We start from the raw sequence: 50,644 nt of genomic DNA, 5'->3' as shown, positions 1-50,644 counted from the left end.
CAAACCAAGTCCCGAAAAACGACCCCCTTCCCCTTTTCCTCTGCCGAAGCATTGCAACCGAACAAGCGAAGCGTCAAAGCACCGCTGCGGCCGGCGCTATGCCCGGCGCGCAAAAGCTATCCCAAAACGGCTTGCAGACGCATGAAAACCTGCGTCAATCGAAGCGGCAATCTGGTCAACGCACCGCGAGCCGCTTGCAAGGATCTCATCAACATCGAGCGTTACCCAAGTCACACTGGGGCAACTACTTCGGCGACCGCAAGCTACCAATTCTAGGCAGTTAAAAAGAAAGCGTGAGACAAGAATCCTGTCTCACGCTATGGAGTGATCAAATGATGTTACTTAAGGGTGGACCCCATTTGATTTCTCTAGTTTCAACCATCCTTCTCTAACTAACAGGGAACGCACGTCCCGGGGAAATAATTTAGGCTCAGCAAATTTCACATAGACGGCGATCACTCTAATGCTCCCTTCTTTGGTCGCCGCATACTGGAACCAGCGTTCAGATGAAGTCCAGGTGAACTCTATATCGAAAGGCAAACCTTCCTTCGATCTATCTCTCTGTGGCGTCCAGGTTTCGGCAGTGGATGACGCGTATGCCCTGGCTGGCCAAGGCAGGGAGGTTAAAACAGCCTGCAAGTCTCTCTCGTTTTTGATCGTCTTTAACTCCTCCAATGTTGGGAGTTTGGCCACTTTCATCGGCATGGATTCTGCATAGCTAAAGTAGCTTCGGTGGTATCCTATTCGCGCGGGAGGCGGATAATACTCTGCGGGAATAAGAAACCTGTTTTTCCCAATCATTTTTTCTTCGGTGAAACGCAATTCTATCTCGCATTTTTCGGAATCAACAAAAGGTGCTTCACCTTCCGCTGAGCATCGATATTTCGTCTCGATAGAACCACTCCAAAACTCGGAGTTTGGAAACAACACCTGGTCTGCTAAAGCCCCCCCAGCAAGGATGCTAACCTGAAGCATCAGCAATAATGTAGTTAGTGATCTATTCATAGATGAAACCCAGGAAAGAAAAGGGGAAGGGGGTCATTTTTCGCTAAGGGCATGATGGATGCAGCCTGCTTCATCGGCACGTTTGATTCTTGGCATACCATCAGTTGGCTAAAGAAAGATTGATCGTATTCGCTAGAGAATATCAAACCAAGTCCCGAAAAACGACCCCCTTCCCCTTTTCTACTCTTGCTGACGCCGAATGGTTCTCAAACTCGGCTGAGATACGTGTCCTGTAAATCGAGGAAACCTCGTTTTCAGCTGTGTTTCAACGTCGGTCGAGTTTTTTGACCCCACGGGGTCGTTCTCCATGGCAGTGGAAAGCTACCAATTCTAGGCAGCTAAAAAGAAAGCGTGAGACAAGAATCCTGTCTCACGCTATGGAGTGATCAAATGATGTTACTTAAGGGTCGAGTCGTAAAACTTTGCCAATTCTGTCAACTGGTCGTTCTACCTCCTCTGAGATATCAACCCATTTCGCGACAATTCTATCGCACATCACCGTCTCGGTGGTTCGTCGGAGTTTTTTGACAGGACGCGCATCAGTATTCCGGTATAGGTGGAAGATTTTCAAAGCAACCAAGAAGGGGCCATCCATTTTTAATTGCCTCAGTGCTTGGGATTTGCTGGAATTCTCGCTGATCAAGTATTGTCCAGGAGGTCGTTTTGGCACGTAAGCGTCGCGTACTGTCGGCCGCTTTAGTGGGAGCTGGCAAATGCCAAGACGCTTTTGACGCATTGGGAAGTGCCAGCAAGCTTGATTGGCTAGTTCAGCAGATGCAAGCCGTTGTACTCGCCCGTCTCGGCCACATCGAAGAAGCATCGGAAGCGGCCACCACGTCACAAGCCGGAGCAACGAAGATCCTAACCCCCACTCCCGGTAAGCCGTTCGGCACGTTAACCAATGGTCCATGGTGGGGTGGGTGCCAATACTAGGCACTGAGGATCAGATGTCGCATTCGGAACGATTCGATAGCGCGTGTCCGACATCATCAGCATCGTTCGTCGTAAACGTCGTGGGATTCCAATCTCGATCAGGGAACTGGCTTAGTGGCGAAGTCGCGACTTGGTCCAAACTTCAGCCGGTGGCCCTCTGAAATTTCTCGTCTGGCGCATAGTGGCAGGTATTTATGGAGCTTGAATGCCGATTTCCATCGCCGAAGTAGACATTGTGCACAAAAGCATAGTAGGCTATCGATTGCTTTGGTGACTAGAACGCGATGAGTTGCGAATGACGATCTCCAGTTACATCGAACAGGACCTAGAAGCCCGTATTCGATCGGGTGAAAGACCTCCGAAGTTGACAATTGGTGCACTGGCTCAGCACTATGGTGTCAGCTTTTCGCCAGTGCGCGCTGCGGTCAATCAGCTTGTTGCCAGATGTGTGCTTGTCAGGGAAGCCAATGGCAGACTGACTTTTGGAGAAAGGCGGAGCACGAGAAGACAACGTGTTGCGATTTTGATTGACGTTCAAAATCCACTTCGCCGGCGACTCGATGTGTTAGCAGGCATTCGACAGGTTGCGGTCAGCGCCAATTGGGAGACAACTCTGATCCCGGTTGCCGATTTTTCATTTTCGCAGCACCGCAAGTGGAGCTTTGACGGGATCGTTGGACGGATCGGACGTTCGCTGGCGACCAAAGTGAAGAAGCGGAACATCCCTACCGTTAATGTTTGGCTGAACACGGATGCCACAGGTCTGACGGGTGTGTATCCAGATTGGCATCAGGCTGGGCAGATGGCCACTCAGCATCTTTTGTCACTTGGTTTTCGGCGACTCGCTTACGTTGGATTTTCCAATGATCGTGGCGTCGAAATGCAACTCGCCGGTTATGAATCATTGGCGCACGATATCGCGATTGAACATTCTGTGAATCGGATAAATCGGTCCTATTCTCAGTCTATCTCTTCATGGCAGTCGTTCTCGAATCAACTTGATAAGTTGGTCGGCAGATTGGAACCGCGGACCGGCGTCTGTGTGTCCGATGATTTTCTTGGCCGATTCATTATTGAGCGATGCGAACAACACGGCCTCCAAGTACCTCGGGATGTGGCAATCGTCTCGATAGAAAATGAACCGCTGGTTTGCGAGTATACCAATCCGCAACTTTCCAGCATTGATGTGGGGTATCAACAGGTTGGGATGCGAGCAGCAGGTCTACTTGCGCAGTTGATGTCGGGGGCCTTACCACCGGAGGAACCAACGTTTTTGCCTCCACGTACGATCGTCAAACGCCAGTCCACCGATGCGTTCGGCGTGAGCGACGCGGAAGTCGCAAAGTGCCTGCATTTCATCGTAACACATGCTCACCGACACATCTCTGTTGACGATGTCGCGGCGCATGCGAGTCTGTCGCGACGCACGCTGGAAAGGCGTTTCAAGGATGCCGTCGGTCGCACCGTCGGCGAAGAGATCACGTGCGCTCGTCTCGAAATCGCGAAGCGGCAACTTTTGGAACCGGAACTTCCCGTCAAGATGGTCGCCCGGCGTAGTGGTTTCCGGGACTCAAGTCAGCTATGTGCTGTCTTTCAACGCGAGTTGGGAATGAGTCCCGGCCAATTCAGGAAGGCCCATGCAGTAGCCTCCGATACTTGATTACTAATGATCCTCTTTGGACTGCAACAGGGCCTTCGCGAACGCATCATCGCCGCCAACGATTGGCAGGGTGATGGACGTCGCATCTAAATCGACCGTTAGCTCCGTCCCGGGTGTTGGCCTTAGGGTAAAATCTCGATCACTTGACAGGATCATCAGGCCGATCTGCTGTCCCTTATTAATGACTTGATCGTCTGGCTGAAGATCGAACGACAATTCATAAAACTGTCCCGGGACAAGTGGTTCACCCTCGGTGATCGAGAGATGGTTCTGCGGATCGGCCCAGCCACGCGTGATGATGTTGTCGGTGATTTTGGTCTTCTTGTTCTCGGTCCAGGGTAAAGAGACGAGCCAGATGGAGAGGTTGGCAGCGGGTTTATTGGCGGCGACCCTGATGGTAATGCGGGGAGTCCCCGATAGATGAATCGGCTTCGAGAACTTCGGTGTCAGATAGATCAGCCGATGATTCGTCCATTCCGCTTGCGCAAGCGACGCCCCACTGAATGAAAAGTTGTCAACAAGCGTCTCCGTTCCTTGATCGGCCGCAGCAACGGTTGCCAGCTTTCCTCGTTCGGGCGCCCCGGCAGAGAGGTAGAACTTGACGGGTGAGGCGGCGGGATTGGGGTATTCCGCGTAGGGAGTTGGTTTGTCACGTTCATTTTGTTCGCGAACGATCCAAGCACGCGGGTCATTCTCGACATCATTTTCGATGCCGTGCAAATAGCGAGTGAACCAACGATTCATCATCTTCATCGGCGGCGGCCCACCATGCCCTCCTTGGTGAAAGAACGCTTGGGTTGGGACGCCCTTCGCTTTGAGTGCCTCGTAGATGCGAACGCTATGTTCGGGAACGACGTTCCAATCGTTGAAAGCGTGCGCCATCAAGACAGCCGCATTCAGTGGCTCTAGATCGTTCAGGTAATCGCGGCCGGCCCAGAATTCGTTGTAGTCTCCGGTCTCTCGATCAAGCGACTGCAACATTTCCTTGTCTCGCACTTCGCAGTCGCAATGGTCCCGCCTTGTTTCGTTGCCGCTATGAATGAAGTCGTACAGGTAATCGATATCCTCGCCCAAGAAACCGAACGGATGTCGGATCAAGCCGTTCGATCGATAGTAGTGGTAATATGACGTATTGGGCGCGACTGGAATGATCGCTTCTAGTCCTTTGACACCGGTCGTTGCCGCGGCCAATGGGATCGTACCGTTGTAAGAGGTTCCCGTCATGCCGACCTTACCGGTACACCAAAAGGCGACAACCTTTTCGTCGCCATCGGGTGTCGTGAATCCGTGCGCTCGACCGCACAGCCAGTCAACGACCGCTTTGGGTGCGAGCGATTCGTTGTCGCCGCCTACGGTTGGACAGCCTTGTGAAAGTCCGGTCCCAGGTGAAGAAGAATGAACCACGATGTATCCGCGCGGTACCCATTCCTTGACATGCGACTTTGAGATAATCGGCCGCAGTCCTTTTCGCTCAGGCGGGGGAAAGTGCTCACGCTGCGGAGGCGTCGCCCCGAGTTCGTGCCTGGTGTCCCAAAAGAACTCTTGCCCTTTCGCCCCCGTGCCGGCAAAGTAGGGACTCGAAACGTACACCACCGGCAACTTCAAACCCTCGCTTTCGGTTTGACGAGGGCGTGTGACGCTGACGTGCATCCGATCTAGCTTGTCATCGCCGTCAGAGTCGAACTCCGTTTGGACCCACAGGTCATGGCGAATCCAGTAGTCGGGATCTTCGAACGCTTTGACGATTTGGGCTTCACCGTCTTTGAAGACGGGAACAGTAGGCTCTGCGCCGCTTGCCATCGCACCGTTCAATAGGGCGAACGTCACAATGCCAATGTTCGTGAATGTTGAAAGGTCGTGCCGCAGGCGGAGCATCATGAGTCTTTGTGTTGTGGGACGTTTGTGGCGATAGCGTCCCTATAATACTTGCCAATGACCTGTGATTTCCGACAAACCGTTGTTGAATTGCGTACGCAACCAGACCATGAGATGACCGGCATTTTCGCCCTGGGCTTGCTTTGAGTCATTGGAAGCATGACGCAAACAAATGATCGATTGGCGTCAATGCCCAATTCGTTGACGGTATCATGCACAAGGTCAAAGAGTCCGTAATGATAAAACGATCGAAACCGCTGCCGTGAAACGAGCCAGTTGAATGCGAATAATAGGCCAGTGGCGAACAACAGCAGTCTTCGTACTGACGCCGGCACTGATTTTTGGGTTGATATCGAACTTGGCGGCTGTCGCGGCTGAGTCGCCGAACATCTTATTCATCATGACGGACGATCAATCTTGGCGACATGTTGGATGCTATGGCGATTCTGCTGTCCGCACGCCAGCTATGGATGATCTTGCTCGACGAGGCGTTCGCTTTACGAATGCCTATTGTGCTGCTCCTTCGTGCTCGCCATCGAGGGCGGCTGTGCTAACCGGGCAAGACATTTTCCGATTGGAGGAAGGTGGCGTTTTGACAGGTTTTATTCGAGAGAAGTTTGACGTCTTTCCGCTAGTGTTGGAGCAAAGCGGCTACTCCATCGGCAACACGGGGAAGGCCTACGCACCGAGAACAAAGAACACGCCCGGTGCGTATGACGCTCCCATCGGTAAACCGTTTAACGAGAAATCTGTCTCTGCGCCGAAAGGGATCAGTCGAAATGATTATGCCTCGAACTTTGTGACGTTTCTCGAGCAGGTTCCTGAGGAATCGCCGTTCTTCTTTTGGGTTGGCATCTCCGAGCCTCACTTGCCTCATCCACCGGGACTAGGACAAGAAACCGGTATCTCAACCGAGTCGATCGACATTCCAAGCTTCTATCCGGACAACGCCAATATCCGCAACGCATTGTCCGACTACCTAGCGGAGATCGAGTGGGCAGATCAGATGATTGGCAAGATCATCAGGACTCTCAAGATTCGTGGATTGATGGACAACACCGTTATCGTCTTTACCTCCGATAACGGCATGCCCTTTCCACGAGCGAAAGCGACGCTTTACGAATACGGCGTGCACATGCCTCTGATCGTTCGGTGGGACAAACACATCGCGTCTGGGCGAGTCTTTGATGGTCCTGTGTCGTTGATCGATATGGCCCCAACGTTTCTGGAGATTGCTGGCCTCGGCATCCCTGCCACGATGACGGGAAAGAGCCTTAAAAGTGATCTCCTGTCCCACGACTCTGGTCGCTTGGATCACAAACGAAAATTCGTCGTGTCGGCTTTTGAAAAACACTGTCTTGCACGCCCACACAATCTCGGTTTTCCTCGGAGGGCTTTGCATTCGAAGGACTGGACCTACATACGCAACTTCGAGCCGAATCGCTACCCAGCTGGTCATCCCGAAACACTCATTCCTGGCTGGGGCACCTACGGTGACATCGATCCAAGTGGAATCAAGACGTTTTTCATAGAGAACCAAGGCGATACAGACGTCCAACGTTTGTTTGCGCTCGGTTTCGGCAAAGTGCCACCTGAAGAGTTGTACGACAAGCGAAACGGCTCTGACATGACAACGAATCTAGCTGGCGATCCGCGTTTTCATGCAACACTCACAGACCTGAGAAGCAAGCTGGCAAATTATCTCGCTGAAAACGAAGATCCACGAACGCACGGTTTATCGCCTTGGGATGACTACAACCTGGATAGACCGTTTCCAATTTCTCACCCCATCACAAAGGATTAAGACGTGACACCCAAAATTCTGATTACCAAGGTCGTAAAATCGAAGCAACCGAGAAGGGACGCACAATCAAAATTGGTATAGCGAACGATGGACCGCTGAAGATTGAGATGACTCAAATCAAAGCGGGCAAACTGGTTGCGTTGAAATACGCTGCTAAGAACGCGAATGACCTGCGGCAGAAACATCCCGAAGTTCACAAGCTTTATCAGAAATACAACACTGCGATGCCCGCCATCAAGATCCAGTTCGCCCCCAAAAAGCAAGACAGTGCGAAACCTGTGTGTCAACGCCGGCCATGAGCAATACATTGTCACTCGTGTGCGAGATGTGCTCCGCTGCATACGTTAGTGACTCAACGCCTCCGAATTCCTTGAATTCGACAAGGTTCGGAAAATCGTGATGCAAATCAAGAAAAACAGCCTTGGTTTCAAATCCGTAATGCGGACTGTTGTAGATCACAGCAGGCAGGTTTGGTGCCGCTCCAAGGATTGCAGCAAAGTGCTGTCGCTGAGCAGTAGGCGATGCGCCGCGTGAAAGGACTCGTGGGATGACCATCCATCCGGCAGCTCCAACGGCAGCAGCATGTTCCGAGTGAGCGACTGCTAAGGCTGTGTTCTGAGCACCAGTACCGACAATGACAGGAACACTTGCATCGACCAGTTGGCGAACGCCCTCTTGTCGCTGTTGATCGGAGAGCAATGGCCAATCCCCCTTCGATCCGCAGTAAATGACACCGGTCATTCCGACGTCCATGAGCTCTCGGGCTTTTCGCTCGAGGGCGGAATCGTCGGGTGAACGATCATCGAGACAGGGCGTCATTAGGGCCGGAATACAGCCACATTAGGGCCGGAATACAGCCACGAAAAATCTGCGAATTTATATCAAGACCACAATAGAGGGCAATTTTTGTGAAGCAAACGTGTCGTCGTAGTCCACGACGTCTCAGGGGATAGGTAAGTCGAGGACCAATGCGCGAACAAATTGGGGTGGCGGCGAACCGAAGGATAGGACCTTGTCGTGGTAGGTCTTCAAATCAAAGTCGTCCCCCCCTAATTTTTCCGCGTCACGACGCAGTGCGACGTGTTCCAGGTAACCGACGAAATAGGTTGGTAATTGTGCCGAGGTGAGTTGAGCGCGAGTCCATTTTCCAGCGGCCTCACGTTCCTCTTGAAACGCGTCCTCCACCATCATTCGCATGCCCTCACTGCGCGAGACTCCGTCAACATGAATGGCTTGATCGAGTAGGGCGTTGGTCACGTCACGCAGGTACCATTTCAACGTGATTAGTTTCAGTAGCGGGTCTTGTTCACGGAATCCCTCCTCGCACATCATCCATTCGGTGTAGACAGCCCACCCTTCAACAAAAACACCCGACTGAAACAGATGACGAAGTTTGCCTTCATAACGGTTTGCATGTGCCAACTGCAGGAAATGGCCGGGCATCGCCTCGTGGATCGTCAGGACGTCAAGGGAGCGCGTGTTGTATTCACGCAAGTGAGATTTGACCTGCGTATCCGTCCAATCAGCCGGTGGCGGTGAGACGGCATAAAATGTTGGCTGATTTGTTTCCAGCGGGCCGGGCGAGTCGCAGTACGCTAATGACACGCCCCTGCGAAATTCGGGCATGACGATGATCTCAAGTGGATCGGGCACGAGAGAGATTACGTCTTTCTTCCGGAGGAACTCCGTTGCGTCAGCGACCGACCGTTGTGCGGTCTGCACAATTTCATCAGCTTTCGGTGATTCCTGGTAAGCCTTTTCCAAACCGAACCGGATCACGGCGCGGCGAAATGGATCTGATGGCTTGTCCGGAAACCGCGTCAGAGGATACTGCTTGCGATAGAAAGGTTTGGCGATCACGTACATCTGATCGTGTAGCGATTCGATTCGCCGCTGGCCGAGTTCACGAATCTCCTGTCGTCGCAGTGGGGAATGCAATGCAAATGCAAGTTTGCGTTCATACCGTTCGATTCCAAGTCGGTAATCGCCCTTCGCACTTTGAAGCAATTCCGCTTCCAACCATTGCTGGTGCTTTCTCACTGCGTTTTCGGCGGTCCGAATCGCAGTTTCGATTCGCCGCCGCTCGTCCGATGAAAGGTCAGCGAGAAACGGACGAATGTAATTGTCAATGGTTTTCAGAACCCCACGATTCTGTGCGACTGCCGTGCGAGCATGCACCTCAGGTACGCGCTGAGCGACCAGCACGTTTCGTACCTGGTCGAAGAAACGCGGAAACTGTTCAAGTCGTTTAGCGGCATTCAATAGACGTTCGCGACGCGGCGCAAAGTCGCGTGCCATCAGGCTGTAAAGGGCGTTGCCACTGATTCCCGTGTAGACCAGCGGGTTCCACTGCCACTCCCTTAGCTCCGCGATCTTCCACTGCCGGTATTCGATCGAATGTTTCAGCAGCGCATAGTCGACTTGATTACTACGTGAAAGTTGCGTTGCTTCAATGCCTTCGATTCGCTTTGCAAGATCACGAAGCCATGCAAGCTTGCTTTTTCGCGCCGTGTCACTCACATCGTCAAGCTCTCCATCGAAGCGATGATCGCCCATCGAAGTCGCGTTCACAGGCGAAAACTTGGCGAACTGATCGATATATTGTTTACCGAGCTGCTCAAATTTCGCGTCGCTGTTGTCGTTCGCAATAGTCACGCTGGTGAGCATGCAGGCAGCGAATATGGCAGTACACGTTCTATTCATGACCATTCCAACCCGTCATTAAGCGAATTTAGATCGATGCATCCGTCTTCCGTAACAATCACCATGTCTTCGATGCGAACGCCGCCAAGGTCACGACGATAGAGACCGGGCTCGATTGTCAATGCGTCACCGAGTAGCAACGTGGGCCCTTTGATGTCCAGCAGCGGCGGCTCGTGAACATCCAAACCGATTCCGTGACCAGTTCCATGAGTCATCGCACAATAGGAAGCGGGTGAATCTTCACTCGGCAGTCCGATGTCAAATCCATCGGCTTGAATCACCTGAATCGTAGCGCGGTGCACGTCTTCACCAGTCACCCCCGCCTTCGTCGCCTGTTTCCCTGCTACATTGGCTTTTCGCACCGTAGCGTGCATCGCCTGAATTGCATCAGGGATGTCGCCGTGGACAACCGTTCGTGTGCAATCTCCGTTGTAGAGAGACTTTCGACTGCGAGGAAAAACATCAACGATGACGGGTAGTCCGGTGACCAAATCGCCAGCCCCGTAGTTGTGACAATCTGCGCCCGCCGGACCGCCTGCGATGATCGAAGTCGGGTTCGTGAATCCTCTTTCTAACAAAAACATATCGACCGCGGTCCGAACACGCTCCGACGTGAGTGGTGCGTCTTCTCGAAAAAGCACGCCGCCGGTTCTGGCTTCAGCCGTGGCGATCATTTCACAAGCGAATTGAATTGCATCTTCTGTGACGCGTTGTGCTTCGCGCAGATGTTCGATTTCGACTTCGCTTTTCTGTCGACGCTCAGTGACCCACAAATTCTCGTCGCACGAGACCTCAATGCCGGCACGACGGAGGAACTCAGCGTAAATCAACGGCAGGCTGCGGTCGGCAACCACACACTTGATTCCTTCGCGACGCAGGAATTCGGCAGCCGCCTGTGCTGTGGCAGTTTCGCGATCACCTGACAGGCCGCACTCCGGTGAAAAATCAGCGGGGCAACCGACCAGATCGACATTGGCGAATTTCCGGGCTCGCTCCATTTCGATGTCGCGTAACAGCAGCAGTGACCGTGTGCCGTTTTCGGTTGGCACTTCAAGCAACGCGGTCGGATCTCCGACACTGAACTGAAGCCGACGATAAAGCGTGTTGTTGATGGCAGGAATCCCTGCGCAAATACGTGCGGTGGACGATTGACTCATTTCGTATTCTCCTAGGTTGGCTGTTCGTTACGTGCTTACAAGCGAATCAGATAGACCATTGTTAGGTTGCCCCTTCACTGCACCAAACAGGATCGCCCAGCACATCAAGCTTGGGATGAATTCCGAGTCCTGGTTCGGTCGATGCAGACATTCGGCCGTTCACGCGTTGCGGCGCACCGTCTGCGAGTGACGTCGTGACGTAACTGTTGAAGTCCGTCGAGGTGAATTGAAGTTCGCTCGGTGCACCTTGTGCAAGATGAGCGATCGCGGCGGTTACGATGTCGCCCCCCCAGCTATCTTCGAGTGTCATCGCGATCCCGAGAGAAACACAAAGGTCGCGTGCCTGCTTCGCTCGTGTTAGGCCGCCGAACTTGCTGATCTTGATGTTGACGATATCCATCGCTCCATCGGCTGCCCCTTGCAGGATCGCGGCGGTCGAGTCGATGACTTCATCGAGTACGAATGGCAGCCTTGTGTTTCGGCGGATGCTGAGGCATTCCTTGTACGACGTGCATGGCTGCTCAATGTAGACATCAACGTCCTTGACGGCGTTGACGACGCGCATCGCCTCATGCATCAGCCAGCCAGTGTTGGCATCCGCTACAAGCTTGTCGCCCGGTTCAAGGATCTCGGAGACGGCGCGAATTCGGGCAATATCCTCGTCCGGATTGCCGCCGACCTTTAGCTGAAACCGCCGATAGCCCTGTTCGCGATATTCCGCGACGTTCGTTGCCATCTCTTCGGCAGGACGCTGCGAGATGGCTCGATACAAAGTGACATCTTCGGCATACCTTCCGCCCATCAGCTCACAAACCGGCAGACCGGCCGCTTTGCCGAGGATATCCCAGCAGCCGATATCGATTGCCGATTTCACATAAGGGTGTCCCTTAAGCTCGCGGTCCATCTTGTCGTTGATAACAAGTAAATGGCGAGGGTCCTCACCGATCAACGCCGGAGCAAGCTCCTCGATGCCTGCTCGGACGCCACGCGCATAGGCGGGCAGATAGACCGGCCCCAGTGGGCACACTTCCCCGTAACCGGTAATACCGGCATCGGTCTCAACCTCGACAACCGTGGAGTCAAAGACGTCAACACTTTTACCTTCAGACCAACTGTACGTGCCTTCGTGTAAAGGCAAGTCGACTTGGTAAAACTTGATGCTCGTAATCTTCACGCGACAATCCCGATTTCAGTTTTGCACATGAGCGTCAAACAGAGACGTTCCGATGGGGACATGATACGCGTCAAAAGTTGCCAATTTGCGACAAACAATTCTCCAATCGCGCAAGACTCTCGCTCAAGTACAGTTCGAACTTGATTTGTCGGAACCGCGGCTGGCCATCCGTCGCGGAATACGCCGGCCGAGGAGATCCGAGCCATCAAAATGGCTTCGGGCTTTCCCCCCCGACGCGCCCAACGGGAGTCGTTTTGAGATGGCGGCGGGCAGGAACACCGCCGCATGGAAATGCAGACTCCGAAACCGCGACGGACGATGAATCCGAAGCAGATTCGGAAATTATGCTAGGGTCAACGTTTTGGCACACCTCCTTGACCAATGCGGTCTTCACCCCGAACGAGGCTTTGCGTATCACGAATTACTTCCTGCCGCCGTACTGCTGGAGCTTCAAGCCGCGACGGCCTACCAAGTAGATAGCTCCGCTTTTGTTCAGTTAGGGGATTTTGATCTTTGCCGTAGCCACCGTCGCCAAACGGTGGGCCACGTTTTGGCGAACGTGGCTACGAATTGAAACTCACGTTCTATGTAAAAATGCACTAAACGCCGATTTTGACAGGGGTCTGCCGGAAATTCACAAGAAAGTGTTCTCGCGAGTGAACCTTTTGGCGGCAACCGTGGAATCACCAATACAGTGAACATCTCCGAAGACCATGAACGCGAGTTGATTGACCGTGCCCGGGCCGGCGAGGTGAGTGCCTACGAGCAGCTCGCCGAACAGCACGCAGCACGCCTGTGGCGATGCGCGATCGCTCTTTGCAAGGATGGCCACTGGGCTGAAGATCTTGCACAAGAGACCCTGGTCGAAGCGTGGCGATCCTTGGCACGTTTTGATTGTCGTTGCAAGTTTTCCACTTGGCTATACGGCATTCTACGGCACCGGTTCTTGAAAGGACGGCGAAACCAGAACGCCGCCAGGTCTGCCACACCCGATGCTATTGGCCAAATGCCATGCACTTCACGCACGCCCAGTCGTTCTGCGGAGGCCTCCGAAGATGCCAGCCGGATTCGCCAAGCGGTTGCGAGCTTGCCGGAAGCACATCGTCTGGTTGTGGAGTTGCGTTTTTTCGCAGGGGCGACGTTGGATGAGATGGCCGCGGCTCTTGGCTGTCCTTTGGGGACGGTGAAGTCGCGATTGCATCACGCGCTGGGAAAATTGCGGCAAATGAATCTTGAGGTGAACCTTTTCACTTCGACCCGGGAATCACGGGATAGCAACCATGAATGATCTCCATCACCACTGCGAACTTTGGGCCGAGCCGATCAGCTTGCTGGCGGCCGGTTGCCTATCCACAGACGAAGAGCGAGATGTTCGTCGGCATTTCGAGACATGTCCCGATTGTCGCGAGCGTTTTGGGCAACTGACACAGTTGTGCGGCGCGCTTGCTGATGCACAATTGCCGGTCAACGTCGCGGAAACCGGCATTGTCGAGCGAGTGATGTCGGCGGTCGCCTCGGAGGAAACTCGGCGGCCCCTCGTTTGCGCTCAGGCGGAGATGATTCAGCCCTCGCGATTGACACGTTCCCTAAACAGATGGAGGTGGATCATGCGTTCCCCAGTTTCTCGCATTGCGGCAGCAGCCATTATTGTTTTGGCCATCGGAGTTGCCATGTTGTTCCAGGGCGGCGGCGTGGTGCTCGCTTTTGCCGACTTCGCTGCCCCGATCCTCGAAGCGAAGACCGTTAAGTGCAAGATGATTATTGAAACGAAGGGTCCGCCCGCGCGGACAATAACGAGCGAGATAATGACGCTGGGCGGAACTCGAATGCGTCAGGTGACGGAACTGCCTGACATGCCGAAGTTTGTGGTGATTCAGGATTTTAGCCAGGGCAAGAGTCTCACTCTGGATCCCGCGTCTAAAACGGCTACAGTCATCACTTCCACCCGCAATCGCAAAAACGAGACTCTCGAATACGATGCCTTTGTCTTTTTGCGTTTGTTCCAGCACGTTGCTGAGGATAAGCCAGGCATCGAACACGAACGACTGGGCGAGAAGGAGATCGACGGGCGCAAGGTCGTCGGGTTCCATATTCGTAGCCAGCCCCACGACTTTAGTTTGTGGGGCGATCCTGAAACCGGTCTACCGGTCCGCCTCGAAATGACTTCGGGAATGGAAGGCAGTGTGAAAACGACGTTCAGCGACTTTGAGTTCAACGTTGATATGGACGAGTCGTTGTTCAGCCTTGAGCCGCCGGCCGGCTACACGGTACGCAACGCGAAGGCCGATGGATCCCCGGCCGCGCCGGGAGAGAAGGATCTGATCGAAATGTTCCGCGAATACAGCGAACTGTTCGACGGCGCTTTTCCGGACTCACTTGACTTCCTGACGACGACAACAATCGCTGGGAAGAAGGCCACTCTCCGGATGATGACTCAGAACTTTTGGGAGAATCTCGCTCCAGCGACCGGGAAGCCCAACGAAGTGCAGAGGCGCAAGTTAGAGGAGCTGATGCACACGGTGATCGAGGGGAAGCTGAATGAAGAGCAGATTGCGGAGCAGATGGAAGAGTTTATTGAAACCCACGGGCTGAAGACCAAAGAAGTTGGGGAAGCCCAGCCGCAGGAGACCGAGGAATTCGGGCTAGACCAGATCAATGAAATTCTGCAACGAATTCAGCGAGGTTTGAATTTCGCCATCCGCCTTTCGCCGAACGCCAACGCGCATTACGTGGGCAAAGGCGTTTCGTTTGGCGCGGCCGACACGCCGATCTTCTGGTATCGGCCAAAGGACTCGAAGAACTATCGAGTCATTTATGCCGATCTTTCAGTCCGTGACTCCGACACGCCGCCCGAAGTGACCAAGGGGCAGCCAGTGCCCGCCCCGTCCGGTCCGAAAGAATAGTTTACCAGCGACGGTCGCACACCGCCCGCAACCTCTGCGGCGTGTTGGCCAGTTGGAACCATGACTCCACCGCAGTATTACTCGACAGGCATCGCGAACTGCCAGCCACGGTGGAGTTGCTGCGAAAGTTTCGTCACGAGAGGCTGATGTTTGTCGAGCCCTGCGATATTCGTGTTCTCGCTGGGGTCGACCTGTTGATCGTACAATTCGACCGCTACGAGATCTCCGGCGACGCCCGTGACGTGATTCCAATCTCGCCATTGGACGTAGTGGTATCGTGATGTCACCATCGACAAGCCCATGTAACGTCCTCCGTCGGGAGTCACCCGTGGACTGCGATGAAACTGGCTGAATGCTGCAGACTTCCAATTCAATTCCGGATCTGAAAGCAGCGGCAAGAAACTTGTCCCTTCCATGTTGTCTGGAATCGCAATGCCAGCGGCGTCGCAAAGTGTCGGGTAGAGATCGACGAGTTCAACAATCGCTCGACAGGCACCGCTAGAAGTTTGCCCTGGCACGTGAACTAAAAGCGGTACGCGAAGATCGATGTCGTAATTGGTTTGTTTGCACCAGCTACCATGCTCGCCCAGTTTCCAACCGTGATCGCCCCAGACGACAATGATCGTGTTCTTGTCGAGGCCGTGTTCGGTAAGCCCCTTCAAGAGTTTTCCAAGGCATGCGTCAACGAAACTGACCGATGCGTAGTAGCCATGCTTTAGTAGTCTGGCTTCTTGCTCGGTCAATTTTGCAACGGACGGATGCTTGACATGCTCCAGATCGTAGCATCCCTTCAATTCGTAGGCGGAGTTCATTGCCATCACTGGTGAGTTCTTTGGCAAAAACGGGTTGCTCGCCATCGAGAGTTGATCGCGGTCGTAGAGTTCCCAGTACTTCGTCGGTGCGACAAAGGGTAGATGAGGTCGGTAGTATCCCAGAGCCAGGAAAAACGGCTGTTTTTTTTCCTTCAATCGACCCAGCGTCTGGATTGCCAAGTCGGTCTGTGCACCGTCATAGAATTCGCTATCCGGTGCGTCAAAGGACTCGGTCGATCGACCGTAGGCCCAGCCGTCGGCGTAGGCGTTGGGGTTCTTTTCGAGTCGGCGTTTTCTAATGCGAACCAATTCTGCGTTCAGGGCATCGTCGTGATAAAACGACTCCGGCTCTCGATCAATCAACTCAGCCGTCATGTACTTCGCCGGTCGCAAATCAGGCTCATCAAAGGAGACACGATCGGGCATGTGATTATGAAAAATTTTGCCCATCGACACGGTGTGGTAACCATGCTTGTGAAAGTGTTGCGGTAGCGTCACCACATCCGGAAGGTTCTGGCGAAAATTCCCTCGCAGATCCCAGACGCGAGTTGAGTCAGGTCGCAGCCCGGTCATCACGCTAGCACGAGACGGCGCGCAAACGGCAGCTTGGCAATAAGCTTGCGTGAACGTGGTTGCTCGCTTTGAAAATGCGTCGAAGTGAGGCGTCTTGATCTCTTCATTGCCGTAGCAACCGAGTTCGGGACGCAAGTCGTCGACCGAAATGAACAGTACGTTTGGTCGATCGGCAGCCGTGGCCTGTGCGTGCACGGTGGCGGCCAGTAGGCACAGGCTACATAGAAACAGGGCAGTCCGCGTGCGTAAGTATTGTGGCATCGATGTTGCTCCGTTGCTATTTCGCGGGGACGATTGCGTGTGCCGTGCGGTCGCCGACAACAAAATACCCAAGCTGATTTTCTTCGGCATCGGTAATCAACCAAACGGCCCCAGGGCGAGTTTTTAGTGGCTTACGCCATCCTGCCTCCAGCGTGCCAAAGGACTTCGGATTGCCTTGCCGATCCATCCAAAACACTTTGACAGGATGGTTACGTTTGTTCGAGAAGACTAAATCGAACTTGTCGCCATCTGGCTTTGACACAAGCTTTGCTGAATCATCAGCGGGATGCCACTTCAGCTTGACGAGTGACTCATCGCTTGCGGCCACAAACTTGGCAAATTTTGTCGGCGCATGGGCGCGAAGTGCGGCAATTCTGTCTGCCTGCTCCGGCTTTTCGGCTAGGTTCTCCCACTCGAAGGGATCCGTTTCGATGTCGTACAACTCTCGGTCACCATTTTCGTATTCGATGTAACGCCAGCGATTGTCGCTGAGTCCGTAGCTGCCTGGCTTGCTGAGATACGTAATGGATGCGTGTGGCCAATCGCTGTCGGCATCTGCAAGCAAGGGTAGAAGACTGGGGCCATCATTTGTTTCCATGTCAGGCAGGCCAGCGAGCTGTGTCAGAGTTGGAAACAGACTCAGCAGAGTCACCGGTTCATCGCATGTCGTTCCTGCCTTGGTGCCTTGCGGCAATCCTGGCGCGCCATTCGGGACGCGAACAATCAAAGGGACTCGAGTGCAGACTCTCCAGCCCGTGAATTTTTGCCAATGCTGTTTCTCGCCAAGGTGCCAACCGTGGTCGCTCCATAAAACCACAATTGTGTTCTTATGATTCGGTCCGTTTTCCAGGGAGTCAATCACCCGGCCGACCATCGCATCGGCGAAAGCGATCGACGCGAGGTAGCCTTGAATTCCTTGCTTCCACTGGCCGTGTTCACGAATGTGTGGGAAGTATCGATTCGGGCCTCGCTTCTGACCTGCCGGTGGTAAATCTGCGAGATCGTCTTCCTTGTAGCCGGGGGGCAGCTGAATGTCTTCGAGCGGAAACTGATCGAAGTACTTTTTCGGAACAAACCATGGCTCATGAGGACGATAGATTCCGCAAGCCAAGAAGAACGGTTTGTCGTGCTTCTTCTCCAACTGCTCACCGATCCATTTCGAGACCAGCCAATCGCCACCAAACTCTTCGTCGGTTGCATCAAGAGCGGCCCAATCGGTTTCCTTGTATTGCCATGGACCTCCGACAGGAAGATTGACCGGTCGATTCTTTGGGTACAGCGTGCGGGGAAACGGGTCTTCTGTTTCCTTTGGCGGGTAGTACTCATCCCACGATTGCGCGTCGATGAAGTAGTGCAAGATCTTGCCGGAACCAGCTGACCAATATCCGTGCCGAGAGAAATACTTCGGCAGCAGCTCTGCATCTGGCATGATCTCACGCATCTTTTGGCGGTTGTCGTACAGCCCTGAAACATGAGGCGAAATGCCCGTCATGATCGCGCTTCGACAAGGATTGCAGGCCGGGGCGGGACAATGTGCGTTTGTAAAGAGCACTCCGCTAGCGGCAAGCCGATCAATGTTGGGGGTCTTGGCTTGAGGATGACCGCCCAGGCAACCGATCCAGTCATTGAGATCGTCAACAGAGATAAAAAGGACGTTGGGTTTCTCTGCGGCATGAAGCCGTGTTGGTGCCACAAAGGTGAGTGCAAGTACGATCGAGACGAACAGGTTTCTAAGCATGGAGCTTTCAGTTGGGTTGGGTTCTGCGTCAGTGGAGCGATGTGAATAGGCTTTGGGTCGTTGGCTGTAGCGTCTCATTTACCTGAATTTTCTGCTGCGTTTTTTGGCCATCGACAACTCTTGTTCGGTCTTCCCTTTAACACAGCCATTTTTCGAGATGGACGAGATGGGATTGTACAATCATGCATAGCATTTACCGACGCAGCTGCAGGTGATTCTCCTGGCCGCGTCTTAATTTTGACTGCCTTGCCGTCATGCAACGAGCTGCCACTTTCTATTTCACACTGAGAGTCACGGCGGATTTCGAATAGCCGATGATGAAGCGAGAACCGTCGCTACCAATAACTTCACCACGTGGGTTGGCAAACTCGCCCGAAATTCGATTTGCCGTGAGAACGGTGTAGGACGTTCCGGGCATCGGTTTGAACGCTTTCGCGATAGTGATTGCAAGTGCACCGCTGAGGTTTGCTGCTCCGGTCACCTGGATTGCCGGTTTGTTACCTGAGATCATCAAATTCAACTTGGCGCTATCGGATTGATGGTAGTCGCCATCAATGTGAAATGCTGTTTGCTTGGCACCGGTTGCAATGACGGAGCCGCAATTGTAGATGATCGCGTTAATCGAACCGTGGCCGTTGAGCGTAGCGCCGGCGTGGAGGTCGATCCAACGGAGCGTCGACACGACTCCACCGTTCACCGTAAGCGTCGCGTCAGGCATCAGACGAATCTCGTTCCGTCCAGTGAGGTTGACCTTCGGCCCCAGAATGAGCGACTGGTTCGCATTTTCAGTGGCGTTGCCACTGACTTCAAGACCGAGAACTTCCATGTCGGCGTCGACTTGGGCAGTCCGCGGCTGATCACTGGTGTTGGCGATCCGCGCCGTCCACGACAACTGAGGAGCGCCATCATCGGTCATGTAGCTGATCCCTTCATTGGCGTACTTGTAGTCAGTCCAATTGTCTGCGTCGGAGGTCTTAGCACCGTCTTGCCCCGTCCATTGGTGGTAAGTGTTCGCAAATCCTCTTGGTTCGGCCACGCGTTCACCAAGCAACAACGTTTCGAGTTCTTTCACAAGTTGCGGATGTCTCGCAGCGATGTTACTTGTTTCGGTGCGGTCCGCTTCGAGGTCGTAGAGTTTGAGTGGCGAGTTGTTCGAACGCACGAGTTTGTGATTTCTGCGGATGATGGATTGACCGTTGCCCGCTTCGTGAATGATGAACTCCCGATGGCGTTGTTGACCGCTGCCTAGAAGTGCAGGGGCGATGGATACGCCGTCGATTCCCAATGGAACAGGGGCACCAGCAAGTTCGCAGAACGTGGGCAGCAGGTCAGTCACGTCCACGACCATGTCGCAATTGGTGCCAGCCTTCAACTTCGATTCGGCAGTTATTCTAGCTGGCCATCGCATAAGAAGCGGAACGCGGATTCCGCCTTCCTGTATTTTGCCCTTGGTTCCACTGAGTCCACCGTTTGCATCAAGCTCGACATTGTTCTTGCCGCTTGGCCCACCGTTGTCCGATTGAAAGACGACGAGCGTATTGTCGGCAATGGAGTCGGACGTATCGCCGTCGTTGTTTGGGTCGTCGAGAGCAGCGAGGATGTTTCCGAAGTGCGCGTCGATACGGGTGACCATGGCAGCCCACTGTCGCGTTTGATCCGCGAGTGATTTGTAATGCGGGTCGTCCGCGTAAGCGTTGTCCCAATCGGGCAGTGTGGCGATTTCTCCGAACGGCGCGTGAGGAATCTGCACCGCAAGAAGCCCATGAAATGGCTGGCCCGTTTGGTTGTAGTTCTGTCCCTGTTTGCGAACGAAGTCCAGCGCAGCGAACGCGTAGGCATCGTCGCAATAAGCTGTCGTTGGGTAATTCGCATCGTTTTGCAACGCCGGAGTGTTGGGATAGCTTCTGTTCTTGTACTCCGCCATCGAATTGGGGATGAGTTCCAAACCGCCGATGGACTTCGTCGCTGCGGGGGCACTCCAAAGTGTTGGCTGAAAGAAGGTATGGGCACGCACGTGGTGCAATTCAGCTAGCACAAATTTGTAACCGTGCGACGTTGGAAGCGTCTGAACGTTTTCGATCACAGGATTGGTTTTGTCTTTCGAGCCACCGTATCCCCATTTGCCCCAGTAGCCGGTCACGTAGCCGGCATCCGAGAGCGCGTCGCCTATGGTTACATCATCGGCGCGGATGGCTTTCTTGGCGTTGTCGGGATCATTGCGATCAGCGAATGTGTGTCCTTGATGGAACCCCGTTTGCAGCGATGACCGGGCAGGTGAACAAACATGACAACCGTAGCCGCGTTTGAAATTGATCCCTTCAGCAGCAAGCTGATCGAGATTGGGCGTGCGCACATAAGGCAGATTCTTCGCTTTTCGTGCGGCTTGAGCATTTGGACCAATGGATCCCCAACCCATGTCATCCACATAAAAGAAAAGAATATTGGGACGCGGGGGGGCGTTTGCTACAACATCTTTGGCCCCAACCACAGACAGCAGAAGGACAAAAAGTAGCAGCGATCGATTCGTTTGCTTCTCAGATTTCCGGTGTTCATTCGTCATTTCGGTGTTCGCTTTCTCTGTTCGCTTTTGATGTTTGAATTCCAACGGGTTGGTCAGTTATTGTCCGCGGCCGGATGCCTACGACGGAATGCAACTCTTGTTCAACTCGGAGTTTAGTTGGCTCCAAAGTTGCTCGCGCGTGTTTCCGTAATCGGGATGCCCGGCGACGTTCCTCAGCTGATGCGGGTCCGTGCGAAGCTCATACCGTACCTCGTTGGCACCTGCCGCAAACGCTAGATCTGCGAACGGCTTCACTTCGGAATCGCTTTGGCTGAGCCTCCGGAACTGCTTCGAGGGCAAAGGATCGATGGCAAACGAGAACGCTCCCTCACCTTTGATCAATTCGCGGGCGATGCCGTCGAAGTAGGGAGTCTTCACAACCGGGTCCCCAAGTATCCTGGCATGCGGCCACGACGAGTCGTCAGCCATGCAGAAAACGATGTTGGGCCGTCGACTATTGCCAGTCGCAGCAGGCTTTGGGGCAGGTTTGATATTGAATGACTGATTCTGCTTCTTGATTTCAAACGTCTTACTGAATCCACCCGGCCCAGTGATACGGAATCGATGACCCAGTGTCGTGTTTCGCGGCGTTTCCGCTCCGGGATGAATGATGCCAATCTGCTTTTCTTTGCCATCTGGTTGGATCCAGAACAGTGTCAACGACACGTCACCGCGATTCCGAAACGTGGCCTGCGGGCGTCGCGGTTTGGGAGGTTCGTACGTCGGTGGTCTCGGCAGAGTGGCCCACAACTGGCGGTTCAATTCGACGATCGTGTTCTGATGCTCGGCTGCGTCAGCGACGTTTGTGTTTTCGTGTGGATCGATCCGGTGGTCGTACAATTCCTTCGCAACAACTTCTTGGGTTATTCGATCCTGCCACTCGATGTAACGGTAACGATCGGTTCGCATCGAATACCCCATCAACGGCGTCCGTCCGTGCCTGCGTTGAAATTGGCTGAACGCCGCCTGTTTCCAGGTTTGATCCGGTTCTGACAGAAGTGGAACGATGCTCCGACCTTCGAGATGGTCCGATACCGGCAAGCCGGCTAACTCACAAAGCGTGGGATAGACGTCCACGAGTTCGACCAGCGCGTTTGTCTTCCGAATCGTGGCTGACGCGTCGGGCGCCCGGATGATAAGTGGGACGCGAGCGTCAATCTCGTAGTTGCTTTGTTTGCACCAGCTGTTGTGCTCTCCCAGCTTCCAACCGTGATCGCCCCACAACACGACAATCGTATTGTCGGCAAGATCGAGTCGTTCGAGTTCATCCAGCAGCTGACCGATCAGCGCGTCGATAAAACTGACGGACGCGTAGTAACCGTGTTTCAGTCGCCGCTGTTGAGCCTCGGTAAGCGATCCATCTCGCGGAGTCGGTGTCCCGTCGAAATCCATGTAGTCCCGCAATTCGTACATGGTATTCATGGCGAACGCGGGAGAGTTGTTTGGCAGAAACGAGTTCTGCGCTAGGCTGATTGAATCCGCCTGATATAGGTCCCAGTACTTCCGCGGCACGACGAATGGCAAATGCGGTCGCACAAATCCTGCTGCCAGGAAGAACGGTTTGTCCTGTTGCGCAAGCCGCTTCATCGCAGCGAGTGCCTGCTCAGCAATAGCACCATCAACATGTTTGTGGTCAGGCGTGTCGACAATTTCGGTGGCTACCGCGCGAATCCGGTTCACTTGACGTTCGGTATGGCCATCGGCACGCATCTTTTTGCGAAACTCCGCATGTTGAGCTTTGGCCTCATCTGACCACAGTGAACTCTTCGGCCAAGCGTGCGGCTCGCTCCAAGACTCGTTGTCCGGCCACGGATTGTGGAAAATCTTCCCGTACGACACCGCGTGGTAGCCATGCTTCATGAACTGTTTCGGCAGCGTGACGGCATCAGGGATTGTATCTCGAAACCGAACGTCAAGAGTCCACACTTTGGTCGAATCCGGGCGTAACCCGGTCATCATGCTGACCCGCGACGGGTTGCACACAGCAAGCTGACAATAAGCTCGATTAAACACGACACCGGATGACGCAAGTCTGTCGATGTTTGGCGTGCGGATTGCCGTCTCACCGTAACAGCCCAATTCAGGCCGCAAATCATCCACGGCGATAAAGAGAACGTTCGGTTTCGATGCAGCTTCATTGGCCATCAACGCAGTTTGAAGCGTTAACTGTAATACGAAGAACGCAACGCAGTACAATGCAACACGACCCGCATGACGCTGGCGTATTTCTTTGGGGAATTTCAAGGCCATCGACCGGCTATCTCGCAAATGGGGGACCTATCCTGCTACCTGCCTTTGGGATTGGTACGTCTTGGGGCACCGCGGGGCGGAACTCTAACACGCTTAGCTAGTAAAGCATATTTATACCAGTCTGACGCAGTCGCGGTTGTACATTGCGACAACTCGTTGGCGATTTGCGTCAGCGTCCAAAATTCGGCGTGCCGTGTTGAGAACTTGCTATGAGCCGCGCAACGGAAACGCCCGGTTGCAATCGGCTATCCGCCCCCATTTTCTAGCTGCCTATCGAGTGTTGCACGTGTGATGCCGAGAATCACGAGTCGCTACATGCCGAAGAAATTACGATCGTCCGATGCGTAATAGGCCGACAACCGATTCGATTTTGTGAGTTCGCGAAGCGAGTTGGCTGTACATGACAACCCCCATCTTGTGTCGAGAACAGGACTATCTGATATGCTAATGTCCCAACACCATCGAATTCATACGAGAATAGCTTCAATGACAAGAAAACGATTATTGACTGGATTACTTACTACGCTAAGTGTTGTTCTCACTGGGCTTGCCTCTGTTGCGGACGAGTCAAAACCGAACATCGTCGTGATCTTGGCAGACGATTTCGGAGTCGGGGACATTCAAGCCCACTACCCCGAAAACAAAATTGCAACACCCTACCTGGACCAGCTTGTCCGGCAAGGAATGAGTTTCACAGATGCCCATAGCCCGTCGGCGGTTTGTTCACCAACCCGATATGGATTGTTAACCGGTAGGTATTGCTGGCGGACCCGCATGCAAGAATGGGTTATTGCCTCCTACGAACCACCATTGATTGCTGCCGACTGCCCTACACTACCCGGATTCCTGAAAGACCACGGTTACCACACATCCATCATTGGTAAGTGGCATCTTGGCTGGGATTGGGAAGGGCCGCAAAAGCCCACGATGGCACCGCTCGCACGAAACTCGCAAAAAAAGATCAAATGGGATTTTGAAAAGCGGATCGGCGGTGGTCCAGTTGATCGTGGATTTGACGACTACTTTGGCGTCGTTCTTCCGAACATGCCGCCGTTCTGCTGGATCGAAAACGATCGCGTCACCGTTCAGCCAACCGATCAATACAAATATGACTCGGCCCAAGGGACCGTAATGCCACGTGGATTTGAAGGCGAACCGATGGCACCTGGCTGGGAGTTCGACCAGATACTCCCCGAAATTACCCGCCGAGCGGTGTCGCAAATTCATGACCGCGCAAAACAAAAAGAGCCATTCTTTTTGTTTTTCTCAATGACCTCACCACACGAACCGATCGTGCCGTCAGAAAATTTCAAAGGCAAAAGTGGTATTGCACCCATCGCCGATTTTGTGATGGAAACCGACTGGTCCGCTGGTCAAGTTATCCAAGCCATCGATGACGCCGGAATCGCAGACAACACGATCGTCATCTTCACGGCGGACAACGGTCATTCTCATTACACCGGTTGGCCAGAATTGATCGCGGCGGGGCATATGCCCAGTGGTCCCTTTCGCGGCCACAAAGGTGATGTCTGGGAAGGCGGACATCGCGTCCCATTTGTAGTGCGTTGGCCCGACCACGTTGCAGCGAATGTAAGCAATAGCCACATGGTTTGTCTTACAGACATGTTTGCAACTTTTGCAGACGTCGTCGACGCCGCACTCCCAGACGGAGCCGCAGTCGATAGCTACAGTTTTCTCAGCACCGCAACCAGCACCAATGCCGCAAACGAAACCTCGGAACTTCGAAAAGGAATGGTGAACCATTCCAATTTTGGGGAATTCGCCTACCGCAAAGGCTCTTGGAAACTAGTTTACAAGCTTGGCGAGAAAAACTTGAATCTGTCGCGTGGCAAGCCAACGATTGCAGAGCTCTATGACCTGAACAACGACATTGCTGAAGCAGAGAATCTTTCAGATCAGCATCCAGAAACGGTGCGACGGATGACTCGTGAACTTAGGAAGCTCATTTCCAATGGGGCAAGCCGCTATGGCCAAATTGGCGCAAACGATTGCGACGTACAGTTTGAAACCACACAGAAACTGCGTTGGGCCCCTTCCGCACAATAGTTGATACTTAGCGCAATCGGGATTCGGTAGTCGATCCTCGTAGTGAAAAGGAGAAGTGGTTGGCCTCTGGGTTTAAACGTGCGTTCTCCTGTTCTCTCTGGCTGGCTTCCGCGTCTGCCTTCCCGCTTGCCGTTCTCGACGATACAGATCCATCCAGTGTTGAGTCAGTTCGGAATTGAGCCAACCATCACCTTCCCACCGCTGTTCAATTGGAAGTCGTTTTCCCCGACCAGAGGGCTTCGACATGCGGCAGCATTCTCATTGGCGCCCCTTAGGTTTGCGATTCCCGATTTTGCGGGACGCCTCTTCAACCCGCTGCTTCGATTTACCGTTGAAGCTTCCATACTCAAAGCGATCGAAAACAGCGCCATTGCCAAGAGCACGCGGGTCTTCTTGCTGCTTCAGCAGTTCGAACATCTGGTTGCGAAGTTGAGCCTTGGTCTCGGCGTATTCCGGTTGGTTAGCCAGATTGTTGATGCAGTGCGAATCGCGATCGATACGATAGAGTTCTTCAGCGGGCCGTTTTCCCATCGCGAAGTCCCAATACATCGAATTGCCCTGCTCGTGCATCTCGATGATGCGACGCTTTGTGGGCGAGCCGTCGATGTTCCCAAATCCTGGTGGATCACAGGCGGGCCAACGATCAGGCTCGAAGTTCACGGCATACATGAATGATTCGTTTCGGATGGCGCGAACGGGATACCCTTCCATGTTGGGCCGACCACGATCGTGTCGTTCCTTGCCGACAACGATGAAATTACGTGTCGGATCGATCTGCCCCGAATTCTCCGAGCGCAGGATGTCCATGAAACTTCTGCCGGTGATCTTGTGCTGCGGTTCAATACCAGCCGCCTCCAGGAACGTCGGAGCGAGGTCTGAGAAACTGATGAAATCGTCGACGACTCGACCGCCTTTGATGTGCTTGCCCCAGCAGGCGGCCATGGGCATGTGGAAATCGTCGTCGTAAATCTGCCCCTTGACGCGAGGAAACGGCATGCCGTTGTCGCTCGTTACGACGACGAGAGTGTTGTCTAGTTCACCCGCTGCTTCGATCATCTGCAACATCTGGCCAAGATGTTTGTCAAACCACTCGATCTCCAGTGCATAGTCGAGGATGTCTTCGCGGACGATTTCCTCATCTGGCAGGTACGGAGGAACCTCCGCGTCTTCAAGTTTCTTGCCACCGACTTTTCGACCGGTTCCGAACTCGTACGAGCGGTGCGGTTCGTTGCCTCCGTACCAAAAGTAGAATGGCTGACCGGTGGTTCGTTCGGAGAGGAATGTCCGGAAGTTCTCGGTGTAATCGGTTTTTGAGATGCTGCTCGTTGGAGGATCGAGTTTCGCTTTGTTGTATACGGGGCCAGCCGGATTCCGTTTGAAACCGCCGGTCTGAAAGTCGCCCGGCCACCAGCCTTTGCCGGTGTGTCCGATGTGGTATCCGTCGGCCTCCAGTAGATCGGGATAGACCTTAAATTTGTTCCAAAAGATTCCGAAGTGGTTGCACGAGTCTTCCAGTTCCCATGTGTTTCGTCCGGTCAGGATCGTGGCACGCGACGGCGAGCATTTCGGATTGGTTGTGTAGCAGTTTTTGAATAGAACACCCTGCTTGGCGACCCGATCGAAGTTGGGTGTTTCCACGAATTCACAGCCGTAGGCTCCGAAGTGTCGCCAGGTTGCATCATCTGCGATCGCGAACAATATGTTTGGCTTGTCAGCTGCGAACGAATCCGTTGCGAATGCTCCGAGGATCATGACTAGCATGACCAAGCGTCTCATCGTATTGCGATTCATTATTGGTTGCCTTCGTCTGGCGAGTCACCGTTGTGATTTCTGACTCCACTCGTCGTTTCGACAAGGGAATCCAGTAGTGCCTGCATCTCTTTGACAAGAGCTGGATTTTCCTTCGCCTCGTCCTGCTGCTCACCGATGTCGGAATCAAGGTTGTAGAGTTCTCCGGATTGGTTCTGTTTTCCAGACTGTTTCCTCGCACCTTGAACGTACTTCCACGAACCTTGCCTCAACGCGAGTTTGCGACCAGCTTCTTCGACCATGTAAGTATGGCCTTTGTCGCTTTTGCCTAGTAATGCCGGTAGAATGTTCCGGCTGTCAATGGCTTGATCATCTTCGAGCGTGACGCCCAGCAGATTGGCAAACGACGCTGTGAAATCGATCTGGTTTACGATCGCGTCTGACTTGCCCGGTTGAATGTGCCCCGGCCATTTCACGATGAACGGGACTCGCGTGCCACCTTCGTAGATCTGATATTTGCCACCTCGGTACGGACCGGATGCATCATGGCCGCGATCGACTTCCTTGGTGGAAGTCCGCACGGTGGTGCCATCTTCGTATCCGTCGTCATAGACAGGGCCGTTGTCGCTAGAGAAAATGACGATCGTGTTTTCGGAAAGGCCCTGAGAGTCGAGTGCCTTGAGAATCTCGCCGGTAGCCCAATCCAGCTGCACCATCGCGTCACCTCGGTAAGACAGTTTCGATTTGCCCTTGAACCTGGGGTGCGGCGCTCGCGGAACGTGAATATCCTGTGACGAAAAATAGAGGAAAAACGGCTCATTAGCCTTCCGAGAGCTGAGGTATGCCTTTGTCTTTTCCACGAACACATCGGCCATCGTCTCGTCGTTCCACAAGGCCGACTTGCCTCCGAACTGTTTTCCGATGCGGCCGATTCCGTTGATCACGGAATTGTTGTGACCGTGGCTGCTTCTGTAGTACGTCATCGCCTCTGGATTCTCTTTACCGTCCGGATATTCCGTGCAGACCACTTCGTCGGGCTTTTTGCCAACGTAAAGCGGGTCTTTAGGATCGAGATTCACGACGCGGTGGTTCTCAACATAAACACAGGGAACACGGTCATTTGTCGAAGGCAGCAGAAACGAGTAGTCGAACCCGACTTCTAAAGGACCGGGTTTGACATCGCCGTTCCAATCCACCGGCGTCTTGCCGTCTCCGATTCCCAGATGCCACTTGCCAATCACTGCCGTGTGATAGCCCGCCGTCTTAAACAACTGCGGCAAAGTGAACATCTCCGGCGTGATCTTAGACGGCGCGTTCGGAGCGAGCACTCGTACGCCATGCCGGAAGCCGTGAATTCCGGTCAGCATCGAGAAGCGTGACGGCGTGCACGTCGCTGCCGAACAGTGCCCATCGGTGAACATCAGGCCTTCGCTGGCAAGTTTGTCAATGTTCGGCGTGGGGATAAGCCTCGATCCATAGGCTCCGACATCGGCGTAACCAACATCGTCTCCGTAAATGATCACAACGTTTGGTTTGTCGGCTGCGACCGACGTTGATAACGTAAGAAGGAAAATGGCAATAATTTGTAAGTGGGTCTTCATGTGACTATTTATAAACTGAGTGTGAATCGATACCGTTTAGTACTTTTACGCGTTTACTTGTTTGCTTTTCTGCGTTTGCCGCCTCTGGCTGGTTCGGCGTTAAAATCGGGAAAAAACTTTGACAATCCAGCTTTCAGGCTCGTCAGCGATTCGTCGCCAGCAAGGTTGCTCCATTCGTTCGGATCGTTTCGCAAATCGTAGAGTTCCTCACTCCCATCGCTGTATCGAATGTACCGATGCGTTTCATTGCGGACGGTGTGATTGTCTTTGCCAAACGTCGTCAATGCCACATTTGGCCATTCTGCAGTTGGGTTTTCCAGCAACGGTTTCAAGCTGACACCTTCTAGTCCCTCTCGGGTTGGCAATCCACACAATTCGATCAGCGTAGGATAGATCGACAACAACTCAACAGGACGTTTGCATCGCTTGCCCTGTTCCATGCCCGGCACACGGATGATGAAAGGCACGCGAGTGGCTTGTTCCCAAAGCGATTGCTTCGCCCAACGTTCCTTTTCACCCAGAAAAAAGCCATGGTCCGAATATAGGACAACGATCGTATTGTCCGCATGCGGACTGGTTGCCAGGGCATCAACTACACGACCAACTTGTTCGTCGGTCCAACGGACGCAGGCTAGGTACGACTGCACGGCTTCTTTCCAGCGTCCGCTTTCCACAAACCATGAATGAGCGGGCGCCGCAGGAGCCTTCGTCAGTTTGGTTGCAATGCCTGGCAGGTCGTCGCGGTCACCGTCTTTGACCTCCGGTAGTTGAATCGTATCAGCCGGAATTGCATTGAACACTCGAGTTGGCGAATAGAGAGGAACATGGGGCCGATAGAAGCCGACCGCCACGAAAAACGGTTGCTCGGATTGCTTACCAATGACGTCGATCGCCCACGACGCATCGACATAATCTTGGAACAGCTCTTCTTTGTAAGACTGGCCGCCGAAATCCCATAGTCCTTTGGCCCCGTCGCGCGTCTCGGGGACTAGACGTTCATCCATTTTTTGTCGCTGTCCAGGCCGGGGACCGACTTCGTCAAAGTCACCGGGAGGCAACCCCGAGCCGTGATAGATCTTGCCCGCAGTGTAGGTCTTGTAACCGCTCGCAGCGAAATGACGCGATAATGTGACGCGGTTCTTTAAAGACTCCACGGTCCATGGTAGTGGCGAATTCATGTATACGCCGCTGGTCGATGGCCGCATTCCATACATGATGCTGGTCCGCGACGGATTACAGATTGGTGCCTGACAATGAGCGTTGGTGAACAACGTACCGCGTTCAGCAAGTCGATCGATATTGGGCGAACGAGCTTGCGGATGCCCATTCAAACAACCAACCCAGTTGTTCAAATCGTCAATCGCGATCAACAGAACGTTTGGTTGTTCAGATTGAACGGGCACGGCTAACCAGCAGGCGACCAATAGTCCGAGCAATACGAGTATCGATTTAGAACGAAGCATGGAAAACGCCTGAGCAATTTGGTGAGTAGCGAGAAACAACCGGCCTAGCCAACGAGACGACACGCAAGCAATGCAATACGATCAGTCCATCAGTTTCCTAATTGGGGTGAGTAACAATTTGCGGAATTCGACTTCCGATCCTTCTGCCTGAAGTGCGATTTGACCGCTTGTGACTGAGCACTTTGTTCCGTGGTTAACCAGATCGCCGTTCACCCTCACTTTGACAGCATCATCAACGCACTCAATGATCATTTTGTTCCATTGGCCGATCGGCTTCTCGGAACCATCTGTCAGATTCAGGATACGTCGGCCCTTTCCTTCGATCACTCCCCAATTCTCCTCTGGACCTCGCCGGTTGATCATGTCCGGAACGGTAATGTCTGCACCAATGCACCAGAAGTCGCCAGCGTGCGTATGGTTCATCTGAACTTCGATTGATTTCGGAAACATTTTGTAGAGCATTCGAGGCGTTGAAGCATGCACTAAGACACCGCAGTTGCCCGGCTTGCCTGCGAAACGGTATTCGACCTCAAGACGATAATTCTCGTATTTCGCATCGGTGATCAGATGTCCCTGCGGATTGCCAAGGCTGACAAGTTTGCCGTCACGGACAATGAACGTCGGTTTGATGTCCGGATTCTTGTCCTTGCGAGGCACGTCGACATGCCAACCGGTCAAGTCCTTGCCGTTGAACAAACTCTTCGGATCCGCTCTTGGGGGCGTGGCCGATTCAAGTTGACCAGTACCACCGGCAACCTTTTCAGAGCCGGATGCGTCCTGCCCGAGGGCTGTCGATGTCGGTGGCGCGAGCAGAAGAATTACAATGAGATGTAGAGGAATCTTCATGTGGCTGTCTATGATCTTGGTGATAGGAATTGTTGCGTCGCAGCAGCTGATTGTACCTACTTCTTCTTTCTGCGACGCTCCGATTTCGAGCCGGCGTCGGCTTTCTTGTGGGCGGCTGCGTCATATTTTGGATTTGCTTCTTGGGGCAAGAGCACGTCCGCTGAATCGAACCATGCAAATAGATCGTTCAGCATTTCGTCGCGTTTCTCCTGTTGCTTCAGCGATAGGTTGTGTCGTTCGCCCACATCGTCAGCGAGGTTGTACAACTCGACGGCGTTGTTTGATGCCAGTGACTCCCGACCGCCATCAAGATGCCATTCTTCGTGGTACAGATGCAGTTTCCAGTCGCCTTTGCGAATGACGCTGACCGGTCTGGTTCGCAAGAACGGGTCACGGCCGCGCGTCACGGCGGAGTTCAAGTAACCAGGAAAATGCCAGAAAATCGCTTGGCGTTTCAGATCGCCTTCCTGCCGGAAAAGCGGCACAAGACTCTCACCGTCCAGCGTCTTTCCGTTTGGAACGGCGACCCCGGCAGCGGCAAGAAACGTTGGGAAAAGATCGACGAGATTAATGGGGACGATGCAACGGCTGCCTCCCTTGATGACACCGGGCCAGCGAGCAATAAATGGCTCTCGGATTCCGCCTTCGTAGTAACAACCCTTGTTGCCACGCAGCGGTTCCTGTGACGATCCCGGCGTCGCTCCGTTGTCGGACGTGTAGACAACCAGCGTGTTGTCTTCAAGGTCCAATTCCTTCAGCTTGGCCAACAGCACGCCGACACTTGCGTCCATGTCGTAAGTGCAGCCGAGATAATTCGCCGAAGGTTTCTCCGCATCAGAATGCTCTTCGATCAGTCTTTTTGTTTCCGGTCGCATCTGCAACGGGCCGTGAATCGCGTGGTGTGGGAGATAGCAGAAGAACGGTTTGTCCTTGTTTCGCTCGATGAAGTCACACGCTTTTCGCGTTAACGTAAATACGCCCTTAGGATCGGATGGGGGGCCCTTCTTGTTGCCTGTCGCTCCTTCCTTCAGTTCTCCGTCGCCAAAGGAATCGTAGGTCTCGTCGAATCCCTGTTCGCTGGGAAGCGCCCCGTCTTCACCCGCCAAATGCCACTTGCCGAAATGCCCGGTTGCGTATCCTGCTTGTTTCAGCGCTTCGGCGATTGTCACAAAGTCTGATCCCAAGCCGGCTCGATTGGGTATCGGGATCAGTCGCTGAATTTCCTTGGGCGCTCGATCGGTACTGTTGACCGCGTAAACATGGTGACGTGGCGTGTAGTTTCCTGACAGCAGACATGCACGACTCGGAGCACAGTTGCCCGCGGCTGCATACGCGTCCGTGAAGACCATGCCTTCGCTGGCAAGGCGGTCGATGTTGGGCGTCAGGAACTTTCCGTCACTTTGATAGCCGACATCTTTCCAGCCCTGATCATCCGCAAATATCAGGACAATGTTGGGGCGATCTGCGTAGCAAGGTGTGGTAATTGCCGTCCATGCTGCCAACGTCACGAGAGCGAGTCCCCCGCAGCGCATGCCACTGGCCGTTAAGTTGATCTTTATCATCATGTTTTACTTTGTCTTTCGGGATTTCTTTTTGTTCTTCCTGCTACGACTTGCTTTGCCATCAACCAGCAACGCTTGCTCCCATTCTGCCAATTCGACTTGCCACGCTTCGAGCGACTTTGTCGGATACTTGGAAGACCACCCGCCGTCGCGAAACTCGTCGGTCACGCCAATGTCTTTCACTTCTTTTCGCCAGCGCACGATCTCCGCAAGAAGCTCGGCTTTGATTGCCGTGAACTTTGGATCATCCGCAAGGTTGTTGATTTCGTGCGGATCGCTGTCGAGATCATACAGCTCAAACTCAGGCTTGCTGTCAGCCATGAATCTCGCTTGGGCATCGTTCAGCTTGCCCTGCATGTTCAGAACGTTCATCAACGCCAACATGGGGTAAGACTTTTCCTTGTAATGATTCAACTGACAGTAGGCGCGTTCCGGCATCAAGTTGTGGATCAACTTGTAACGCTCACCTCTGACCGCACGTATCACATCATGAGTGCTGTCCATCTTGTCCCGATTGAAATGGACGTACTCCCGTTCAACAACGTCACCGCCAAACAGGTACTTACCGTGCAGTGGATGCGCTGGCTTCGCTCCGGCGAGCTTTAGAATCGTTTGAGAGATGTCGAGTGACGAAACCAGTTCATCGGACACGGAAGCCGGTTTGATGTGCTTTGGCCATCGCACGATCAGCGGAATCCGAACTCCTGCTTCATAAAGGAACTGCTTGCCTCGGATATGACAGCGACCATGATCTCCAATGAAGAAAACAATCGTGTTGTCCGCAAGTCCGTCGTCTTCGAGCTGTTGCAACAATTCCCCAACCTGACGATCAACGACTTGCACCGTCTCTAATCCGTTCGCCCAATCTCGCCGAGCGAGCGGCGTGTCTGGATAGTAGGGCGGTAGCTTCACCTTGTCGGCATCAATGGGGCGCTGCGGGTCACGCACGAAACTGCGATGCGTGCCAGCAAGGGTCGCCTGAACATAAAATGGCTGGTCGTCGGTGCGTTCGTTCCAGCTCTTGCCCATGAACAATGGTTTTGGAGTCTGAAAGTTGCAATCGGTCTTACCGCTAGCCATCGTCGCCGTGAAATAGCCAGCTTCCTCCAATAGATTTGGAATTGGTTTGATGCCGAACGGCAGCGGTTGTTTGTCCTTCGTACGATGTTGATGCGCCCCAATGTAGTTCTGGTGGAATCCGGTCATCATTGCTGAACGCGATGTCGAACAGACGGGCGAAGTCGTATATGCTCGCTCGAATCGGACGCTCTGGTCGGCTAGCTTGTCAATATTCGGCGTATGCACCAACGGAGTGCCATAGCACGACAGATCCGTGGACCAATCTTCGATCATGATCCAGAGAATGTTGGGCTTCTCTCCGTGCCACGTTCCCGCAGCATCCTGAAGGCTGGCATCATCTGCTTGAGCCCGATCAGGCACGCTCATGACGCTGAATACGACAGCGATTACACAAACGATTGTTCTTTGCATATTTCGGTAATCCTAAGAGGCTATTCTGCTAACTGTGTCAAATGCGGATGGGTTTCGGCTCTACTTGCCGGTCTTCTTGCCGCGTTTCTTCTTCTGCGTCTTTGGCTTTACGCCGAAATATTGCTGCATACGACCGACATAGCCTCCGTGACTGAACTCACAAGATTTCATGGCGGCAGCGTACGGCTCGGTCCCTTCGCCGATCCAGTCGATGATGTTGAAGATCTTCAATGACGCATAGGAGCTGTCTCGCAACAGTTCATTCCAGCATTCCTGAGCGGACAATTTGTCGCCGCTTCGGTAGAGTATCCATGCCGCCATGATACGAACATGGTGCGATTCATCGGTCAGATATTCTCGAACAAAATCCAGGTCGATCTCTCTTGTCTGCTGCATATTGAAAAGACCCACCATTCCCCAGTAGCGAGCTCCCGCATCGACTTCGGCCATGGCACACGAGCAAATTGACTGTTCCACCATTCCGAATTTTGGCGACAGTGCCGTGGCCGAAAGTTCCTGATAGCGTTTGAGATCGTACAGCTTTGGGTCACGAACGACCTCATAAATTGTCTTGCCAGTCTGCTCTGAGATCTTGACGATCTCGCTCTCCGGAAGCAGGCCCGAATCAAAGTTCTTCAGCTGCCACGCATCGAGAGCCTTGCTGAGTCTGGTGACCTCTTTCGCGTACTTTGGATCATCGACGAGATTGTTGACGTTGTCGGGATCGACCGTCGTGTCATACAACTCGTGCATCGGCTTGGTGCCGAAGAAGCGGCCAGTCACGGCATCCGTCTTTCCTTCCTTGTGATATTGCTCCCAAGCCTGTGTCGCTTTCATCGTCCATAGGTAGTTCAAGTGCTGACCCCACGGTGCATAAGGCATGTAATTGCGAATGTAGAGAAACTTGCCGTCGCGATCACGGATCGCTCGAACGTTGTCGCAGCGCTCATCCATGCGGGCTCGAAAGCTGACGTGATAGTCGCGAGATTCCTTGTTTGGGCCTAAAAACACTTTCCCTTGAAGGTAGCCCGGCGTCTCAGCCCCGCAAATATCTAACCACGTTTTCGTCATGTCGATGAAGCTGACCAAGTCGTTGATCTTTGTGCCCGGTTTTGCGGGGCGCAGATGTTTGAACTTTTCCGGTATCCGGATGATCAAGGGGCAGTGCGTTCCACTGTTGAACAGGAACCGTTTGCTGCGAGCAATCACGCCACCGTGATCGGAGTTGTGGATCACGATCGTGTTCTCCGCGAGACCAGAGCGTTCAAGCTCCTCCAGAGCCAAGCCGATGTCGGCGTCCATCTTCTTCATCTGGTCATGGTAGTGAGCATAGTTTTTGCGGATGTCTGGAATGTCAGGATGGTATTTCGCAAGCCGCACGTCGTCCGGGCTGTGAGTCGTGTGGTTGACGTCGCCGAACGCTTTGGATTCGTGTGACTTCGTATTGTTGACGACCATAAAGAAGGGTTGCTGTTTTTTCAGCTCACCGAAATCAACCTTGTTCGTGTCCCACGCGTCCCCGTCACTTCGGCCGCCGATATTGTAGTCCGTTTTCTTCGCGTTCCCGACGAAGTAGCCAGCCTGCTTCAGCAGATCCGGGTAGTAGCTGATCGTGTCATGAGGAATCGGATATCGACTCCGCATCGGATGTGTGCCCATCGATAGAGCATGCACGCCGGTAATCCACGTACTTCGAGATGGTGCGCAGACCGGCGCGTTGGCGTAACAGTGCATGTATTGAAAACCCTCCGCAGCAAGGCCATCGATGTTCGGCGTATCCGCATGAGGATTCCCATAGCAACCAACCCAGTTGACGTTGTTGTCTTCGCACGTCAGCCAAAGAATGTTTGGTTGGTCAGCCGCAAACGAAAGTCGACAAAACAACATCAGCAACAGAAGCGGGAGAAAATAGTTGGAAGATCGAGGCATGGAGCGAGATCGTTGGTAAGAGTGGGTGCGTCAAGATCAGCGTCTAGCACGCTTCGCGCAAGATCATCTGGTCCCTACAACAAGAACCCGATATTCTAACGCCAACAGCATTCTGTTTTCCGCCAAATCATCCGCGATTTGCGACACGCCATCAACTTAGATGTGGATCCGCTACGTGATGTGGCATAAAAATGAGGTTCGTCTCAAACGTCATGTTCGTCGATGCGCTAAGTTAACAGTTGCTCGAATTCACCGAATACTTTAACCAAAGCATGGCCTGAGCGTACCGTTGGACATTTGCCAGGCGACCTCTCAAAACCTATAAGCGGATCTTGACATGAAGAGGACTGCAACGGAGAAGCTCTCTTTTTCGGCAAAAGACCGGTAGGCGCGTTCTTGCTGTATAAATGTACTTGCCGGGGCACAGCGGCAACATTTTGACGCCCAAGGCCAACGCCTGGGATATATTCTAAAACGACTGCTACCGCAATATATTTGCTGACTGCGCAGCAGAAGCACAAACTTGTATCCATTCGCCGTAGCGTGAGGAAGCGATCCATGAACATTTTTAGTCAAAACGCTCGTTTGTCACTGCTGTCCATTGTCGTGTTGTTCAGCCTTTCGCTATCAGCCATTGCAAACGCTGTTGAAAACAGGGCGAAGCCTCAGCCGAATATTCTCTGGATCGTTGGAGAAAACCTGAAGCTCGACCTCGGATGTTACGGTGCCAAAAATGTCAAAACTCCTGCGCTCGATGGTCTTGCCGAAAAGGGAGTGCGATACACACACGTATTTTCAACCTCGCCCGTGTGTGCTCCCAGTCGCAGCGCGTTCTTTGTGGGCATGTATCAAACAACCACTGACACACACAACATGCGTTCGCATCGCGAGGATGGTTACCGGCTCCCTGAGGGCGTTCGCCCCATTACCCACCGCCTCAAAGATGTCGGCTACTTCACAGGTAACATCGCAACGATGGGAGAAGAACAGGTCGGCTCCGGAAAACTAGACCTGAACTTTGTCGAAGAAGGAAAGCTTTACGACACCGACAAGTGGGAAGACCTCAAGGGCAACCAGCCCTTCTTTGCTCAAATCAATACGCTCGAGGCAGAGTATGACATTTATGATCGGCAAACATGGAAACAACCCCGTGTTCAATGGAAAGGCGAAAAGACACACGAGCAAATCGCAACGGTCGATAACGTCACCCCGCCGCCCTATTACCCCGATCATCCGCTTGTCAAAAAAGAGTGGGCTCGCTACCTGAACTCTGTTTCAGGGATGGACAAGACGATTGGTCGCGTTTTGGCTCAGCTCGAAAAAGATGGCCTTGCGGACAATACAATCATCATGTTTTTTGGCGACAACGGTCGAATTGAACCACGCGGCATTCACTGGTGTTACGATACCGGGCTGCACGTTCCCATGATCATCCGTTGGCCCCGAAATTTCCCCGCACCAAACAACTACCAAGCAGGGGCCGTCAATGATCAGGTGATTAGCCTGATCGACATCACCCCAACCACACTTGGATTTGCAGGAATCGCTCGCCCACTGGGAATGCAAGGACGTGTTTTCATGGGTGATAGGCTAGGCCCAGAACGCCAGTACGCATTCTCGGCCCGCGACCGCATTGACGAGACCGTCAATCGCATTCGAAGTGTCCGCGGGAAGAAGTATCACTATCTTCGCAACTACTTCCCAGAACGACATTTTACCTCGCTAAACCGCTACAAAGAAAAGTGCTTTCCGATTAAGCCGCTGATGCGACAGCTGATGGCAGAGGGCAAGTTATCAGGCCCAGCCGCTGCGTTGATGGCCCCAACGGTTCCTGAGGAGCAATTGTTTGACACAGAAAAAGACCCTCACGAAATCAACAATCTAGCTGGCTCGAACAACCCGGAACATCAAAAAACGCTCATCCAAATGCGTGCCGCGCTTTCCGTCTGGATGGTTGAAACTCAAGATCAAGGTGTGTTTCCTGAACCAGAAGAAGTTGTTGCACCGTTTGAAAAAGAGATGCATGACTGGTTCGGAACGCCAAGTTGGCACAGCAGCAAAAACGCCAACGGGACTCCGTTGTTTGACGGCAAGACGCTTAGCGGATGGTCAACCGACACTGAAGGTGAAGTATCCGTTGTCGATGGTGAGCTACATATCCTGGCCGGGAAAAACCTGTGGCTGGTTCACGAGGAAACATTTGATGATTTTGAGCTGACCGTCGACGTCTTCATGCCCGACGACACCTATAACTCTGGAATTGGATTCCATTGTGAAAATGACAAAAAACTCAAAGGCTATCAATGTGAAATTGAAGGCGATGACAGCGGGATGATCTACGCCATCGGCTCCGGATGGGTCTGGCCAAAAGACACCGAGGCCAGAGCCAAGTTCGCAACCGATTATACAGGCACGTTCAAACCCGGAGCTTGGAATACCTTTCGAATTCGTTGCGAGGGAACCCGTATTCAAGTCTGGATCAACGACATCGTCATTACCGATGTTCAGGATGATGTCTATCGCAGCGGGTCGATTGCGCTGCAACATCATGGCAAAGGAGGGGTGCACCGATTCCGAAACGTTCGGATAAAGACACTTGGCAGTGACGGCGCGGCCCCGAAATAAAACGGTGGCAAATCGGATGCGACCAACAAACCGTAGACACATTCAACACGCACTTCGCGCCGAACTAACCACTGATTTAGCAAGAGCCTCACACATGACGATTCGTCGTATCCTAACTCTTATCAGCACTTGCTGGCTGCTCGCATTGTCAACCAATATCGGTTTCACACAGGAACAGAAACCAAACATCGCCATTTTGGATATCGATGACATGAATTGGTAAGATGCGGATTACGCAGCGCTCCGAAACAGAGAAACGAGATGGATTGACCAAGGATTTGCTTGCCTGGATCAAACAGATCAAGACTCCGGTTCCCGACCAACCCAATCCTACCTACACGGGCACAGTCGTAGAAAGGGAAAAGAAAGTGAAGAAAAACCGAGGGAACGAGAATACCGACAATGCAAAGAACAAGAAGTAACACTAAAGGATGATCTTGAAGAGACCGCTCATCTTGCCGAGCCACATCCAGAAATCGTTGACGAACTGTCCAGACAATCCAAGACCTGAAATAGCCGAGACCATGATGAATAACGTAACCCGTAGAAACTTCGTCAAAACGTCCGCCGCAGTATCCAGTTTTATGATATTGCCATCCCACGTATGGGCGGATTCGCCAAACGAAAAACTTTGCACTGCGCATATTGGGATCGGCGGAAAGGGCCGTTCAGACACTTCTTCGATCGCAAGCCATCCCCATGTTCAAGTCATTGGTCTGTGTGATGTCGATACGGCACTCAGCAAATCCGAAGCGGCGCTCCAGAAGTACAGTAGCGCACAATTCTTCCAGGACTACCGGGAGATGTTCAGCGAACTGGGCGACAAAATCGATGCCGTCTCGGTTTCGACCCCAGACCACACCCACTATCCAGCTACGTTGGCAGCGATGGAAATGGGAAAGCACGCTTACACTCAAAAACCATTGACGCACACCATTGAAGAAGGGCGTCATTTACTGCAAATTGCCAACGAACGAAAACTGGTAACCCAAATGGGAATCCAGAATCATGGATCAGGCGCGTACCGTTCAGCGACGGAGATCATCCAAAGTGGTGTTCTTGGAAAAATCAGAAAAGTGCATGCCTGGTCCAACAAGAATTGGGGCTTTGATGGAGCACCCTACCAAGGCGAGGACCCGATTCCCGCCAGCCTCGATTGGAATTTGTGGCTTGGAACCGCACCGGTTCGTCCTTACCTTGGTAAGAAATATCATCCGAAGAACTGGCGTCGCATCATCGATTTCGGGTGTGGAACCCTGGGAGACATGGGGGTCCACATCATCGATACGCCATTCCGGGCATTGGAATTACAGGCCGCGACCGATGCGGAAACGACCTGCCGCGCCCCGAACGGCTTTAGCCATCCCGAAAGCAATATCGTCAATTATGGGTTTGCACCAACCAAGTACACGACCGATGATTTTCGGTTTACTTGGTATGACGGGCAAAACCGACCTGATGTCGATTACGCCGAACTGACGTTGGAAAATGGCAAGATAGCGTTGCAAGGCTCATTGTTCATCGGCGAACACGGTCGCATGCTATTACCACACTGTTCAACTCCGATCGTGCGTCTCAACGACGCCAACGCCAAGTCCGAGACCCCAGTTCTAAAAACACTCAATCACTACCACGAGTTCATCGACGCAATCGAAGGCAAAGGCCAGGCGAGCGCCGATTTTGCCTACGCAACGCCGATCATGGAATCCCTGCATTTAGGTGTGATCGCGGCAAAATTCCCGAAACAAAAATTGGTATGGGATGCCAAAGCCGTAAAGGTCACCAACCTGCCTGAAGCAAATGAATTCATTCGCAAGGAGTATCGGACTTTGTAGCTTAAGAAAAAACGCACCCTTGCAATCAAAGATCACTGAGTAGTTCCATGCACTCGACGTCGACACCGCCGATGAACTGAAGCGATCAATCCTTCCAATTCGCCGAAGTCTTGAAAACGGCTATCATTGCTACAGCATGCCGCCACCCAGACGTGCTGCTAACAGGCCGGTGGAGTGTCGCCGAAAAACCAAGCTTCGCACGTGGAGGTCACGGTTGGCCTGCATTGGACCTTTCCGTTGGCTTCTTCTTTGCTTTCTTTGCAGCCCCCCTTGCTTTCGTTTGTTCATCGCTAAGCCCGGTGTATTTGCCGTCCCCTTCTTGACTCCGTGGTTCATCGTACGCTTCAATCATGATCTGCTTGAGTCGCTCAGTAATCTCGGGGTGCTTTTCGCTCAAATCTCTTTGCTCCGCGATGTCGTGGTGAAGGTCATACAAAAAGAGTGTCTCGTTTTTTGCCAACAGCTTCCATTGTCGTGACCGTACGGCCTGTTCCTTACCCGCTTGCCAAAACATGTACTCATGTTGCTCTTGCTGTTCCCGTCCGATCAACGTTGGTACAACCGAAATGCCGTCAATGTCGTCGGGGACTTCATCCGAAACACCTGCAAGTTCAGAGAGCGTTGGCATCACGTCGGGGAAGTACCAGGGCAGATCGCTGACCGCACCGGCAGCGACATGTTCCGGCCAGCGCACTATCATCGGGACGCGGATACCGCCTTCGTGCAACGAACGTTTTTGCCCTTTCATTTCACCACATGAATTGTGGACCCCGTCAAAGCGTTTCGCGGCACCATTGTCCGACGTAAAGAACACGATTGTGTTCTCGTCGATTCTCAACTCCTTCAGTAGCACCATTATCTCGCCAATCTGACGATCCATCATCGAATCCATCGCCGCGACAACTTTGGCGTTGTGATCCCAAGGCTTGTCCTTGTACATAGCCCATGCCGGCTCATCTTCCGGGATCTCGTACGCCGCATGGGGTGGCGTCCAGGGGCAGTAAAGGAAGAACGGTTTATGGTGGTGATCCCTGATAAACTGCATCGTTTCATCAAAGATTGCGTGATGTGTATAACGCCCGTGTAGCTCAACTTTTTCGCTGTTGCGAAATAGGTGCGTGTAGTAAGTATGCGCATGCCACTGGTTGTAGTAGCCAAAGAAATGATCGAACCCTTGTCGTTCGGCAGCTCCATCTTTGCCCTGATTTCCTAGGCCCCATTTGCCGAAGCCACCTGTCGTGTAACCAGCCTTCTTAAGGACCTCAGCTACGGTTATGTCGTCTGGGAACAGAGGAGTTCCTCCACCGTTACTTCGCACTGGCGTGTGACCTTTATGCGTGCCTGTCATCAACGTGCTGCGGGCTGGCGCGCAAACCGTGTCACCAGAGTAACAGTCTGTAAAACGCATGCCTTCGGCTGCCAGGCGGTCAATGTTTGGCGTCTGAATCGTCTTGCTGCCATAACATCCCAGGTCGTGATACCCCATGTCATCGACCATGATGAAGATGATATTGGGGGTGGAGGACTCAGCCGCACCAATATTCTCCGTGAGTGGGAACGGCAGAATTATCAAAATGAATAGTTGGAGCAATCGCCGATTTATGGTCATGTTTTTCTTCCACAGGTAGGTCAGTTATCGCAATCTTGTATTAAGAAAATGTACGCTTTGCCGATTGCCAAGGAACGACAAAGCGTCGTGGCATTGCGGCATCCAATATGACAAAACAAACCTGGTCAGGCTGAATATTGACTTCATTTCTTCTTGCGCGGCTGGGCATTGCGAGTTGGCAAGTGCTTCCTGAGTTTCTCGATTTCCATCACCGAGGCAGGTTTCGAGGCGATGTTCGTCCATTCGTACGGATCGTTCGTGTGGTCGTACAGTTCTTCGCTGCCATCGGCGTACTGAATGTACCGATGCGTCTCTGTTCGCACGGTATGATTTTTGTAGCCGTGCGTGGTGATCGCCGGGTGATTCCAAGCGGTTGTTGGATCATGCAATAGCGTGATGGCGCTGGGTCCTTCAACGTGCGAGGGTATATCGATGCCCGCCAATTCGCACAATGTAGGGTAGATCGTCATGAAATCGACACTTCGCTCACATACGGTGCCCGCTTGAGTGACGCCGGGTGCGACCCAAATCAAAGGAGCTCGAGTTGGCTCTTCCCATAATGCAAACTTGCGCCAATGGCTTTTCTCACCGAATGACCATCCGTGATCGCCCCAAAGTACAATGATGGTGTTGTCGGCATAGCTGCTTTTTTCAAGCCCATCCAATAGCCGGCCAATGTTCATGTCGGTGTATGCGCACGTTGCCAGATAGGATTGGATGGCGTCTTTCCAGCGACCGGATTTCAGAAATTTGGCATGGTCGCCGTTCGACTTGGCCATCTTGACCCCAGCGGGTGGGATATCGTCCAGATCATCTTCACGATGTGGCGGCAGCTGAATCTGATCACGCGGAAACATGTCGTAGTACTTTCGCGGCACTGCAAACGGCAGGTGAGGCTTGTACAGACCACACGCCAGAAACAACGGCTTGTCTCGTTGCTTGTGCAGTTGTTCAATGCACCAGTCGACCACATGCCAGTCACCGAGGTCGTCATCCTTCAGATCATGAGGAAGCGGTACATGGTATCCTTCGTCCTTCTTTACACCTGGTCCATTCAAAGAGTAGCTCTTGGGGTCCAAGTACTCTGACCACTCCGACTCGAAATACGTTTGGCTGTGATAGATTTTTCCTGCTCCGGCGACGTGGTAACCAGCCTTTTTGAACTGGTTGCTAAGCCCGAATCCCTCACTGGTGTGCTTCTTCCATGGGTCCCCGTTCATATAGCAAGCCGTTGTCCAGGGACGTTGACCAGTCATCAACGCGTTTCGTGCCGGATTGCAGGCGGGCACGGCGCAATACGAGCGACTGAATGTTGTCCCCATTTTCGCCAATCGATCGATGTTAGGAGTTCTCGCCTGTGGATTGCGGCCTAAATGCGTGACCCAAGCGTTCAGGTCATCCACGGCGATGAACAGCACGTTTGGACGGGCCCCGTCGTCAGCGCTTGCGGCTTTAAACCCACCGAGGCAAAAGCACAAGGCAAGCAGCAGTGTAAATCGCGTCGTCGTACTCACGCGGTCTCTTATTGAACTGGCAATCGTCAGGAGTATCATTCTTGTCTTCACGTTTCGAGAATTTGTGGTCGCCATGTCGCACTTCCTACTTTTTACCTTTCCTGCTCGTTGATTTCTTTTCGAGCAAGTTGGGATTATCAAACTTGATATTGGGAATGCCATGCTGCCAGGTTATCAGCTTTTTCGCCAAGCGTTCGACTCGTTCTGGTTCCTTTTTACTGATGTCATGCAACTCGCTGATGTCGCTGGAAAGATCGTACAGTTCGTAGCGGTCTTCGCCGAACCAATGGACCAGCTTGTACTGTCCTTCACGCAGAGCGCCGACGGGAATGCATCCGGCTCCATGGTAGTGCGGATAATGCCAGTAGAGCGTGTCCCTCTCGGGAGCCGTTCCATCTTTCAGTAATTGTAACAAACTGATGCCATCGACGTGTTCTTTGGGTCGAAGGGCAAGCCCAGCGGCTTCGAGCAAAGTCGGATAGAAATCCATGCTGATAACGGGGACATCCGATACCTGCCCCTTTTTTACCTTGCCTGGCCATTTCACGATTAGCGGAACACGGATCCCGCCTTCGTAAGCCCATCCTTTGCCCGCACGTAGCGGCAAATTCGATGTGCATCCCTTGGTCGACAGCCCACCATTGTCGGAGCTGAAGATCACGATCGTGTTTTCGTCGAGACCTCTCGTGGAAACAGCATTGAGGATTTCGCGCACGGAGGTGTCGAGGCCCTCGACCATCGCGGCGAACTCTGGAACGTCCTGGACTTGTTTGTTACTGCGGTCGCGTTCCCTCTCTAAGCCTTGGGGGCCGCGGCTTTTTGGTGGCTCGGACAAAAGCTTGGCTTTGTATTTTGCCACCAAGTCCGCCCGCTCCCTCATCGCTGTATGTACGGCATGGTAGTTGACGTAGGCGAAGAACGGCTTTTCGGGATCGAGCTGTTCCAAGAACGCCAGGGTGTGCCCTGTAATCTGTCTGGTCTTCTTGGGATCGTTTTTCAAATTGAGTGGAGGCAGCAATTCTTCAAAAGTATCGAAACCTTCCTGCTTAGGTGTCGTTGCACCAATATGCCATTTGCCAGTAAAGAAAGTTTGGTACCCACCCTCTCTCAACGCCTTGGCCATAGAGAAATGCTTTTCGGGTTCAGAGAGATCACCGCCCCAGTTCGTACATCCATGCCGTGGCGTTGTCTGGCCAGTGATGATGCTGGCGCGAGTTGGAGAGCAAACGGTGCCAGCAGTGTAGGCGTCGGTGAACCGCATGCCATCTCGGGCTAACTGATCAATGTTAGGGCTTTCGTAGAATGTCGATCCATAACAGCCCAGGTCGGTCCAACCCATATCGTCCGCCAAGAAGAAGACGATATTCGGCGCACGTTCCGTTCCGGCCGTTCGCTTGTCGGCAGCAATCACCGAATTCAAAGCGATCAAAATGCTGAGAGCCAGGATCAGGAGACGGATGTTCCTGTTAATCATTTAGCTATTTTCCTTGATTGGCGTCATGTTTCAGCAACGATTGTCACTGCTGGGGATTGGTCGTGTGCGTCAAACTGATTCCAAATTGCGACATCAATGGGTAGTGTGCTGTGAGCCCCGTTTCAATAGGGCCATCGGACACAGAATCTAGCGATCGAACCTTTTGTTTTCAAACGTTTCGCCGTCGGCTTTCTTGTATCCGGTATTTGATCGACCGCGGATTGTTCGGGTACTTTCGGCACAAAGCCTGCTCTCTCAAGTCGACGATGATTCTTGACCGCAAATCGAAATTATACTTGTCGGCGTTGAGAACGGCTTCGAAGTCTTGCCGTCAGCTGCCTCCGGTATTAATTCGGCGTCCGATGTGTCCTGTCCACACTGCTCGCCCCTTAGGCGATCATTCCTGTTTCGAAATTTCGCCGATCATCTGAGGACCGATCTCTTGGAAGAGGTCTACCCAGGAAAGCCAGATTGCGTCTTTGATGGTGGACTTACCGGTCTTCTTCAACTCGGCGAGTTCAGCAGGAGATTGATCTGGCCAGTGTCCGATCCAGCCGTGCGCAATCTCGCGGCTCTTGAGAAGGAAATCTCGCTCGTCGTCTGGGCCGCAGTTCAAGGGAAAGGTTTCACCGATCACAATGGGCTTCCCCCAGTCGAACTTCTGAAGGAGCGTGATCTGGTCATCAACCTTGCCTGACTTGGGATACAAATGCGGTGAAACAAAATCAAGTTGTTCGGCAGCCGCCTTGTATGCGCCAGGGAACGGAAGCATTCCCATGGTGATTAAGTGCGTCTGGTCGTGCTTGTGGATCGAGGCGACCATTCGGCTGGTCCACTCGCGGAAGACATCGTGACCGGTTCGATCGTCCGAATTTAGGCTGAGCCGTTGGCAGAATTCGACATCACCCATCCTGCCCGTATACCACCCATCGGTTTGCTTGCCGATTGCAGCAGGTTCGTTGATCAAGTCATAGGCGAATACGGCCGGGCTCTCGGCACACGCGCGAGCGATCGTTTCCCAGAAAAAGGCCTGCGTCTTCCAGCGATCATGCTCATCCATCGAATCATACCAAGCCAGACGATTCTCGATCTTGTAACAAGCTAGACCTGTGATCTTGAGATAAATGCCTGAGTTCTCGGCGATCTCGAGGAGCTGTTTGAGTTGGTCGACTGCCTGCTGATCGGCCTTGTCCGGAGCGGTGAGGATCTTTGGCATCTCGGGATGCACCCGAGCAACGGTAGTGCCGGCAGCCTTCATCTCGGCGAAGTCTCGCGCAACACGGGCAGGGTCCTTGGCCAGACGTTCCAGGATGTCGACCGAGCCGTAGTTGTGGCCCCAGGGCACGTAGCGTTCGCCCGTTGGAAAAAGGATGAATCCTTTCTTGTTGGGGGCGAGTTTAATTGTCTGCATGTCCGCCGCCCACGTTGCGCCGGTGAGCAACAGCAAGACAAACAGAGGTGCCCCGTAGGTTAAAGGCAGGATGATTGTTCGAAGAAACATGGCCGTTACTCTTTCCGAGTCATTCACCGAAAACAGGTCACGATTGTAATCGCAAACGAAGTGGTTGGGCAAACCGACTTCACGAAGCGGATTCGGCCCGTAACAGCGGTCGTGCCCCTGCCTGCAGCTTGGCGTCTTTGCTACACCGTTCACCAGAAGTGGTCCATCATGACGGCAACAGCGAGGCGAAGCAATTGAGTAAGCTTGCCTGGGCCGATGCAACCGACTGCAAGCAGGGACGGTACGTTGTGCCGATCGAGCGTTGAAAGCGTTGGTCACCAATGCGGAGGGTGGCTGCGGACTTTGGCTGCAGTGACGACATGAAGGGCCTATTTCGCTTGAGAGGGGAACCCTGAGCGTCGAGAACATGCCCTGTCCAGGCCAGCGACGCGAATCCAATGCTACGTCAACAGGTTACGTGCGGAGCGACACTAGGGTTTTGCTAAACCAGCGTGTCCAAAATCCTTATAAGACCCAATGCGACAGAGAGGACTCGAACCACCACGGGATCAACTCTCACTAGGCCCTCAATCTGCTCTTTCAGCATTTGAGACAAGTTGGAGTCGCATCGCAAGTAGATTGAAATCAATGACTTAACGCAAATTTGCGTTGCACCCACATTGTACATGAATGGGGTCTAAATGGTCAATTTGTCACTTATTTTCACACCATTGGGTTTGCTAAAAGTAAACCAAACTTAGTGCCAAAAATTCGGCGATTAGCCAAATTTCACAGTAGGCGTCTGACCTATTGGGTCAGTCTCCAAAGAGACCGAAAAACAAGCCAGTGAAAACGCCGGGAACACCGATTGCAGCTGTCGCGTGACGAGTTCGCCCAGCCGCCGAAGTGAACTGATTCGAAAATCAGATAAATCAATCGAAACGTAAAAATATGCAACTGCACCCAAAAAGCAATCTTTGCCGCGAACAAAAGGCCGGAGCCAATACTTTCAGCCGGACATTGCAATAATCAAAAGTGGAAGCAACAAAGGCGATCGTTACAAAAGGGCGAATTACATTTGTTTTGCGTGTCGAAGGTGAGTCGCAACTGGATCTGCGCGGTTGACTCTGAATCTCAGACAAAGCCGAGTCGCGAGTCGTCGGCAAAAACTAGCAGGCAGAGAATCCAAAGTTCTGCCAATCCACGTTGGATCACGGCTTCCAATCGCGATTGCCCCCTTTTGTATCGAACCATTGGGTCGCTGGACCAACTCGCCTTCCCCCAGATAAGGTTTTTGGGAGAGGCGAAGCAAATCGACTCTTTAGTTGGATTGAAATGCGGCGTGATCTCGAAACAGAAGCATCGAGACAACGAAGCCATCATATCCGGGACGAATCAGGCTTCCTCGAAAACGGGCACGCCATCGTGATTGCTGAATGTGGTCAGAGAATCAATGGTCAACACACCTCCAATTTGATTGTAGATCGCTGTACCGTCGCTAGAACCCAAGTTGTCGTTACTATCAAATTCCGAATCAACAATATCGATCGAACCGATTTTGGAGTTGAAGATCGCCCCACCATTGAACGTTGCAATGTTCGATTGGAACAAGGAAGAATGGACGGTTGTCATTCCTTCGTTATGAAGGGCACCACTGTACTTACCCGACTCGTTGGCTTCGAACAGACTACCTGAGAGGTCGAGCGTGCCACCGAGGATCAAGCCGACTGCTCCACCGTTGCCTGAGGCATGATTTCGGACGAACGTGGAGTCGCTGATCACGTTGTCGCCCCTAATCATAGCGATGGCGCCGCCAAAACCGCCGGTCGCATCATTGTCCGCAAAAATGGAATCGCGAACTTCCAAGTCGCTATTGTTGCTAATGATCGCGCCACCGTTTTTCGCAGCAGTGTTTTGCTCAAAGTTGGTGCCGGTGACGGCCAGCGAATTGCCGAGGCCGGAGAAAATAGCTCCTCCGGCAGATCCAATCGCCGTGTTATCAGAAAATAATCCGTTAGAGACATCGACTGATGATTTCACACTCCATATCGCACCGCCCAAAGCTGCAGCGGTATTGCCGATCAATGTGGTGTCGTCGACCATAGCAATGCTCCCATCGACCCCAATCGCCCCACCTCTTTTAGCCTGATTGTAAGTGAAACTCGTTTCCTTGATCGCGACGATACTGCTCGTTCCGACGTAGACTCCGCCACCGTTATTGGCGGCAACGTTTTGCTCAATCAAACTGTCTTTGATCACTGCGGATGCAGTTGTTCGAACGGCAACCGCACCACCGTGAGAACCTGCCTCGTTGTTTCTGAATGCTGAATCAGTTATTTCAATTTCCATTGCCCCTTTTTCAACCAAGATCGCGCCACCAGAATCAGCGGCAAAATTCGATTCCAGCACCGTACCTTTGATCGACGTGCTAACGCCCTCCAATACCAAAACACCGCCGCCGTTTCCATTAACGGCCGAATTGTTTTGGATCACCGAATCCTTGATTTCGAGCGTCCCGTACAAGCTGAAGACGGCGCCGCCAGCATACTCGGTTGTGTTTCCGTCGAATGTGCTTGATTTAATCGATGTGTCTGACGATTCCCCATCGGTGAAGATTGCGCCTGCAGCTGAACCCGAGGTATTGTTGACGAACGTGGATCCAGCGATGGATAACTGACCCGTGTTGTAGATCGCTCCTCCATCGATCCCTGCCTCGTTTGATTCGAGAACCGAATTCTTTAGCGACAATTGGCCGGTGTTGTAGATCGCTCCTCCATCGTTCCCTGCTAAGCTTGACTCGATAACCGAATTTTTCAGCGATAATTGGCCGGTGTTGTAAATCGCTCCTCCATCGTTCCCTGCTGCGTCTGATTGGACAACCGAATTTTTCAGCGATAATTGACCAGTGTTGTAGATCGCTCCTCCATCGATCCCTGCTCCGTAAGATTCGACAAACGAATTCTTAAGCGACAATTGGCCAGTGTTGTAGATCGAGCCTCCACGCCCGTTGGAATGACTCTCGCGAACTGCCCCATTGATGAGGGTCAGATCACCCTCATTATAAATCCCACCACCGTCGGCAGAAGAACCGCCCATGACTTCGATCTTTTTCATCGTGACCGAACTAACATCAGAAATCTCGATAACTCTTGAGCTGCCGTTCGCGTCAATGGTCGCCGTTCCACCTATGCCCTGAATCGCAATCGATCCGCTGGCGTCATCGATCGCTAGCGTCCCCGGACTCCCGATATCATACGTGCCAGAGGGCAGCATGATCCTGTCGTTACCTGGAGTAGATTCCGCCACCACCACCGCTTCGCGTAGACTCGTCACCCCGTCATTCGAGTCGACGATATCACTGAATGTGTCGACCATCACCACAGCCAGCAAACGCCGGCTTTCCATTGTTTCTATTCGCAAACGCCTTCGAAATCGAGCAGCCGAACCGCGTCTGCGAGAAACTTGGTTTAGTGATGAGCGGATACGACTGTTGACCAGCTGTTTCAGTGACATTGGGTTTCCTTGTTTTTCCGAAACACGAGATACGGATAAAAGATCCTATATGTATATTTGTTCGCAGACTCCAAGTCAATCATGCGCAACATGCTCCGTCACATCAAGCAGTTGAGGTGCTACTATCACTTGCCCCCCCGCCGGCCGAGTAGCAGGGGGATGGGGGTGCGCCGGGGAAAACCGGTTTGGAAGAGAGAATGAAGGTTTCTTACGAATAAGATCTCGCCAATTACTTAGCCTTTCTTGGAGGTGCGATCGCAGGTAACAATATCGTGCTGAGTGTCCAATACGAAGGGCAACACAGGCCAGCTATGAGCTCCGAAATCATCACTTTCGCGTGCCGACCTTGTCCCTTTATGGGGAAAGTTAACATCGGCTGCACCGCTATCGGCGAGCTGCAGTCGGCGAGTTGCGGTCGGACGCGACGGAGTCCCAGAACCTGAGCATGTGTGGAAACTCCAAGTGCGCTTCCCCGGGCGATCCCATCGGCTCCAAGTGTAGAGCCAATCCGGGCTAA

Annotated in this window: 35 protein-coding genes; 12 read left to right on the top strand and 23 right to left on the bottom strand. The window is 53.0% G+C overall.

Annotated features, from left to right (window positions below; genetic code table 11):
• Positions 1 to 284, top strand: a 284-nt coding sequence (locus CA13_RS35720; RefSeq protein ID WP_419194879.1) for a hypothetical protein, incomplete at its 5' end; no start/stop codon positions are given.
• A gap of 58 nt (positions 285 to 342) precedes the next feature.
• Here the strand turns inward: CA13_RS35720 and CA13_RS26890 are convergent.
• Complete coding sequence (locus tag CA13_RS26890) at positions 343 to 1,005, bottom strand: hypothetical protein (RefSeq protein ID WP_146401965.1); 663 nt, start codon at positions 1,003 to 1,005, stop codon at positions 343 to 345.
• Positions 1,006 to 1,668: 663 nt separating this feature from the next.
• Here CA13_RS26890 and CA13_RS26885 point away from each other — a divergent pair.
• Both CA13_RS26885 and CA13_RS26880 read left to right on the top strand, forming a co-directional pair.
• The gene (locus tag CA13_RS26885; protein ID WP_146401963.1) at positions 1,669 to 1,938 is read left to right on the top strand and encodes a hypothetical protein; all 270 of its coding nucleotides are present in this window, start codon (positions 1,669 to 1,671) and stop codon (positions 1,936 to 1,938) included.
• A 295-nt stretch (positions 1,939 to 2,233) separates the two neighbouring features.
• Positions 2,234 to 3,598 carry a substrate-binding domain-containing protein gene (locus CA13_RS26880; RefSeq protein WP_146401961.1) on the top strand — a complete coding sequence of 455 codons (1,365 nt, stop codon included), beginning with the start codon at positions 2,234 to 2,236 and terminating at the stop codon, positions 3,596 to 3,598.
• Between the two features lie 3 nt (positions 3,599 to 3,601).
• Here the strand turns inward: CA13_RS26880 and CA13_RS26875 are convergent, their stop codons facing one another.
• Positions 3,602 to 5,398 carry a Xaa-Pro dipeptidyl-peptidase gene (locus CA13_RS26875; protein ID WP_419195162.1) on the bottom strand — a complete coding sequence of 599 codons (1,797 nt, stop codon included), beginning with the start codon at positions 5,396 to 5,398 and terminating at the stop codon, positions 3,602 to 3,604.
• A 355-nt stretch (positions 5,399 to 5,753) separates the two neighbouring features.
• Here CA13_RS26875 and CA13_RS26870 point away from each other — a divergent pair, with 355 nt between their 5' ends.
• The gene (locus CA13_RS26870) at positions 5,754 to 7,277 is read left to right on the top strand and encodes a sulfatase family protein (RefSeq protein ID WP_146401959.1); all 1,524 of its coding nucleotides are present in this window, start codon (positions 5,754 to 5,756) and stop codon (positions 7,275 to 7,277) included.
• 234 nt (positions 7,278 to 7,511) lie between these two features.
• Here CA13_RS26870 and CA13_RS26865 read toward each other — a convergent pair whose 3' ends face one another.
• The 4 genes from CA13_RS26865 to CA13_RS26850 form a co-directional block, all read right to left on the bottom strand.
• Complete coding sequence (locus CA13_RS26865) at positions 7,512 to 8,108, bottom strand: dihydrodipicolinate synthase family protein (RefSeq protein ID WP_473087513.1); 597 nt, start codon at positions 8,106 to 8,108, stop codon at positions 7,512 to 7,514.
• A 111-nt stretch (positions 8,109 to 8,219) separates the two neighbouring features.
• Positions 8,220 to 9,980, bottom strand: a complete 1,761-nt coding sequence (locus tag CA13_RS26860) for a DUF885 domain-containing protein (protein ID WP_419194878.1) — start codon at positions 9,978 to 9,980, stop codon at positions 8,220 to 8,222.
• On the bottom strand, positions 9,977 to 11,137 hold the full coding sequence (locus CA13_RS26855) for a M24 family metallopeptidase (protein ID WP_146401953.1): 1,161 nt from the start codon (positions 11,135 to 11,137) through the stop codon (positions 9,977 to 9,979). Before CA13_RS26855 ends, CA13_RS26860 begins: the two co-directional genes overlap by 4 nt.
• Positions 11,138 to 11,198: 61 nt before the next feature.
• A complete protein-coding gene (locus tag CA13_RS26850) occupies positions 11,199 to 12,311 on the bottom strand; it encodes a cis-3-hydroxy-L-proline dehydratase (protein WP_146401951.1) in 1,113 nt (370 codons plus the stop codon).
• A 361-nt stretch (positions 12,312 to 12,672) separates the two neighbouring features.
• Between CA13_RS26850 and CA13_RS26845 the strand changes: the two genes are divergently transcribed.
• From CA13_RS26845 to CA13_RS26835, 3 genes are all read left to right on the top strand, one after another.
• Positions 12,673 to 12,885 (top strand): hypothetical protein, encoded by a 213-nt coding sequence (locus CA13_RS26845; RefSeq protein WP_146401949.1) that lies wholly within the window; start codon positions 12,673 to 12,675, stop codon positions 12,883 to 12,885.
• 120 nt (positions 12,886 to 13,005) lie between these two features.
• Positions 13,006 to 13,599, top strand: a complete 594-nt coding sequence (locus CA13_RS26840; RefSeq protein ID WP_419194877.1) for an RNA polymerase sigma factor — start codon at positions 13,006 to 13,008, stop codon at positions 13,597 to 13,599.
• On the top strand, positions 13,592 to 15,214 hold the full coding sequence (locus CA13_RS26835; protein WP_146401945.1) for a zf-HC2 domain-containing protein: 1,623 nt from the start codon (positions 13,592 to 13,594) through the stop codon (positions 15,212 to 15,214). Before CA13_RS26840 ends, CA13_RS26835 begins: the two co-directional genes overlap by 8 nt.
• Positions 15,215 to 15,291: 77 nt before the next feature.
• Here CA13_RS26835 and CA13_RS26830 read toward each other — a convergent pair whose 3' ends face one another.
• The 4 genes from CA13_RS26830 to CA13_RS26815 form a co-directional block, all read right to left on the bottom strand.
• Entirely contained in the window at positions 15,292 to 16,860 is a 1,569-nt protein-coding gene (locus tag CA13_RS26830) for a sulfatase (protein WP_419194876.1), read from the bottom strand.
• Positions 16,861 to 16,876: 16 nt separating this feature from the next.
• Positions 16,877 to 18,598, bottom strand: coding sequence for a sulfatase-like hydrolase/transferase (locus CA13_RS26825; RefSeq protein WP_146401943.1), 1,722 nt, complete (start codon positions 18,596 to 18,598; stop codon positions 16,877 to 16,879).
• A gap of 274 nt (positions 18,599 to 18,872) precedes the next feature.
• Positions 18,873 to 21,158 carry a sulfatase-like hydrolase/transferase gene (locus tag CA13_RS26820; protein ID WP_146401940.1) on the bottom strand — a complete coding sequence of 762 codons (2,286 nt, stop codon included), beginning with the start codon at positions 21,156 to 21,158 and terminating at the stop codon, positions 18,873 to 18,875.
• 78 nt (positions 21,159 to 21,236) lie between these two features.
• Positions 21,237 to 23,408 (bottom strand): sulfatase-like hydrolase/transferase, encoded by a 2,172-nt coding sequence (locus tag CA13_RS26815; protein WP_419194875.1) that lies wholly within the window; start codon positions 23,406 to 23,408, stop codon positions 21,237 to 21,239.
• 486 nt (positions 23,409 to 23,894) lie between these two features.
• Between CA13_RS26815 and CA13_RS26810 the strand changes: the two genes are divergently transcribed.
• The gene (locus tag CA13_RS26810) at positions 23,895 to 25,475 is read left to right on the top strand and encodes a sulfatase family protein (protein ID WP_419194874.1); all 1,581 of its coding nucleotides are present in this window, start codon (positions 23,895 to 23,897) and stop codon (positions 25,473 to 25,475) included.
• 258 nt (positions 25,476 to 25,733) lie between these two features.
• Here the strand turns inward: CA13_RS26810 and CA13_RS26805 are convergent, their stop codons facing one another.
• The 7 genes from CA13_RS26805 to CA13_RS26775 form a co-directional block, all read right to left on the bottom strand.
• A complete protein-coding gene (locus tag CA13_RS26805) occupies positions 25,734 to 27,266 on the bottom strand; it encodes a sulfatase family protein (RefSeq protein WP_146401936.1) in 1,533 nt (510 codons plus the stop codon).
• The gene (locus tag CA13_RS26800) at positions 27,266 to 28,825 is read right to left on the bottom strand and encodes a sulfatase family protein (protein WP_146401934.1); all 1,560 of its coding nucleotides are present in this window, start codon (positions 28,823 to 28,825) and stop codon (positions 27,266 to 27,268) included. Before CA13_RS26800 ends, CA13_RS26805 begins: the two co-directional genes overlap by 1 nt.
• 53 nt (positions 28,826 to 28,878) lie before the next feature.
• Positions 28,879 to 30,288 (bottom strand): sulfatase, encoded by a 1,410-nt coding sequence (locus CA13_RS26795; RefSeq protein WP_146401932.1) that lies wholly within the window; start codon positions 30,286 to 30,288, stop codon positions 28,879 to 28,881.
• Between the two features lie 81 nt (positions 30,289 to 30,369).
• The gene (locus CA13_RS26790; protein ID WP_146401930.1) at positions 30,370 to 31,134 is read right to left on the bottom strand and encodes a 3-keto-disaccharide hydrolase; all 765 of its coding nucleotides are present in this window, start codon (positions 31,132 to 31,134) and stop codon (positions 30,370 to 30,372) included.
• A 56-nt stretch (positions 31,135 to 31,190) separates the two neighbouring features.
• Complete coding sequence (locus CA13_RS26785) at positions 31,191 to 32,699, bottom strand: sulfatase (protein WP_146401928.1); 1,509 nt, start codon at positions 32,697 to 32,699, stop codon at positions 31,191 to 31,193.
• A gap of 3 nt (positions 32,700 to 32,702) precedes the next feature.
• A complete protein-coding gene (locus CA13_RS26780; RefSeq protein WP_146403913.1) occupies positions 32,703 to 34,142 on the bottom strand; it encodes a sulfatase family protein in 1,440 nt (479 codons plus the stop codon).
• 105 nt (positions 34,143 to 34,247) lie between these two features.
• Positions 34,248 to 36,116, bottom strand: coding sequence for a sulfatase family protein (locus tag CA13_RS26775; RefSeq protein ID WP_146401926.1), 1,869 nt, complete (start codon positions 36,114 to 36,116; stop codon positions 34,248 to 34,250).
• A 558-nt stretch (positions 36,117 to 36,674) separates the two neighbouring features.
• Here CA13_RS26775 and CA13_RS26770 point away from each other — a divergent pair.
• The 4 genes from CA13_RS26770 to CA13_RS26760 all read left to right on the top strand — a co-directional run bounded on the left by CA13_RS26770 (position 36,675) and on the right by CA13_RS26760 (position 40,576).
• A complete protein-coding gene (locus tag CA13_RS26770) occupies positions 36,675 to 38,741 on the top strand; it encodes a 3-keto-alpha-glucoside-1,2-lyase-like domain-containing protein (RefSeq protein ID WP_146401924.1) in 2,067 nt (688 codons plus the stop codon).
• Between the two features lie 94 nt (positions 38,742 to 38,835).
• Entirely contained in the window at positions 38,836 to 38,964 is a 129-nt protein-coding gene (locus CA13_RS35715) for a hypothetical protein (RefSeq protein WP_419194873.1), read from the top strand.
• Position 38,965: 1 nt separating this feature from the next.
• A complete protein-coding gene (locus CA13_RS26765; protein WP_146401923.1) occupies positions 38,966 to 39,163 on the top strand; it encodes a hypothetical protein in 198 nt (65 codons plus the stop codon).
• Between the two features lie 102 nt (positions 39,164 to 39,265).
• Positions 39,266 to 40,576 carry a Gfo/Idh/MocA family protein gene (locus tag CA13_RS26760; protein WP_146401921.1) on the top strand — a complete coding sequence of 437 codons (1,311 nt, stop codon included), beginning with the start codon at positions 39,266 to 39,268 and terminating at the stop codon, positions 40,574 to 40,576.
• 208 nt (positions 40,577 to 40,784) lie between these two features.
• On the opposite strand, the gene CA13_RS26755 is transcribed toward CA13_RS26760, so the two are convergent.
• From CA13_RS26755 to CA13_RS35710, 6 genes are all read right to left on the bottom strand, one after another.
• Positions 40,785 to 42,185 (bottom strand): arylsulfatase, encoded by a 1,401-nt coding sequence (locus CA13_RS26755; protein WP_146401919.1) that lies wholly within the window; start codon positions 42,183 to 42,185, stop codon positions 40,785 to 40,787.
• Positions 42,186 to 42,328: 143 nt separating this feature from the next.
• The gene (locus tag CA13_RS26750) at positions 42,329 to 43,738 is read right to left on the bottom strand and encodes a sulfatase (RefSeq protein WP_146401917.1); all 1,410 of its coding nucleotides are present in this window, start codon (positions 43,736 to 43,738) and stop codon (positions 42,329 to 42,331) included.
• A gap of 46 nt (positions 43,739 to 43,784) precedes the next feature.
• Entirely contained in the window at positions 43,785 to 45,173 is a 1,389-nt protein-coding gene (locus CA13_RS26745; protein ID WP_146401915.1) for a sulfatase, read from the bottom strand.
• A 397-nt stretch (positions 45,174 to 45,570) separates the two neighbouring features.
• The gene (locus CA13_RS26740; protein WP_419194872.1) at positions 45,571 to 46,620 is read right to left on the bottom strand and encodes a cellulase family glycosylhydrolase; all 1,050 of its coding nucleotides are present in this window, start codon (positions 46,618 to 46,620) and stop codon (positions 45,571 to 45,573) included.
• A 1,389-nt stretch (positions 46,621 to 48,009) separates the two neighbouring features.
• On the bottom strand, positions 48,010 to 50,127 hold the full coding sequence (locus CA13_RS26735; RefSeq protein WP_146401911.1) for a hypothetical protein: 2,118 nt from the start codon (positions 50,125 to 50,127) through the stop codon (positions 48,010 to 48,012).
• Positions 50,128 to 50,360: 233 nt separating this feature from the next.
• Positions 50,361 to 50,644 (bottom strand): hypothetical protein (locus CA13_RS35710; protein WP_419194871.1); only part of this gene is annotated, 284 nt, incomplete at its 5' end.

It is taken from the genome of Novipirellula herctigrandis, assembly GCA_007859835.1.
GTDB classification, from domain to species: Bacteria; Planctomycetota; Planctomycetia; order Pirellulales; family Pirellulaceae; genus Novipirellula_A; species Novipirellula_A herctigrandis.
The sequence above is the reverse complement of the archived record's forward strand: the minus strand, read 5'-3'. Positions and strand labels throughout refer to the sequence as shown.

Excerpts from the sequence above, each read along its gene's own strand:
- CA13_RS26890 (WP_146401965.1), bottom strand. The coding sequence starts at position 1,005 with ATGAATAGATCACTAACTACATTATTGCTGATGCTTCAGGTTAGCATC.
- CA13_RS26880 (WP_146401961.1), top strand. The coding sequence starts at position 2,234 with ATGACGATCTCCAGTTACATCGAACAGGACCTAGAAGCCCGTATTCGA.
- CA13_RS26875 (WP_419195162.1), bottom strand. The coding sequence starts at position 5,398 with ATGGCAAGCGGCGCAGAGCCTACTGTTCCCGTCTTCAAAGACGGTGAA.
- CA13_RS26870 (WP_146401959.1), top strand. The coding sequence starts at position 5,754 with ATGCGAATAATAGGCCAGTGGCGAACAACAGCAGTCTTCGTACTGACG.
- CA13_RS26860 (WP_419194878.1), bottom strand. The coding sequence starts at position 9,980 with ATGAATAGAACGTGTACTGCCATATTCGCTGCCTGCATGCTCACCAGC.
- CA13_RS26855 (WP_146401953.1), bottom strand. The coding sequence starts at position 11,137 with ATGAGTCAATCGTCCACCGCACGTATTTGCGCAGGGATTCCTGCCATC.
- CA13_RS26835 (WP_146401945.1), top strand. The coding sequence starts at position 13,592 with ATGAATGATCTCCATCACCACTGCGAACTTTGGGCCGAGCCGATCAGC.
- CA13_RS26830 (WP_419194876.1), bottom strand. The coding sequence starts at position 16,860 with ATGCCACAATACTTACGCACGCGGACTGCCCTGTTTCTATGTAGCCTG.
- CA13_RS26825 (WP_146401943.1), bottom strand. The coding sequence starts at position 18,598 with ATGCTTAGAAACCTGTTCGTCTCGATCGTACTTGCACTCACCTTTGTG.
- CA13_RS26820 (WP_146401940.1), bottom strand. The coding sequence starts at position 21,158 with ATGACGAATGAACACCGGAAATCTGAGAAGCAAACGAATCGATCGCTG.
- CA13_RS26815 (WP_419194875.1), bottom strand. The coding sequence starts at position 23,408 with ATGGCCTTGAAATTCCCCAAAGAAATACGCCAGCGTCATGCGGGTCGT.
- CA13_RS26810 (WP_419194874.1), top strand. The coding sequence starts at position 23,895 with ATGACAAGAAAACGATTATTGACTGGATTACTTACTACGCTAAGTGTT.
- CA13_RS26805 (WP_146401936.1), bottom strand. The coding sequence starts at position 27,266 with ATGAATCGCAATACGATGAGACGCTTGGTCATGCTAGTCATGATCCTC.
- CA13_RS26800 (WP_146401934.1), bottom strand. The coding sequence starts at position 28,825 with ATGAAGACCCACTTACAAATTATTGCCATTTTCCTTCTTACGTTATCA.
- CA13_RS26795 (WP_146401932.1), bottom strand. The coding sequence starts at position 30,288 with ATGCTTCGTTCTAAATCGATACTCGTATTGCTCGGACTATTGGTCGCC.
- CA13_RS26790 (WP_146401930.1), bottom strand. The coding sequence starts at position 31,134 with ATGAAGATTCCTCTACATCTCATTGTAATTCTTCTGCTCGCGCCACCG.
- CA13_RS26785 (WP_146401928.1), bottom strand. The coding sequence starts at position 32,699 with ATGATGATAAAGATCAACTTAACGGCCAGTGGCATGCGCTGCGGGGGA.
- CA13_RS26780 (WP_146403913.1), bottom strand. The coding sequence starts at position 34,142 with ATGAGCGTGCCTGATCGGGCTCAAGCAGATGATGCCAGCCTTCAGGAT.
- CA13_RS26775 (WP_146401926.1), bottom strand. The coding sequence starts at position 36,116 with ATGCCTCGATCTTCCAACTATTTTCTCCCGCTTCTGTTGCTGATGTTG.
- CA13_RS26770 (WP_146401924.1), top strand. The coding sequence starts at position 36,675 with ATGAACATTTTTAGTCAAAACGCTCGTTTGTCACTGCTGTCCATTGTC.
- CA13_RS35715 (WP_419194873.1), top strand. The coding sequence starts at position 38,836 with ATGACGATTCGTCGTATCCTAACTCTTATCAGCACTTGCTGGCTGCTC.
- CA13_RS26765 (WP_146401923.1), top strand. The coding sequence starts at position 38,966 with ATGCGGATTACGCAGCGCTCCGAAACAGAGAAACGAGATGGATTGACC.
- CA13_RS26760 (WP_146401921.1), top strand. The coding sequence starts at position 39,266 with ATGATGAATAACGTAACCCGTAGAAACTTCGTCAAAACGTCCGCCGCA.
- CA13_RS26755 (WP_146401919.1), bottom strand. The coding sequence starts at position 42,185 with ATGACCATAAATCGGCGATTGCTCCAACTATTCATTTTGATAATTCTG.
- CA13_RS26750 (WP_146401917.1), bottom strand. The coding sequence starts at position 43,738 with ATGATACTCCTGACGATTGCCAGTTCAATAAGAGACCGCGTGAGTACG.
- CA13_RS26745 (WP_146401915.1), bottom strand. The coding sequence starts at position 45,173 with ATGATTAACAGGAACATCCGTCTCCTGATCCTGGCTCTCAGCATTTTG.
- CA13_RS26735 (WP_146401911.1), bottom strand. The coding sequence starts at position 50,127 with ATGTCACTGAAACAGCTGGTCAACAGTCGTATCCGCTCATCACTAAAC.